We start from the raw sequence: 57671 nt of genomic DNA on the forward strand, positions 1-57671 counted from the left end.
CTTCATAGACGGACACTGCCATCCTGTGCTGGCGGCGCATGTACTGTCAGGGATAGTGTTCGATATAGAGTGGTAGCGGTAGCGGCTGCCTGGTTCTATACCGGGGGCAAGCATCCCTATGGCTACGCCGGGGTAGGCCTGTCTGAGCTACTGGTTTTTGTCTTTTTCGGTTTGGTGGCGGTGCAGGGAACCCTGTGGGTGCAGGCTCAAGTCCTACCGTGGCAGTCTTGGGCGCTGGCCAGCGGGTTGGGGTTGCTGTCCTGCGCACTACTGATGGTCAATAACCTGCGCGATATCCCCACGGACCGGAAATCCGGCAAAATCACCCTGGCGGTACGTTTGGGTGATGCCTGGTCGCGCCGTATTTACCGGCTTTTTATCTATATCGCGTTGCTGTTGTCACTGGCGGCGCTGTTTGTGCCGTGGCCGGATATCTTCCCCGGCGGATTTATCCAATGGGGCAGCGGTTTTGTGGTGCAGCTGGCGTTGTGGCTGGGCGCTTTGCGGACTATGCGTCCGGTACGCGCGCACGAGACTGGCAAGTCCTTGATTGTCGCCCTGCGTAACACCGGTTTCTTAACCCTGGCTTATGGCGGCCTGCTCGGTCTGCTGTTCGCCCTGCTCTAGCCGTTTTTACCGGTTTTTCAGAAGCGCGCACAAGCCCGGGTGGGCGGTAGCCCGCTGCGGTAAACGGTGGTCGGTTTACCCTCATGCACCACCTCATGCTATGTTAATGGTGTCGAGAGTTCACCGGGAAAGCGCCCGGAGAACCTTCTGAATAAAACGAAGAAAAGGGGAGGAAATGAAGCTGGTAGTGGTCGGCGGAGTTGCGGGCGGTCTGTCCTTCGCGGCGCGGATGCGCAGGTTGGACGAGTCAGCCGAAATTGTGGTGTTTGAAAAAGGGCCGTACCCCTCGTTTTCTAACTGTGGACTGCCTTTTTATGTCGGTCAGGAGATTCCCGCGCGGGAAAGCCTGCTGCTGAACACACCCCAGAGCCTGAAAGCGAAACTGAACCTGGATGTGCGGGTAAACCACGAGGTCATCGGCGTGGACGCGGATGCGAAAACCGTGCAGGTACGCGGTGCGGACGGGAGTATCTTCACCGAAAGCTACGACAAGCTGATGCTTTCTCCCGGAGCGAGGGCCGCGCGTCCCCCGATTGAGGGCTTGGATTCCCCGCGGGTGCACACACTGCGCACGGTCGATGATGCGCAACAGATTGTGGACCTGGCAGAATCCGCAAAATCTGCGCTGGTCATCGGCGGGGGATTCATCGGTATCGAAGCGGCCGAAGCCCTGGCTCACCGCGGCATCAACACAACTATCGTCGAGGGCAGTGACCATGTCATGCCTCCGCTGGACCTGGAGATGGCTCATCTGGTGACCGGAGCCTTGCAGTCGCTCAATATTAACGTCATCGCGAAAACTCGGGTCACCAAGATCCAACATTTCCCCGCTCACGACCTGGCGGAACTGTCAGACGGGCAGTGCCTGGAGGTGGGGTTGATTGTGCTGGCTGCGGGCGTTACCCCTGCTACTAAGCCTTTCGTAGCGGCGGGAATCAAGGCCGATGAGCGAGGTTTCATGATAATTGACCAGCACGGACGCACGAACTTGCCTGACGTGTTCGCCTGCGGTGACGCCGTTACGCAGCAGACCGGGGTGACTGGACAAGCGCGGCCGGTTGCGCTGGCCGGTCCGACCAACCGCGCGGCCCGGCTTATCGCCGACTTCATCGCTGACCCAGAATCGGCTCGGCCCCTGCCCAAGCCCATCTCTACCTCGATTTTCCGGGTGGGACCCATGACTGTGGCTCAGACCGGGGCCAATCGAGCTGAACTGGACGCGAGGGGCATCGCCTACCACACGATTCACACCCACCCTACCGACCACGGAACTTTCCTGCCCGGCGCCCAACCGATGCAGCTGATGCTGCATTTCGCGGAAGCGGACGGCAGGATCCTCGGCGCTCAAGGAATCGGGGGCAACGGGGTAGATAAGCGTATCGATGTTATTGCCACGGCGCTTAAGGCTGGGCTGAGTGCCCCCGATTTGATTGACTTGGATTTGGTGTATGCGCCCCCGTATTCCGCAGCGAAGGATCCGGTCAATTTCCTGGGTTACGTGGCGGAAAATGTGCTGTGCGGCCGGCTGAAACTGTGGTACGCCGAGGAAGCGGCTCACCTCGACCCCGCCACGCCAATACTTGATGTGCGCCCCGTCCCTGAGTTCAATGCCGGACATTTGCGAGGCGCCAGGTGTATCCCCTTGACGGAACTGCGTTCACGGCTGGACGAGGTGCGTTCCTGGGTCGACGGGGAAACCGTGTACTTGAGCGATGATAGCGGGGCTAACGCATGGCTGGCACAGAGAATTCTGGAACCCGCGGGGATTAATGCTAAAGTATTGTCTGGCGGGGTCAATACGGTTTTCGCCTACTACTTTGACAACCCCGGTGCGGTGCTGGAAATGTAACGTAGCTTCCAACAGACGATTCCGGATAGAGGAAAGGGAATAATATGTGCTCTCCAGTAAAGTGCGCGAACTGCGGAAAGACTACTTGGACGGGATGCGGTCAACACATTGAAGCGGTCAAGGCCAGCGTCCCGGCCGACCAGTGGTGTACCTGCCCAGAAGACAAACGCAAACCGCAATCCCTATTCACGAGCTTCTTTGGGCGCTGAGCATTTCTGCCGCGAGGCGGCGCTTCGCCCCTGCTACGAAGCAGCAGAAATGCGAAGCGCTCAGAGTGCGGAGCCGTTAAGAAATGGCAATGGTTTCCCCCTCCCCGCCCTTGCTAAAATCACCGTATGGCCTCGAGCAATGACTTCATAGAACTTTGTGCCGGTCAATACCGTGCCCAGATTTCGTCTTTTGGTGGGGGCTTGTGGTCGCTGACTTGTGCGGACAAGCCGCTGGTGGTGACACCTCCTGTGCCGCACCAGGGGTTGTCACGAGTGTTCCCGGTTCCTTTCGCGGCGGGGTGTTTGCTGGCGCCGTGGCCCAACCGGGTGGACGGCGGAAATTTCACGTTTCAAGGCGAAACGTACCACCTCGAAATCAACGAACCCGACCGCCACAACGCCATTCACGGTTTCGTCAGGGAACGCCCTTGGGAACTCGATCCCGAAACGTCCGACAACCCCGCGGCGGTGTGCCTCAGTCTGGAAATGGAGCCGCAACCAGGCTGGCTGTGGCGACTCAAATACGTGATGAACTGGAGCATTGGTGCGACCCAAGGGTTGCGAGGCGAACTGCGGGTTTCCAACCTCAGCGATACGCCCTGCCCGTTTGGCTTCGGGTGGCATCCTTATTTAAGCGCGGGGGGTGCGAGCCTGGACGAATGCACCCTGAGTGTCTCGGTAGGCAACAATCTCGTGCTCGATTCAACACGTAACCTGCCGACCGGTCTAGAGCAACCCGCGGACACTGTTTTGGGCCAAGCGCGGCCGGTAGTGCTGCACGGACTGTGGCTTGACCACGCCTTTCGGGCGCAACCCGAACCAGACGGGCGAGTCCGGGCCGCCTTGTGCCAGGCAGACGGTTCGGGGACGGAACTCAGTGCCGGACCGTGGTGTCGGTGGCTCCAGATTTATACCGCTGACCCCGCTCGCCAGCAGGCTTTCCCCGGCGTTGATGATGGGCGCGCCCTGGCGGTCGAGCCGATGACCTGCCCGCCAAACGCCCTGAACCGCAACCAGGACGTACTGGTACTGGAACCAGGGAAACCTGAAACCTTCGCTTTCGGGCTACGCGCGATAAACGGTTAGCTGACGGGTATCCTGACGATTCCTTCCCGGAATTTCAGCATCTAGCGGGGTTTATTTCCCTGAGTACCAGAGAAGCAGACGTTCCACTTCCGCTTGCAATGCGGCGTTACCGTTACGGGAATACTTGCGGGGGTCGACCAAATCGGGGCCTTGTGCCAAGTCCTTACGAACTTCAGCGGTATAGACCACGTTCAGGTGCGTAGAGACGTTAATCTTGGTCATTCCCGCTTTGATGGCGGCGCGCATTCCTTCGTCAGAAACCCCGGAAGAACCGTGCAGGACCAGCGGAACCGGAACAGCCTGTTTAATGGCAGAGATAAGTTCTGTATCCAACGTGGCATCGCGCGAGGTCATCGCGTGTGACGACCCCACCGCTACCGCCAGCAAGTCCACGCCGGTGTCTGCCACGAACTTTGCGGCGTCCTTTGGATTGGTGCGTGCGCTCGGGTCGTGGACTCCATTTTTTCCACCGACCTCGCCTAATTCGGCCTCTACACTCACGCCACGGTCGTGACACCACTGGGTAATCTGCGCGGTGGTGTCACGGTTTTGCGCATCCGGCAGTTTGGAGCCGTCATACATAATCGAGGTAAAGCCCAAATCGACCGCCGCGCGGCACAGGTCGAGATCCTCAGCGTGATCGAGGTGCGCTACCACCGGGACTTTTGCTTGTTCGGCTAGTTTTAGCACGGCGCAACCGATGGGTTCCAGCCAGCCATGATGGTACTTAACAGCGTTTTGGGACAGCTGCAGAATCACCGGTAGGTTGACCGCTTCTGCCGCGGCGACCTGGGCCTCGCCATGTTCCAGCAACACCACGTTGAAAGCCCCCAGACCGACTCCGGCCGAGGCGGCCTCAGCAGCGAGTTTACGTATATCGCACAGCATTTATGCACTCCATTCTTCAGTTTGAAAGGTCATTTTAGCGGCAATTGTTGCCACCATATCTGTTTCCACCACACCAGCAACTGCCGCCGGAACCGCGGCTGCCGACCAAGACACCGCGCGCCCGAGAGCCTCGTGTGTCGGCAAGTTTTCGGACATACCGGACAGAAATCCAGCTACCGCCGCATCTCCCGCTCCGGTAGGATTGCCCTCCAAAGTCATCCCGGGGGCGGCCCACTCGACCTGTAGCGAGGCGGTGTGCACAGGCGCGGCGGGATGCTCCACGTAGGCCAGCCCGTCTTTTCCAGCGGAAATCAGCAAGGAGCGAGCTCCCAGAGATAGCAAAGAGCGTGCCGCCGCGGACAACTCAGTAATACCGGTAGCCTCACGCAGTTCCGCCACATTTGGTTTCAGACAATCCGCGCCCGCCTGAGCGGCCTCTAAGAGAAACTGCCCGGAGGTATCCACCATCACCCAGCAGCCTAAGTCATGCAAACCGGAGATGAGACGTCCGAGCATCCCCTGGGGACTGCCCTGGGCAAAAGACCCGTTAATGCTGACGAAAGCATTCGGGGTCGCCCAGTCCAGCTCGAGTGCCTGTAGCCACGCCTGTTCCCAATGCTGAGTAACGTCTTTGGGGTTCATAGTGCCATAGTTCGGGCCTGCCTCATTGAATACCGTGGCGTCTCCGTCAGCCACGATAGCTACGGATTGGCGGTTTGGGAATGGCATGGGCAAGGGTTGAAAACTAAACCGACCCTGCCACTCTAGTTTCCGTTTTTCCAGGTCGGCAAGGTATTCCGGGCTGAAAAAAAATCCTACTGCGAGGGTGGGATAACCCATTTGAGCCAGGACTGAAGCTGTATTGATCCCCTTACCTCCGGCACGGTAAATGAAGTCCTCGACCCGATGTGTCGAACCGATCTTGAGGGCGTCCACTGTGTAAGTGATGTCCAAAGCAGGGTTGGGAGTGAAAGTAACTAACTGGGGCATCTGAGTCTTTCCAAACTTATGACGGGCGGGCCGCGGGGATAATCGGAACTTGGGCTTTGGCAAAGGCTTGCGCCGCGATACCTAACAGTTGTGCCTGCGACCCAAATTTGGACAGCGAGAAGTGCGGTTCAGGCAGGTTCACGAGGTGCGATAACGTAGCCTGGCGCAGTCGCACCAGGTAGGCGGGTCCTTCCTTAGACTGTCCCCCGCCTACGATGACATCAAGATTTCCCAAGGTCGCCAGGCTGGCAGCCAAGACTGCCCCCAATGCCTGCGTGGCGGTTTCGATTACGTGATGAGCACATTCGTCTCCTTCCCGTTCCCTCAGGAACACATCCTTGGATGTGGGGTGGGCAGTTTGTGGGGAAATACCTTTCAAAAGGGCGTAGCGTCGGGCGGTATATTCGGCGGAAGCAATCCGTTCCAGGGGGAGGCGAGTTGCCTGAGTGGAAACTGGCGTGGCGGTCTTTTCCAGATAATTCAAATCGGGATTGGGAAGTAGAACCTGTCCAATCTCGCCGGAGCTCCCGCTCCGGTTCAGTACTCGCCCGTTGAGGACAATCCCCGCCGAAATGCCGGTCCCGATAGCGACGAAAAAACACTCCTGACGTCCGGTAAACAAGGCCTCGCCCAAGGCGCCAGAACGAACGTCATGTCCCAACGCAATCGGAGCGCCCAAGGCTTCGCCTAATCGGTCGCGCATGGGAAAACTTCCCCAGCCAAGGTTGGCTGAAGTGATGGTCATGCCGGTGTCTTCCACCATTACTCCGGGAACTCCCACCCCGACAACACTGCAAACCTGCTCAGCGGTCACAGCTTTGCCGTCAGGGCGACGTATTTCACCGCGGTGCAAAGCCTGTTGAATCTGACTATGCTGACCAGCAATTTGGTCAATCAGACCGACAGCGCCGCCGGTAGAGGTCGTTAGGGTCGGCAGCGTCACCAGCGAACCGCTGTTAGACACGAAAGCAACTTTCGTGTCCGTTCCCCCCACGTCAAAGGCCAGCGTGTACACCGGTGCAGAACCGGTTTTTGGTGTCGGAAGCTCATCGGGTGGCATCTGTCCCTCCAAAGACGCGAGGATTATTCAGGTGCGTAATTAGGACAGAATCACTGAACGAGTCAGGTGACGCGGGGTGTCTGGATTCAGACCCCGGTGTTCCGCGCGCGCCACAGCGACGCGTTGCAGCAGCACCAGGGAGGCCATCGGATCGTAGTCGTGGTGGACCAAAGTGGCACCGGTAGCGGCGATTTGCGCCTCCATCCCCTCGGGGACGGAGCCAAAAATCCAGGTAATGCGGTTCGGTTCGGCAATGGAAATCGGCCCGTGGCGGTATTCCATCGCGGGATAGGACTCGGTCCAGGATTGTGAGGCTTCGCGCATCTTTAGGGCGGCTTCGTTGGCGAGTCCGTAAGTCCAGCCGGTGCCGAGGAAGGTGAATTGGTCGGCGGTTACGAAAGCTGCGGGAATTTCTGCATTTACTGTCGCGGCGCAATCCGCAATAGCTTTCGTCAAGTCCTCTCCGAGGCTGGCGCGCAGCAAAGCCAGAGCCGTGGTGGCGAAACGCGTTTGCACTACCGACGTTTCATCCGTGAAGTCTAAAACTAGTTCCATGTCGGTAAAGGGTGTGGCGGGACCATTGCCGACGGCGGTAATTAAGCGGGTGGGAACCTTGCCATGCAAGGCTTTGAGAATATCGATAATCTCCGTGGTGGTGCCCGAACGAGACAGGGTAATGACCATGTCATAGTGGCGTGTCAGGGGGAATTCGGTAGCGGTGAAAGCATCGGAGACTCCGTGTCCGGCGACTTCTCGCGCTCGGCAGTATGCCTGCGCCATGAACCAGGAGGTGCCACAGCCAATCATGGCAACACTTTTGCCCTTATCGGGGAAAAACTTGGGGTCCAGGGAAGCGAGCATGTCAATGGCCTGTTTCCAGGTTTGGGGTTGGCTAGCAATTTCCTCAGCGGTGATACTCATGGCGGTGTGTTCTCCCTAATAAAATCGGCTACATTGTTCAGAAACAAAAATACCACGCAAGGTGACACAAATTGTTTGAAACTGATTTAAATTTCATGTTATAGACATTTTAAATCAATCAAGAGGGAAAGCGCATGGCCCATCAATCATTACGGCTGACCAAAATCCTTGATTTCGTGCTCGAAAACGGCTCGATTCAGGTAGAGGACATCGAAACTCTCCTGGGTGTATCCCCAGCCACTGCACGTCGCGATCTGGACAGGTTGGCATCCCAACAGATGGTGACCCGGGTTCGTGGGGGAGCGGTGGCCAACCCCCTATCCGGGGACCTGCCCTTGCGGTATCGCCCGGTGAATAGTGGGCGAGCCAAGCAGCGTCTGGCGAAAGCTGCCGCCAAATTGGTGAAACCGGGGGATGTTATCGGCTTGAACGGGGGAACCACCACCACGGAAGTTTCGCGCGAATTGGCGCTGCGCGTTTCGAAAGATCCCGGGTTTCAACGTCACGGGATAACAGTCGTGACGAACGCCATCAATATTGCCAATGAGCTAGCGTTACGACCACAAATCAAAGTCATAGTAGTGGGCGGGACACTACGCCCTTGCTCCTATGAAGTCGTGGGTAATATGTCTGGACTGGTGCTGGACAATTTGGCGATGTCGCGGGTGTTTTTGGCGGTGGTCAGTATTGACGTGAAACGTGGTTTGTTCAATGATGACTTGCTGGAAGCGGAGACCAACGCTGATTTTCTCCGTTCCGCGCAACGAGTCACCGTGGTGGCAGATAGCTCCAAATTCTCCGCGTTGGGGACTGCCCGGATTTGTGACTTTGAACCGATTGACGAAATCCTCACAGACAGTGTAGATTCGCAAACTTTAGCAGTCTTGGAAAGCCAAGGTATCACGGTTTTGACTGTCTAGGAACGGGCCGGCAAATAAAATAATTTGTTTAAAACGCACCAAAATGATTAGAAAAAATCATATTCTTTGTTGTAGGTGTTCAATGAAGTCCACCTTTTCGCCTGAGACAGTGCGGAAAAACTACCTCGGTTACCACCGTGAGCTGACAACTTACAACAATGGAAAGGAAAGCTCGTGAAAGGCATCGTCAAAATTAGCGCAGTAGCAGCAATCGCGGCGCTCGCTTTAGCAGGATGTGCAGGTTCTGACTCCGGCTCAGGCAGTGCTGCAGCGGATCCGGCTAACTTGGAAACCACTATTAAAATTCTGGCTCCTTCGTACGCCTCCTCGACCAAGACGGACTGGGAGAACATTATTGCTGAGTACAACAAGACCTATCCGAAGGTCAAGGTTGAGCTGCAAATTGAAGGTTGGGACGATTTCTCCTCCAAGGTGCAGGCTCGTGTACAAGCCAAGGACTTACCCGACATTTTGAACGACAATAACTTTGCGTCCGCAGCCGACGGCGAACTGCTCTACCCCATTACAGAAGTCATGAGCGAGGACGTGTTGAATACGATTGAACCCGCCCTTCTGAAGAACGGGGTAGGGGCGGACGGAACTCAATGGGTCGTCCCCGACGTGGCCTCCTCCCGCATGATGGCCTACAACACCGGCATCTTTGAAAAAGCAGGCATCACGGCGGTTCCCGCTACATGGGACGAACTGGAGCAAGCCTGCGACAAGATTAAAGCTGCTTCCCCGGATGTGTACCCCTACGGTATGCCTCTAGGCCGAGAGGAAGCCCAGGTTGAGTCCTCACTGTGGCTGTGGGGTGCCGGTGGTGACTGGTCCGAGGGCAAGACATTGAAAGCCAAGAGTGATAAAGCCGTGGAGGCTTTCACCGAGATGAAGAAGCTCATTGATAAAGGCTGCACCCAACCCAACGCCGGCACGTCCAACCGTCAAGATGTCGCCGACCTGTTCAACAACGGCAAGGTGGCCATGATGATGGCCCACTCCGGTCTTTTGAGCGTAACAGAGGAGGACTATCCCGACATTAAGTACGATATCGCCCCGATTCCCTCCAAGGATGGCAAGGGTGTGGCAATCGGCGTGACGGACTTCATTCTCGCTTTTGACAACGGTGATGACGCCCGCAAGCAGGCTACTAAGGGATTCCTTGACTTGTTCTACTCGGACGCGATGTACAAGAACTGGTACGCCCCCTCCGGGTTGCTTCCGGTGACGGAGAGCATCATTGAGCAAGGCAAGTCCGAAGCTGGCCCCATCGACAAGAAGTTCTACGAAGCGCTGAGTACCGTAAGGTTCCTGCCAGTAGGTAACCCGCAGTGGGATACGCTGCAAGGAGCCCTGCAGTCTACTGCCGGGAAACTGACCGCTCAAGAACCAGCCGCTGTGCTGGATGCGATTCAATCTCAGGTCGATGCCGAGTCCTGACATGAACGCTTGAAAACGGGGCTGTAGAGGTGGCGACTGTCACCTCTACAGCCCCGATAAAAACCCGCTTTGTATAGAGGAATCTCGTCGATATGAAAAGTGCGCCCAGTGTGGAACAGAACGTCAAGACCCAGTTGCGCACCCAAACTGAGCCAAAAGCGAAAAAGAGCCGGTGGATGGAAACTGTAGCCGCTATACCGTGGCTGGCGCCGACTCTCCTGCTGATTATCGGGGTTGTGATTTACCCGACTATCCTGCTCATCTACTATTCCTTCATTAAATTCAACAAGTATGGGGTAAACAAAGGGTTTACAGGTTGGGACAACTATGTCGGTAAAGCCGGGGCGCTGACCTATCCCTCTGTGCACATTGGCCAGGTGCTACTCAACACCACCCTGTGGGTGGTCGTAGTCGTGACGGTGACAGTGCTAGTTTCCTTGGGGTTGGCTCAGTTCCTCAATAAGGACTTCCCCGGTCGCAAGTTGGTGCGACTCTTTGTGATTCTCCCGTGGGCGTGTTCTGTGGTGATGACGACCACCGCCTTTAACTACGGCCTTGATTCAGAATATGGTCTGTTCAACCGGTTTTTTGTAGATACGGGTATCTTGCAAAAAGCCTATGCTTTCACGGAAAATCCCACGGCGGCTTTCTGGGTCGCAGTTTTTGTGGCTATCTATGTGTCGTTACCCTTTACGACGTACACCATCCTGGCGGGACTGCAGTCCGTCCCGAAAGACATTCTGGAGGCTTCTCGAGTAGACGGCGCCAACTCCTTCCAGCGCTATTGGCTGATAGTGTTCCCCATGTTGCGCCCCGCTGTCGCCACCGCTGCTTTGATAAACATCATCAACGTATTCAACTCCCTGCCTATTTTGCAGATCTTGGTGGAATCCCCTGGCTATCACTCCGCCCACACCACCACAACCTTGATCTTCCAGTACAAGGCACAGCTCGGCCCGGGCGTCTCGAGTGCGCTGTCGGTCCTGAACTTCATGTTCTGCCTGGTGATTATTGCCATCTATCTCATATCTGTGAAGCCGACGAAGGAGGTGGAGTAACATGAGTACCCCTCTGACCAAACATTCTGAACCGGCCAAGGCATCTTCTGAAGCTACCCCAGCGACCCGCCGTAAACGCCGTCCCGCGGGCATGGTCATGACGCTTGTCGGGGCACTGCTGATTGTGTTGTTCTTCCTATTTCCCTACGCGTTAATGTTTGTGACTTCGGTTAAGACCCGCGGCGACGTACGGAAAATCCCACCGGACTACCTGCCTTCCAAACTGGAACTGAGCAACTACCTAACGGTGTGGTCCTTCCCCGCGGTAAACGTAGGCAAATCACTTTTGGCCACGGCCGTCATCGCCATCGGGGCGACACTCCTGGTGCTGTTGGTGGCGACCCCCGCGGCCTACTATGTGGCTCGGTTCCGTTTCCCCGGGCGGATGCCCTTCCTGTTCCTGGTACTGTGCACCCAGATGCTCCAGCCTACCGTGTTGGCGGTCGGCCTCTACCAGGAGTTTTCCAGCTGGCAAGGACAAGTCGTGTGGGTGGCGCTAATCCTCATCAACGGTGCTTTTAACCTGTCTTTCGCAATCTGGATTATGCAGGCGTTTTTCTCTTCAGTACCCAAGGAAGTGGATGAAGCCGCTTTGATGGATGGCTTGGGACGTCTCCAAACCATGTTTAAAATCTCGTTGCCTCTGGTGTGGCCTGGTATCGTTACCGCGGTCGTATTCGTGTTCATTAATACCTGGAACGAGTACGCGGCGGCTTTCGTGTTGGTGCAAAAGCCCGAGTTGCAACCTTTGACGGTGGCAATGCCGCGTTTCTTGGGGCTTTACGTGCGTGAATGGCAGTACATGTTTACAACATCCGTAATCGCGATTGTGCCGGTCATTATCATGTTTGCCCTCATCGAGAAGCGTCTGATTGGTGGTCTTACCTCCGGCAGCATTAAGTAGCTTTGCTGTCGGGGTCGCTCTGCCAGGATTTAACAGCGGAAAATTGCTTACAGCACGCAAAAGTTATAGAGTAGATGTTTGCGTGTTCTTTGTCCGAGGCCGCCTGTTAACGTTGATATTGCAGAAGAATGCGCTGGCAATATCACGGCAGGTACAGCGAGGGACGAGATGTTCAAACGCCGGAGCGCATCGAGATTTTCAAGGTGGAAGGGGAGACCCCCGTTGACGCGACGTTTCGCGCAAAAGCAGAGGGTAACCTATTGAAACCAAAAGGGAATCTCGACCATCCATACGACATAAAGGAAACGGAAATCTTGGCTACGAAATCCAAAGAATCCTCCACTCACCCTTTCCGGGTGTCTTTTGCCCAAATCGATGAACCGATGGCGCCGCCGAATCTGTTGGCGCTGCAGACCGAATCTTTTGACTGGTTCCTGGGGAATGAAGCCTGGCAGGAGCGCGTTAAGAAAGCCGATGAAACCGGCGATAAGCATGTTCCCCGCACTTCGGGATTGCAGGAAATCCTGAACGAAATGAGCCCGATTGAGGACAACGGCGGCACCATGAGCTTGTCCTTTAAGGACTACACCTTGGAAAGCCCGCACTACACCATCGACGAGTGCAAGGACAAGGACCTGACCTACAATGCGCCGATGTACGTGACGGCCGAATTTATTACCTACGAAACCGGCGAAATTAAGACCCAAACCGTGTTCCTGGGCGAATTTCCGTTGATGACCCCGCGCGGGACTTTCATCGTCAACGGTACCGAGCGGGTGGTCGTGTCCCAGCTGGTGCGTTCCCCCGGCGTGTACTTTGAAAAGACCGCGGACAAGACCTCGGACCGGGACATTTACCTGGGCAAGGTCATCCCCTCCCGCGGCGCTTGGCTCGAGTTTGAGATTGATAAGAAAGACACGGTCGGGGTGCGTATCGACCGCAAGCGCAAGCAGTCCGCCACCATTTTCCTCAAGGCGCTGGGTATGAGCGTCGGCGAAATCCGCGAGGCTTTCCAAGACTTCCCGTTGATGCTGGAAACCCTGGAAAAAGACGGCGCGATTGAAACCCAGGATCAGGCCCTGGAGGACATCTACCGCAAGATTCGTCCCGGCGAGCCGCCCAGCGTGGAGGCCGGACGTAACCTGCTGCATAACTTTTACACCAACCCCAAGCGTTACGACCTAGCCGAGGTGGGACGCTACAAGATCAACAAGAAGCTCGGTGTCGAGAGGGAGATGGGCGAGCGCACCCTGGATCTGACCGACATTGTCGCCGCCTTCCGCTACCTGTTGGCGCTGCGTGCTGGGGATGACACGGTCAAGGTCAAAGACGCGGCCGGCAAAGAAACCGAACTGCGCATCAAGACCGACGACATCGACCACTTCGGCAACCGCCGGGTGCGTCCGGTCGGTGAGCTCATTCAGATGCAGGTGCGCACGGGTATGTCCCGTATGGAGCGCACGGTGAAGGAACGCATGTCCACTCAGGACGTCGAAGCTATCACCCCGAACTCGCTCATTAACATTCGCCCGGTCGTGGCGGCCATCAAAGAGTTCTTTGGAACCTCTCAGCTGTCGCAGTTCATGGACCAAAACAACCCGTTGGCGGGTCTGACGCACAAGCGCCGTCTGTCCGCTTTGGGTCCGGGCGGCCTGTCCCGAGACCGGGCGGGGATGGAAGTCCGTGACGTGCACCCCTCGCACTACGGGCGCATGTGCCCGGTGGAAACTCCCGAAGGCCCGAACATTGGTTTGATTGGCTCGCTGGCGACCTTCGCGCGGATTAACCCTTACGGGTTTGTGGAAACCCCCTATCGCGTGGTTAAGAAAGGCGTCGTTACCAACGAAATCCACTACATCACCGCTGACGATGAAGAAGGCAAGAACATCGCCCAGGCTTCCGCGCAGCTCACGAAAGACGGGCACTTCGTAGAATCCTCGGTGCTGTGCCGTTCTACCGGTGGCGACCCGGTGCTGGTCAGCCCCGAAGAAGTCGACTTGATGGACGTTTCGGCTCGTCAGATGGTGTCGGTCGCAACGGCGATGATTCCGTTCCTGGAACACGACGACGCGAACCGCGCCCTGATGGGGGCGAACATGCAGCGTCAGGCAGTGCCGCTGCTGAAAACCGAGGCTCCTCTGGTGGGCACCGGCATCGAGAAACGCGCCGCAATTGACGCCGGCGATGTGGTCGTAGCTAAGAAGGGCGGCGTCGTTACCGAGGTCAGCGCCGATTTGGTGCGTGTCCAGGAAGATGACGGCGAAACCCACGTCTACGCAGTGGAAAAGTTCAAGCGTTCCAACCAGGGCAACTGCTATAACCAGCAGGTTATTGTCGACGAGGGCGACCGGGTCGAAGCCGGCGACGTTCTGGCTGACGGTCCTGCTACTGACGGTGGGGAAATGGCTTTGGGCAAGAACTTGCTGGTGGCCTACATGTCCTGGGAAGGGCTGAACTACGAGGACGCCATCATTTTGAGCCAGCGGGTCGTCTCGGAAGATTTGCTGACTTCGATTCATATCGAGGAACACGAAATCGATGCTCGGGACACGAAACTCGGCGAGGAAGAAATCACGCGAGATATTCCCAACGTTTCCGAAGCTGCCCGTAAGGACCTGGACGAACGCGGCATTATCCGTGTCGGCGCCGAAGTCAGCGCGGGCGACATTCTGGTCGGTAAGGTGACCCCGAAGGGCGAAACCGAACTGACCAGTGAGGAACGTCTGCTGCGGGCTATCTTGGGTGAGAAGGCGCGAGAGGCTCGCGACACTTCGTTGCGGGTGCCCCACGGGGAATCCGGTATCGTTATCGGGGTTAAGGAATTCGTGGCCGGCGACTGCGAAGACGCTGCGCTCGGACCTGGCGTGAAACACATGGTTCGCGTCTTTATCGCCCAGCGCCGCAAGATGACGGTCGGGGATAAGATGGCTGGCCGTCACGGCAACAAGGGCTGTGTTTCCAAGATTCTCCCGGTTGAGGATATGCCGTTCCTCGAGGACGGCACCCCGGTGGATATCATCCTGAACCCGATGGGTGTGCCCGGTCGTATGAACCTGGGTCAGGTACTCGAATTCCACTTGGGCTGGCTGGCTCACGAGGGTTGGGATATTAGTGAAGCCCGCAAGGCCGGTGAACAGTGGGCTCAGGATGTTCCGTTGGAGGTTTGCGAACCGGGACAGCACGTGGCGACCCCCGTGTTCGACGGTGCGGAGGCTGACGAGATTACCGGCCTGCTGCGCAACACTCGGGTTCGCGACGACTTCGACCGCCCGCTTATTGACGAAATGGGCAAAGCCAAGCTGTTTGACGGCCGTTCCGGGGAACCTTTCCCGTACCCGATTGCTATCGGCTACAAGTACATGCTGAAACTGCACCACTTGGTCGATGACAAGATCCACGCCCGTTCTACCGGCCCGTACTCCATGATTACCCAGCAGCCTCTGGGCGGTAAGGCCCAGTTCGGCGGCCAGCGTTTCGGTGAGATGGAGGTGTGGGCTATGGAGGCTTACGGCGCCGCCTATGCCCTCCAGGAACTGTTGACGGTGAAATCCGACGACGTGCAAGGACGTGTGCGGGTTTACGAATCTATCGTGCGCGGCGAGGACCTGCCTCAGCCGGGCATTCCGGAATCTTTCCGCGTGTTGATGCAGGAAATGCGTTCGCTGTGCTTGAACGTAGAAGCGCTGGATGCTGCCGGCAACGCCATCGACTTGCGTGACGATGACGACGAGGCCGGCCGCGGCCCCAACAGCCTCGGCTTCGACCTGGGCAAACGGCCCAACGCCCCCGGCCTTTTGACGACCGACGAATTCATCAACGCCTAAGACGGACCGGAAGAAGAGGAAAGAAAACACATGTTGGATGCAAACAAGTTTGACAAGTTGCACATCGGTTTAGCGACTGAGGACGACATTAACGGTTGGTCCCACGGCGAAGTTAAGAAGCCGGAAACCATCAACTACCGGACGTTGAAGCCTGAGAAAGAAGGCTTGTTCGATGAACGGATTTTCGGGCCGACCCGCGACTGGGAATGTGCCTGTGGCAAGTACAAGCGCGTGCGTTACAAGGGTATTGTCTGCGAACGCTGCGGGGTGGAAGTCACCCGTTCCAAGGTGCGCCGCGAGCGGATGGGTCACATTAAACTCGCTGCCCCGGTGACGCATATTTGGTACTTCAAGGGCGTGCCTTCCCGTCTCGGTTACCTGCTGAATATCGCTCCGAAGGACCTGGAAAAGGTTATTTATTTCGCGGCCTACATGATTACCGAGGTCGACGAGGAACGTCGCCACAAGGACCTGTCCGATATGCAAAAGGAATCCGATCTGGCGCGGGAGCAAATCGAAAAGAACCGTGATTTGGACGTCGAAAAGCGCGCCCAAAAGATGGAACAGGATATGGCGGCGCTGGAAAAGGAAGGCGCCGAGAAATCCGAAATCGACAAGGTCAAGCGCAACGGCGAAAAGGAAATGCGTGCCATTCGCCACCAGGCTGAGTCTGACCTGAAGCTGCATGACGAAGTTTGGGACCGGTTTAAGAACCTGAAGGTCGGCGACCTGGAAGGCAACGAGCTGGTGTACCGCGAAATGTATGCCCTGTACGGGACCTACTTCAAGGGCGGCATGGGCGCCCAGGCAGTGAAGGATCGCTTGGAGTCTTTTGACCTGGTAGCTGAGGCTGAGGCGCTGAAAGAGGTTGTGGAGAGCAAGTCTGGCCAACAAAAGACCCGCGCTCTGAAGCGTTTGAAGGTCATTAACGCTTTCCTCCAGACCGGCAAGCCGGCTTCCGCGATGGTCCTGGATTCTATTCCGGTCATTCCCCCGGATCTGCGCCCGATGGTGCAGCTGGATGGCGGACGTTTCGCGACTTCTGACCTGAATGACCTGTACCGCCGCGTCATTAACCGCAACAATCGTTTGAATCGTTTGCAGGAATTGAAAGCCCCGGACATCATTGTCAACAACGAGAAACGTATGTTGCAAGAGGCTGTGGACGCGCTGTTCGACAACGGTCGGCGCGGCCGGCCGGTGACGGGTCCGGGCAACCGTCCCCTGAAGTCCCTGTCCGACATGCTCAAGGGCAAACAGGGGCGTTTCCGCCAGAACTTGCTGGGCAAGCGCGTGGATTATTCCGGTCGTTCCGTTATCGTGGTTGGTCCGCAGCTGAAGCTGCACCAGTGCGGTTTGCCCAAGACGATGGCTCTGGAGCTGTTCAAGCCCTTCGTAATGAAGGTGTTGGTGGAAAACGGGGAAGCCAAGAACGTCAAAGCTGCCAAGCGCATGGTAGAGCGGCAAAACCCCCAGGTCTGGGACGTTTTGGACGAGGTTATCACCAACCACCCGGTCTTGCTGAACCGTGCGCCAACCCTGCACCGTTTGGGCATTCAGGCTTTCGAGCCACTGCTGGTGGAAGGCAAAGCGATTCAGTTGCACCCGCTGGTCTGCGGCGCGTTCAACGCGGACTTTGACGGCGACCAAATGGCTGTCCACGTCCCGCTGTCCGCTGAAGCCCAGGCTGAGGCCCGCGTGCTGATGCTGTCGTCTAACAACATCCTGAAGCCTTCAGACGGCCGCCCGGTGACCATGCCTTCCCAAGACATGATTATCGGGATTTACCACCTGACCTCGGATGAAGATCCGGAGATGGTGCATAACCCGCGGTTTGACCCTGACGGCAACCGGGTGTTGAAGCACTACTCCAGCCCCGCCGAAGCCCGCCTGGCTTATGACAACGACGACCTGGCTTTGCAGGAAACCTGCGTAATTCGGATGGAACCGGGTGACTTGCCGCCGGAGGACATGAAAATGCCCGAGGGGTGGCAGCCGGGAGACCGCTTTGAGCTGGAAACTTCCCTGGGCCGGGTTATCTTTAATGACTCGCTGCCGCGTGAATACCCGTTCGTGAACTACGTGGTAGAGAAAAAGAAACTCGGCAAAATCGTCAATGACCTGGCGGAACTGTACCAAAAGGCCGATATTGAGGTGTCCCTGGATGCGCTCAAGTCCTTCGGTTTCCACTGGTCGACCTGGTCCGGGATTACGATTTCCTTCACGGACGTGGTGCCGCCTTCGACCAAGCCTGCCATTTTGGAAAAGTACGAGAACCTCGCTTCTGACGTCCAAGCCGACTACGACCTGGGTGCTATCACCGAGGACGAACGCTACAGCGCCTTGATTGACCTGTGGCGGGCGTGCACGAATGAAGTGGCCGAGGAAATGCGCGAGAACTTCCCCGAACGCAACAATGTGTACCGCATGGTGAAGTCCGGGGCGCGCGGTAACTGGTCCCAGATTCAACAGATTGCCGGTATGCGCGGTCTGGTGTCCGACCCGAAGCAGCGCTTGATTGAGCGCCCGATTAAGTCGAACTACCGTGAGGGTCTGTCCGTGCTGGAATACTTCATCGCGACCCACGGCGCCCGCAAGGGTCTGGCGGATACCGCTTTGCGTACCGCGGAATCCGGTTACTTGACTCGCCGTCTGGTGGACGTGTCTCAGGATGTCATTATCCGCGAGGAGGATTGTGGCACCCGCAAGGGCCTGACCATTACCATCGGTTCGGTCAACGAAGAAGGTCAAGTCGAGCCTGACGAACTGGTCGAGACCACCGCTTTTGCGCGTACCTTGGCTGTTGACGCGGTGGATGAGGCCGGAAACGTCGTGCTTGAGGCCGGGCAAGATGTCGGTGACGTGGCTATTAAGAAGCTCTTGAAAGCCGGTATCACCCAGATTAAGGTGCGTTCCGTGCTGACCTGTGATGCGGCGATTGGTACCTGTGCTGCCTGCTACGGGCGTTCCTTGGCTACCGGCAAGCGTGTGGATATTGGCGAAGCGGTCGGTATTATCGCGGCGCAGTCCATTGGCGAGCCCGGTACTCAGCTGACGATGCGTACCTTCCACACCGGTGGTGCGGCTTCGGCGGCCGATATTACCCAGGGTCTGCCGCGTGTACAGGAGCTGTTTGAGGCGCGTACCCCCAAGGGCGAAGCGACCATCACCGAGGCTGCCGGCCGGGTGAAGATAAACGACGACCCCTCCGGCCCGCGCGAGGTCATCATCACTCGTGACGACGGCAAGGAGGACCTGGTCATCGAGGTGTCTCGCCGCCAGGCACTGCTGGTTGCGGACGGGGATCACCTGGAAGTGGGCGACCGCCTGACCCAAGGTCCTATTGACCCGAAGAAACTGCTGCGCGTGAAAGGCCAAGCCGAAACCCAGCGTTCCCTGGTCAACGAAGTGCAGCAGGTTTACCACAGCCAGGGCGTAGATATTCACGCCAAGCACATCGAGGTTATAGTGCGCCAGATGCTGCGCCGCGTCACCGTGCTGGAGTCGGGCGACACTATGTTGCTGCCCGGTCAGCTCATCGATCAGGCGAAGTTCCGTGAAGAAAACAAGCGAGTCGTGGCGCAGGGCAAGCAGCCTGCCTCGGCACGTTCCGAGCTGATGGGTATCACCAAGGCGTCCTTGGCTACCGATTCCTGGCTGTCCGCGGCTTCCTTCCAAGAGACCACGAAGGTTCTGACCAACGCGGCGATGGAAGGCATCGACGACCCGCTGTCGGGCCTGAAAGAAAACGTCATCCTGGGCAAGCTGATTCCAGCCGGTACCGGTCTGAGCCGTTACCGCCGGGTGGAAATCAAGCCTTCCGCGAGCGGTCACGAGATGCTGATGTCGCAGCTGCCTTACAGCGACACGACCGGATTCGGGCTGTTCGATGACGATGTCGACCTGGAACACCCGTGGGGGTAGGGTTGACAATGCTCGATGACCTGTGGTTACAGGGCTAAATCGGGTTTAATTCAATAGTTTCGGGGTTCCCGGTTCGCCAGCTGCGGTTGGCGGGCCGGGAACTTCAGTTTTTCAACACCCGGTTGATAGGGTTATGACTATGGGAATGTTGGATAAGGCCAAAGATATGGTTCAGGCGGTAAAGTCTGGTAGCACCGGTGACGAGTCGAGCAGCGCCGTTGAGGTGGGGAACACGGCAGAGGTCAAGGAGCCGGAACAGAAAGCCTCCGGTTTGTCTGCCTGGCCTGCCGGGATGCGCTTCGCTTTCGCCCTGGCGGCCAGCGCGCTGATAATTTTCCTTCTGGCCCAGATTGCTGGGGTGTTCATGCCAACTTTCCTGGCATTTTCGCTGGCGTTAGCGGTGCGACCGGTTTCGGAGTGGCTGATTCGTCACCACTGGCCGGTCGGTTTGGCTGCTTTGGTCAACATCGTGCTGCTGTTCGCCATCCTGTTTGTCATGCTGGGGTTGATTGCGATTGCCATCACCGCTATGGTCACCGAATTGCCTCGCTACGGCTCAAAGTTCCAGGCCCTCTATGAACAAGCCATCAGTCAGTTGGATCAACGCGGCTTCGACACTTCCGCTGTGTTGGATTCCTGGAAGAACGTGGATATCAACCGGATTTTTTCCTACCTGTCCGGTTTTGCTAACCAGATTAGCGGCGCGGGAACCACTCTGTTCTTTATCATCATGGTGTCGATTTTTGTGGTCGGGGACATCGTTGTGGTGCGCCGCCGCGCAGCCGAGCTGGCTTCCTACGCGCCAGGTTTTGCCATCGCCCTGCGCAACTTCTCCCTGCGGGTACGGACCTACTTCCTGATGACCACCATCTTTGGTGCCGTCGTGGCGCTGGTGGATGTAGGAATTCTCTATGCGTTTGGCGTGCCGACCCCCTGGACCTGGGGCATACTCGCTTTTGTGGCGAACTACATTCCCGCGGTGGGATTCATTCTGTCCATGATTCCCCCGATTTTGCTGGCCTTGGCGCTAGGCGGGGTGTGGCCCGCTGTCGGGGTATTCATCGGTTACATGGTCGCGTCGCTGCTGTTCTTGAACATTTTGCAGCCTCGCATCGCCGGGAACGCGGTCGGTTTGAACGCCACCGTTTCGTTCCTGTCTTTGATGGTGTGGTCCACGGTAATGGGGCCGCTCGGCGCGATTCTGGCGGTGCCGCTCACACTGTTCTTTAAAGCTATCTTTGTGGACTCCGACCCGCGCACGGCCTGGATTGATGTGTTCTTCCGGCCCTCCGATGAGCCCACCTCCCTGGTGGTAGACCGGAAAAAACGCGACCGTGACGGGGACGGGTTAGACGATGCCACCGGAGAACCCCGGAGTTTCGATACGCGGTTGCGCGAGGAACAGATCCAGGACGCGGCTGAGAAAGAACGTGCCCGGGCGCAAGCGACCTTGGACAAACTGAACCAGGAAGCCCTGGTGCAGGCTGCACAAAAGGCTGAAAAAGAGAAATCCAAGAAAGCCGAACCCTCTGAGAAAACCGAGGAATAGTAATCCGGCCTGCTGATTTCGCCCGGCGGTAGGTCAGGGTTTTCCTGGTTCACCAGGCCGATGGGCTCTATCTCGGGTCGGTGGGAGTTGTCGGCGGCCTGGCTATCGCGGGCAAAACCGGGGGAGCGAGGTTGCGCCAGGCGGGGGCACATGCTCGGGTGGTTAGGATTTCGTGTCGGGAGAGTCCGTGGGGTCCGGGGGATTTTGTGTGTCTGTGGGCTTCTCTGAATCGGAATTTTCGTCCAGGCGGGGTTGGAGTATTTCGTCCTCTTTCTCGCGCTTCTTGCGTTCGTATTCTTCACGCTGTTTTTCGCGCAGTTTCCGACTGACTTCCTCGAGGAACTCCGGGTCGTCATCAGGAGCGCTGGGCTGTTTCGGGGCGGGTTTCCGTCCGAAACTGATGGGTACGGATTCCTCACTGGACCAGATATTCGGTTCGATAACCCCGCCTTTGGCTTCGGCGGCGGCGACTCGGGACACGATTATCCACGCAATCGCCCCGATGGGGCTAATCAGCAAAATCAGCAAAATCCACAAAATCTTTGGCACCTTGCCGGGCATGTTATCTTTCGGGGTGCGAATGCAATCAATCAGCGCATACAGGGTCAGCGCCAACCACAAGATAAACAACAAAACTCTGGCCACGGCTTCATCTTAACGTATAACCCGTGGTCTTTCTTGTTTTGTAGATTTCTGGACATGCCGGGGAAGATAGCCAACGGAGAAAATCGTATAAATAATGCGGGGGGGGGGACGACCGGTATCATGGTTATCAAATGGTTTTCATTCGCTAAGGAGTGGTGGCAGATGTCTAACCCCAAATCACGCTGGATTCTCTTGGCGGCTTATGCCGTGCTGTTCCTGGCTTTGCCTTACGTAACCCAACCGATTTTTAAGTCGGTAGGCGATTGCGGTTTTGGGTGGATTCTGATGATTTTCTACCTGGCGTTACCGCTTTTGGGACTGGGATGCGGGGTTGCGGACGGGATTGTCAACGGCTGGTCGCTGTGGTGGCTCATCGCTCCGGTAGTACTGTTTATTCCGCACTTCTTTCTGGCGATGGACGCGGCTGCCGACCTCAGCGTCCACTGGGACGAATTTGTCCTGTTCACCGGCATCTATGTCGGTTTCGCGTTTATCCCCAACCTTATAGCGGGGCTGGTTCGGAACCGCCTCCAGCGCGTCCGGGCGCAGTCCTAAACTCGTCCGGTTCTGTCGGGGCTCGTTTAGCGCACCCAGGCGCGACCGGCGCAAAGTTCCCGTTTCGCCAGCTCGGTAACCTCGTGACGAGCCACCTTGCCCGGCCCTAACGTGGGCAGATGCTGCACGACCACGACCACGCGGGGAGCGTGGGCAGCACCGAGCTCAGCGGTGACGGCGGTGCGAATCCGCGCCGCCAGAGAATCCGGCTCAGAAGTTCCGTCTTTCCCGCGAACCCCTAAGGAAGCCGGGGACCCCAACATCGGAGCCAGCAAATCCACATCGAGGTCGTCTCCGGGCACCACCACCGCGGTGACCAGCTCGCCCCAGCGGGCATCAGGCAGCCCGACCACACACACTTGACCGACGCCCGTCACACTCAACGAGGCCTGTTCTACCGCGGAAGCATGGACTTTCACCCCGCCGGTGTTGATGACATCATCGGTGCGGCCCTGGATAATCAGGCGCGGGCCTTCCATCCGGCCGGTGTCGGAAGTCTTGAACCAGCGGCGCGGCCCCATTTGAATCCACGGCGAAGCCTCCGCGGGATCGACTCCGGCCGGCGGTTTCTCAACGTAGCCTTCCATTAAGGACGTGCCGGTAATCCACACGGTATCGCCCACGGTAGAAACTTGGGTGCCCAGCAGGGGAATCCCGTCATAGACGCAGCCCCCGCAGGTTTCCGTCATCCCATAGGTTTCCACCACATGCCAACCCACGGCTTTGGCCCGGTCAGCCAGGAACGTGGTAAATGCGGCACCCCCAACCAAGATGGTGTCCACTTTCGCCAAGGCCGCGACCGCGTCCCCGCCCTCGTCTAGAATCTTTGACACCTGGGTCGGCACTAACGACAGATATACCGGCAGGGTTGAATCCTTGGTGGCGCGTTCCACCGCGCGCACCAGGCTGGCGGGCTTAAACCCGTTGGTAGTATCCACGATGATGGGTTTCGTTCCGGAAATGAGCGAACGGGTCAACACCTGTAGCCCGGCCACGTGATGAGTCGGCAGTGCCAAAATCCAGCGGCCCGGCCCGCCCAGGGCAGCCAGGGTCGACCGGGCGGAGGACACTAGGGCGCTGGCGGAAATCGCCACCAAGTGCCCGTTGCCGGTCTGGGAGCCGGAGGTCTGCATAATCAAGTCGGTTTTGGCTGGCAGCGGTCCGTTCAAGCGCGACCGCAGGGTTTGGCGGGCCTGTTCCGGATCGACTCCGGGGGCGATGGGAACCAGGATTTCGCGGACGAAATTGCTGGGGGGCACGTCCTCGGGCTCGCCCGCAAAAACTCCGCCCACGGGTATTTCGGTGTCGGTAGCGTCGGTGGCCGTCTCAGCAGGTTGTGCAGGTGAGTCCGATTCCGCGGGCAAGTTCGGGGTTGGCGAGTCCTCCTCGGCGCGGACTTCCGCTAACGCCGCCTCCCAGTCGTAGTCGTCCGCGATTTGTCGACCGCTGCGGGCGAGTTCTTCCTCGGTGGTCAGAAGAGGCTCAATCGTGCTATCCAAAAATTCGGCTAGACTGACCACGTCCTGGGGTTTCGTGCCACCCGTCAGGAAACAGAACCGGACGGGAACTCCCCGCTTCGCTGTGTCACTCACCAACTTCACCCTGCCTTAACGCTAAAGTTCAATTATGGCTGTAACCTGGGATAACACCGCAGAAAATGTGGCAAACAAAGTCGTTTGCGCCGGACGCAGCAACGCGCCCGGAACCCGTCATACAGCCGGTTTCAATAAGATTCTAACGGTTTTGGTGGCTTTCTGGACAATGCTGGGAATGCTGGGGCTTTCAGCCTGTGCAAATTCGACGCCCGAGCCGGAAAAGACCCCTCCCCGCACCACCCAGCCCGAGGAACCCGCCTCTTGGCCCCTGACCGGCCTGCCTCGTGAGGACCTGACCCCGCACCCCGCGGTGGCGGTGAAAGTGGAGAACACCGTGGCGGCTCGTCCGCAATCCGGGTTGGAAGAAGCCGACATCGTGTTTGAAGAACAGGTTGAAGGTGGTTTGACCAGGTATAACGCGGTGTTCCATGCGCATACCCCCGAGGAAATCGGCCCGGTGCGGTCCGTACGTCCGATGGATCCGGGCATCGCGGCTCCGTTTGGCGGGATGCTGGTCTATTCCGGTGGCGTGCCGGTCTATGAATCCCGGGTGCAAGCCGCTGGGCTGCGCGGATTCAACGAGGATCAGGCGTTGGGGGCGCTGTATCGGGTGAAGTTCCGCGCTATGCCCCACAACCTCTATCTATCCATTCCTAAACTTTACGAGAAGGTCGGCAAAGACCGCACTATTGAGCCTGACGCGCCCCCAATTTTCGATTTTGCTAACCCTGACCAGGGGGAGCGTCCCACCGCGGTCTCGTCAGGAGTTCCGGCGAACTCCTTGGCGGCCCGCTTCCCGTCCCTGGTCGCGGGCTACGCCTGGACCGGTTCTCGCTGGCAGCGCTCTGACGGAGGCGTGGCGGCCAGCGCCCGTTCGGGGGCACCGCTACAAACCGACAACGTCGTGGTGGTGCTGACCACCATCACCGACACCGGAGCAAAGGACGCGGCCGGGGCTTCTGTCCCGGAAACGGTCTTAACCGGCAGCGGAACCGCCTACGTGGCGAGCGGAGGCTCAATCGCCCAAGTGACCTGGTCCAAAGACTCCGAAGGCTCGCCGCTACTGTTGACGGATTCTGCCGGCGCGCCCGTCCTGCTCAACCCGGGCACCACATGGATTGAGCTGCTGCCCAACACTAACTTCAGTTTTCAGTAACTGATTGGTCTGAAGGCGAAACTGTTTGTTGATTGTCTATCTGGGCTTGTATCAGTTTGATGAGTTTGTGCAGTTCAATCACTATTACCACCAGCATCACGACCGCTATCAATCCCAATACATAGGGCGAGAAAGCCATGAAATATACGAACGCAGGGTTTTGAAAAAACAGTGGAATATCCATTTTTACCAAATTTTCTGTGAAAATGCGCATAAGTATGTGCGAACTGGACGTAACAATTTTACAGCACCTTGCGCTGAGCTATTAAGGAAAATATGGAATTCTGATCGCTTGGTTGATTGTCGCGGCTCACAACCAATTGGTGAAGGGTGACTGTGCGCCTGTTTCTGGTTTTGCTTCAGTCGCAGCGACTAAGATTTGGGTCATGGACGAATTGTCAGATGTTTTTGAGGCAAAACGGTGGCGGGAAGTCGGTCTGGAGGGGCTCAGCGATGTGACCTATCACCGGGGAGTGCTGGCGGACGGCAGCCCGGCGCCGGTGGTGCGCATTGCGTTCAATCGACCCGAAGTGCGCAACGCCTTTCGTCCCCAAACCGTTGACCAGCTGTATCGCTGCCTGGATCACGCCCGCATGACTGCCAGCGTGGCCACGATTTTGCTGACCGGCAACGGACCGGCGCGTGACGGCGGCTACGCGTTTTGCAGTGGCGGGGATCAGCGGGTTCGTGGCGCTGACGGTTACCAGTATCACGTGACCGTTCCGCGCGACGACGCGCCGCAAGCCCAAGATAGCGCGGCAAACCCACCCGAACCCCCTTGTGAAACCCGAAACGGGGCCGACCGGACTGCTGACCTGAAACACCCGGAAACCCCAGAAACTGCGGACCTCCCCGACCCGAGAGACGTGGCCGGACGCTACGGGCGGCTGCATATCCTGGAAGTGCAGCGCCTCATTCGCTCCACCCCGAAACCGGTCATTGCGCTGGTTAACGGATGGGCGGCCGGCGGGGGACACTCGCTGGTGATGGTTTGCGACCTAGCGCTGGCCAGCCGGGAACACGCCCAGTTCAAACAGGTCGATGCGAATGTCGGTTCGTTCGACGCCGGATACGGTTCGGGGCTGCTGGCGCGGCAAGCCGGGGACAAGCGCGCCCGTGAGATTTTCTTCCTGGCCGAGACCTATTCTGCCGCCCAGGCCGAGGCTTGGGGAGTGGTGAACCGCGCGGTGGCGCACCAGGACCTGGAACGCGTGGGTTGGGAGTGGGCGCTGACCATCGCCGGGAAATCCCCGCAGGCGATTCGGATGTTGAAATATGCTTTCAACGCGGTGGATGACGGCCTGGTCGGAATGCAAATGTTTGCTGGGGAAGCGACCCGGCTGGCGTACGGAACCGCGGAGGCGCGTGAGGGCCGCGACTCTTTCCTCGAGAAGCGCGCCCCGAACTGGGACGAGTTTCCGTATTATTACTAGAGAGCTCGGTAACGGCCCAAACCCGATATGTAAACCCGAAAGAAGGTCAGAGTGGATTTCACGTTCCTGGTTGCCACGCTGGTGGGAATCGCGCTGATAGTCGTGACCTGGGTGACGCCCTACGCGAAATTCCTGCGCGACGGTTTCGGGAAAACTGAGCTCGGTAACCGGGTGGTGACCATCATGATTCCCGGCCTGACCATTCTGTGCCTGGGCGTGACGATTTTCGAGGCCTGCGTGACTTACGGCACCGGCCTGTCCTTTTGGCGAGTGTGGGGGATTCCACTGGCGGCCTTGCTGGCTTTGATTGGCCTGGGGGTGGCGTTTTGGGCGTTGGTTCCCGCGCCGGTGCCGAGCTTCCTGCAGCCACGGTGGATGAAAGAGGAGCGCCTCTACGGGGCTTTGGGGGCGCTGGAACGCACCCGTTCCGCGCAAAAGCGCCGGGAACGGGAGGTGAACCGGCGCGGGTTTGACTATTTCGACACCCAAATGATTGATGGGGTTTCGCTGGCTTACCCCGAAACTTGGGTGTTGAACCTGGAGCCGAGTGCCCCCGCGCGCGTCTCCGGGCTAAAACTAGAAAGCCGTTTTGCGTTGGATACGCCCCACGACTTTACCCCGCATTCGCGGATTCTGTTGATGTCCGCGCCCCTGACCAGCCCGGAGCACAGCGTGAATTGGCTGCGCCGCCTAGCGGTACCCGCCGGTTGGAAGCCGCGGGAAGTAGGGACTTCCCAGCTGGCTGAAAACCCCGCTATCTGGGCTGATTCGTGCCTATCGGACGGTCGGGGAGTGCAGCAGCGTTGGGCGGCGGCTATCGGGGATACTTTGTGGGTGTTGGCTTTTCAGGTCGCTGGTTCGGATTTCGGGCCGCTTGCCGACGTGGGGGCGAAAGTCGCCGCCTCGCTGACCCTGCCGGACTCCGGAAGGACAGCCGGTCCCGTGGTGGCGTCGTGACCAGCCGCGTTGAAGATTCCGGCAGTTCCGCCCGCCTGTCCCCCTTTGAACCCGGCGCGGACGGCGCCCAGCTGTTTACAGAGCAGGGAATCAAACGGGCGTGGGTGTACTCCCTGCCGATGCGCGTCAAGTTTCGCAATATTACGGTGCGGGAAGGGCTGATTTTACAAGGCTGTGCCGGCCTGGCTGAGGCGGCGCCGTTTGATAACTATCCTCCACAAGTCGCCGCCACCTGGTTTTCCGGGGCGTTTGCGGTGGCCGCACAGGGGTTACCGGCCTCGCCTTCCCCCGTTCCCCTCAACGTCACGGTGCCGGTCGTAGACCCGGACACCGCGGCGCGGCTGGTTCGCGAGTCGGGGTGTGGCACGGCAAAAGTGAAGGTCGCCGACCCGCGCAGCAGCCTGGAGGACGATATCGCCCGGATTCGCGCGGTGCGTTCGGCCCTCGGGACGGCGGGCCAGATTCGGGTGGACGCTAACGCGGCGTGGCGCCTCGCCGAGGCAAAATCCGCACTGCCGCGCTTGTGTGAGGCGGCCGGACCGGCCGGGTTGCAGTATGCCGAACAGCCCTGTCAGACCCTCAATGAACTGGTCGAGCTGCAGCGCGCAACGGGAATTCCGGTGGCGGCTGACGAAACTATCCGCCTGGGCGGGCAACTCACCGAAGTGATCGCCAGCGGGCTGGCCGCTGCCGTCATCAAAGCGATGCCCCTGGGCGGTCCGGCGCGTGCCGCGGCCCTGGTGGCGGACGGGCTACGGACGGCTGCTCCGGGCGGCACCAGCGCGCCCCTCCTGGTGGTGTCCTCAGCTTTAGATACCGGGGTGGGCTTGAGTGCCGGACTGGCCCTCGCGACCCAGCTGGAAACGACAGCCGCCTGCGGACTGGGGACACTGCGCTTGTTCACCGACAGTATCCTCACCGCGGATCCCCGCCTCGAAAACGGTTGCCTGTATCCGGCGAAAACCTTGGAACTGAAAGGAAATCTGGCACCCGTGAGCCCGGCGGTCAGCAAACGGTGGCGCGAAAGAGTTGAACAGGTAGCCGCCGTGTTCGCTAGACTTTAGTTAGCAGCAGCAGCGAAACTGCAAATAAGGAGCGAAAGACGAAACCGATGGAAATCGAAACCGGCACCTGGACGTTTGCTCACGGGGAAACGCTGCATTGGGCTGCCGCCACCGATATCGGCTTGAAACGGGCTGAAAACCAGGATTCATTCCTGGCGACTCCGCCGTTCTTTCTGGTTGCGGACGGAATGGGTGGCCACGCCGGAGGCAAGCAGGCCTCGGCCACGCTGCTGGGCCATATTCAGCCTCTGACCGGCACGGACGTGAGCCTGCCGGTGGTGCGCGAATCCCTGGAGGCAGCCTGCGAGGAAGTCATGGGGCTGGTCGAAGCGAACATTGATTACACGATTTCGCCGCCGGGAACCACGCTGACGGGTTTGGTGGTACTGGATTCACCAGGGCAGGGCGCGGCAGACGGGTCAGAAACGGCGCAGTTCCTGGTGCTCAACGTGGGCGATTCGCGAACTTACGTGTTGAGAGAGGGGCTGCTGACCCGCCTGACTCGGGATCACTCCCAAGTCGCCGAGATGGTCGAGGCGGGGATGTTGACTGTAGAAGAAGCCCGCGTCTGGCCGACCCGTTCCGTCATCACCCGCGCTATCGGAGCTGGTCAAGCCGGGTTGCCGCAGATTGATACCTGGACCTATCCGGTGTCGACGCCCCGGCGTTTCCTGGTGTGTTCCGATGGCTTGCATTCCATGATTGACGACGGTGCTATCGGGCGGGCTCTGGGTGAACACCCCACCCCCGAAGCGGCGGTAAACTCCCTGGTGAACCTGGCTCTGCAGGCGGGAGGGCACGATAATGTCACCGCGATTGTGGTCGACGTGACTGCCCCGGAATCTGCACCCACCGCCACGGAATCGGCGCAGTCCGAGCCACCCGAGCCGCCGGGCTCCCTTCTGCCGCCCCCGCCTCCCCCGGATAGCGAGGGATGACTATGAAACACAGCGCCAACGGAGGCAAAACGTTTACCGTGCGGATTTGTCCGCTGGGTCATCACAATCCGCCGGATTTTCCCCGCTGCCGAGTTTGTGGTGGAGTCCTGGACGCCCCGGTTCAGGTGGCATTCCCGAAACTGGGCTGGGTGCGTTCCACCGACCATCAAACTGTTGAGCTGACGGGCGATTTGGTGGTGGGTCGCGCCCCGGAGACGCACGGGCGCGAAGGAGTGTTTTCCCTGACTACTCCACCCGAAATCCTCGAAATTTCCCGCACTCACGCCCGTATTAGTACGCAGGGCTGGGAAGTCACCGTGGAGGACCTGGGTTCAGATAACGGCACCCGCTTGTGCCGGACGACGGGCCAGATAGTGGACTTGCAACCGCACAGGCGGTACAACATTCAACCCGGCGACGTGCTGGAACTGGCGCCAAACTACCTGTTGAGGTTTGAAGCCTGATGCGTAGACCGGTCCGAATCCTGGTGGAGGGCAATCCCACCGAAGTGCTGTTAAACGCGGACGCGCGCGCCCGGGTTGCCGATGTGGCCGCAGCTTTGGGCGGGGGTTCCGCTTCTCGCCTCACGGTCACGCCGTTAGCACCTCTGCTGGATCCGGGCGGCACCGGGTCGCTGCCGGTCGTTGCCGAGGCTGCGGGGTCACAAGTCCCGAGTGGTGAGACTGGCGGGTCAGGTCCGGCGCAGGTTGGGAAACCTTACGTGTTACCGCGAGCGTTGCCGCTGGCGAAAGCGCCGATACCGCCGGGGGCAGGTTTAGCACTCGCGGGGGATAACGCCGAGTTGCCGCCAGCTCCGGCGGGTATGAAGTCCTTGCTGACTTATTCCCCCCAACCGGTTGCTGACCCCGAACCGTTGGGAATCAACGTAGAAATGCCGGCCCGGCCCCGCCTGTGGCTGGCGAATTCCGCTACGCTCGCCGTGCCTGTGGTGCCGGTGGCCTTGTTTGGGGTGTTGGCGGTCATTTTTCCTAGCGCTGCGGCGTTTGCCCTGCTGGGGCTGGCTGTGGTGGCGGGCGGCGCTGAAGTGGGATGGGCTCTGACCCAAAACCGGGCGGCTTGGGTGCGGTATGAGCGTGACATGGCTGCGCTCACTCCGCAGATTCAGACGGCTTTGGACCAACGTGACGCGGCGATACGCGCCAGCGTCACCGACCTGGCGGACCCGCGCAACGCCCTGCTGCCCGGACTGTGGGGACACGCGAGTGCGCAAATGCGGATTCCGGTCGGTTTCACCCAGGCTCATCCCGAAATCAAGTTGAGCAGTCCCGCAGATGCAGCCCCGTTTCGCGGCTGGGGAGCGATGGCGGGGTCGAACGCGGAGACGAGCCACACGACCTCGGGACAAGTCGCGGCCATCAACCGCCGAATCAGCGCGATTGGTGCCGCCGCTGTCGGCGAGGGGCACACCGGCCTGGAAGTCGCCTATGTTCCCGCTGATTCCGGCCCGCTAGCGGTGACCGGTCCGCGCAACCTGCGCGGACCCGCGCTGAATCAGTTGCTGATTCGCGCCGCTCTGCGCTATTCCCCGGCCGACCTGAAAATCGTGGTCGCCGGGGCGAAACCCGCTCAATGGGCGTGGGTCAGCTTCCTGCCGCACGGCGAGGCGGTGCGCGAGGATTTAGAGTTAGAGCCGGTCAGTGACTTGAGCGAAACCAGCGCCGAACGTCTGGCACAAGCCTGGACCAGCCGCAAAGGACAGCGCGGTTCACGCCAACGCCTGTTGCTGGTGGTGGACGGAGAAGTCCCGGCCGCCTCAAGATGGGAAGATTTCGCTACAGAACCTGGCGTTTGGTTGGTTAACGCGGTTGACGACCTCAGCAGTGCGGTCAGCGCCGCTCGGCAAGTCCTGGACCTGGCGACCGGGTCTTGGCAAGACGGTGTGTCCCGCATTCCCGGAGCTAACCCGCCTGGCCCGCGCCACACCGCTTCGAACGGGATTCCCCTGCAGTCCGCCCGCCCGAGCCTGCTGAGCGTGGAACCCCTGCTGCTGACCGCCCCCAGCGCGCGAAAAATCGCCGAACTCCTGGCCAACCTGAAGCTGCCCGGTAAAACCGCCGAGCCTTTGCCCGTAGTCGCCCAGCTGACCGATGTTTATCCTCTGGCGGCGGGCGAAAGCGTGGCGGTTTTAGGTGAATCAGGGGAGAGGTCCTGCTGCGCGGCAGCAATCGGCTACGGCACTGCCGGCCCGGTGATTTTGGATTTGGCTGATGGTCAGAACGCCATCGTGGCGGGAGAAAATCAGGCTGCCCGGAACAATGTCATTGCTGCCTATCTGGCGGGTTTGGCCTTGACCCAGCGTCCGGAGGACGTGAGCTGGATTATTTTTGATTCCCGCGGCACGAAATGGGGCGAAGTGGGGCAAGCCCCGCACTGTTTAGGTATCGAACCAGGGCGGGGAGATGCCGTGTTTGCCCGGCTGCGCCGCTACTTGGAAGCGGAAACCGAGCGGCGCGAAATTTGGCTGAGCGAATCCGGGGCGGGCAGTCTGGCGCGGGCACGCGAAGCCAAGATTGCGGGAGTTCCGGCGGATCTAATTGTCGTCATAGCTGTTGGGGGGGCATTTAACTCACGGCAGCTCTCGCAGCTGGCGGAGCGGTTGCACATGTACCGCGCCCTGGGATTGCACCTGCTGGTGAGCAGTGGGGATACTGAAAAGCTCCCGCGCGAAGCCCTGAAATACCTGCCGACACGTGTGGTGTTACACCTGGAGGACGCAGCCCTAGAGATGGTTTGCGGCAGTTTTGAAATGGACCTGCGCTCGGCTTTCGCGCATCCCGGCCGCGGAGTCCTGCTGGTCGGCGGGGTAGCCACCGGCTTCCAGACCCTAAATACCCTGATGACTACCGATTTCGCTGACGCTCAGTTGGCTCCCGTGAGCTTCACCGCCCTGGGCGGAGCGGCGTTCCCACCAGCGCTATCGGCGGGCGGATCATGGCGAGTTCCGGCCCTCACAGGTCGCAGTTCCAGCCGGGCTGGCAGGAGCGGGGACCAGCCCACGGTTGATGTGCCGCGGGCGGCAACGCCGCTGTCAGTGCTGGCAGGGTCGTTTTGCCGCGGGAAATCCACAATCAGGCGCTGGACTTCCGGGCTGGAAAAGGTTTATGACCTGGCAGCCTTGGGACAATCCAGCGACACGGAGTTCCGCCTGGGGGTGCGCGATGACCTGGGACGCCAAGACGTCGTCCCCTTTGGCTTTAGTCCTGACCGGGAGGGCAACCTGTTCGTGGCGGGACCGAGCGGCAGCGGGCGCACCGGAGTGTTGCGAGCTATCGCTGCCGATAGTTTGAACACGGGGGGTCATCCGGTTGCATTCTATGTCTGCAGTGCCGACACCACCCTCGATGTGCTGTCGAGCTGGGCAAACGTGGGTGTGGTAGCCCATGCCAACGAGCCGGAGACGATTGCCGACACCATTGAGTACCTGGTCAGCCGGTGGCGTTGGCGCACCGAAATTGCGCTGCGCAACGCCACCCGCAGTTTCCCCGAACTGCGTGAAGTGCTGCGCGGGGAACAGCTCGGTGAGCAGTCCAGCGAACAGAACGGTGCCAAGGCCCCGAACTCGGCGACACCCAGGCGGGATACCGGAGCAACCCGCAGCGCGAACCCCGGCGCCATCCCCAGTGCAACCCCCGGCGCGGATAGCGTAGCTGGTGGCGAAACCGACCGTGGCGAGCGAATTATCGTCGCGATTGACGGTCTGGAAGCCGTGTTGGAATCCCTGCCGGGAGCCAGTTCCGCGAGTTTCCTGGAACTCATCACCGGAGGCAGAGTCGTCGGAATCCACTTCGTTATCAGTGCCGAGAACGTTGAGAACCTACCGGCAGCGTGGCGAGGCGCATTCGGAATGCGAATCGAGTTAAACGGTTCCGTCCCCGGCCGCGGCCTGGTTGCGGATGACCCGCGAGCTATTCAGATAGCTGTTCTCGGTAACGACCCTTCCGAGCCAGCCCAGACACGCATCCTGGAGCGCTTGGGGACACTGGCAAAAACCCCGGCCCACCGGATTGGCCGGTTGGCAGTGCCGGTGTTCGCCACCGCCCTCACCACTGCCCCCAAGGGAGAAATGGCACTGGGACTGAGCGCCCCCGGAGGCCGGCAAATCAATACCATCACCAGTGGGGTTTACCTCATCGCGCGAGGCGACGGGGAAGTCGACCGGGCGGTGAGCTTGGCGGTCATGCGCTGGCTGGCTCGTTCGCTGCGCACTTCCAGCCCGGACACCGGGATGGTGCTGTTGTCTGCCCAAAGCCGTGAGGATAGTTCGCCCGCGTTGGAAACCCTGGCTGGCCTGGAGATTTGGGACGCGGTCGCCTGTGGTTTCGCAGACTTCCGCGACTTCTATCACCAGCTGCTTTCCGTTGCGGAACAAAAATCCCCGCCGGGATTCCCCGGTTTAGCCATCTATATTGCCGACCTGCCCGGATTCGCGCTGAACATGGACGCCGCCGCGGCCATGGCAGACGTCATCCGCGCGGCACGCAACCGCGGACACCTGGTTTTTGCCTCGGGCGCTGCCAATTCCCGTGATGGGCTGTCTTGGATTACAGAATCCGACCTGAATGCGGTGGTCAAAGCCCCTGCCGCGGGATTGTCTCTCGGCTTGAGCGCCGCTGACACCACCGCCATCTTCGGCGTCAGCGTCTCCCAGGACGGCACCATGTTCCCGCCCGCCCGCGGCTATTGGATTCACCGCGGTCAGGCCACAAAAATCCAGCTCCCCCAAGAAAACGGTTGAACACCCGCGCTACAAAACAGCTAGACCCCCGCGTCGCACCAGTATTGAACCGAATCAAACTGTATTACTGAGTTCTGTTCATAAACCTCCCTTCGGTATGCACGAAAGTACTTGAAAGGTAACATTGACCCCGGAGACGAAAATTTTGCAGTTTCTAAAACAGCTTTCGTTTCCCGGCATGGCAACGGTTTCCCGGTTTCACGGAAACCGCGAAACAGCACGATGCCAAGCATTGAAAGGGTCAGTTGTGGACAACACCAGTCAGCGAGACAATCAGGACGCCTCAAACCGGCAATACGCTGGGGATTTGGTGCGCTTATTGGTGAAGCAAGGATTCTCCCACTGGTTCTATTGCCCCGGGTCCCGGGATGCTCCCCTGGGCTATGCCCTAAACCAGTGGGCAGCCAGCCGCCGCCTGAACCTGCACGTGCGCATCGATGAGCGCGATGCGGCTTTTATGGCTCTCGGGGCAACGCGCGCGGGGCATCCGGCAGTTTTGGTGATGACGTCCGGCACCGCGGTGGGAAACGCCCTGCCCGCGGTGATGGAGGCAGCCCATGCGGGTCTGCCATTGCTGGTCCTTAGCGCGGATCGTCCCGCGGCGCTGCGCGGCACCGGGGCGAACCAAACGACCTGGCAGCCGGGGATTTTTGGGGATTTCGTGCGGTTCGCCACCGATATACAGCCCGGTGTCACCGCCGCAGAACTGCAGCAGGCCGTGTCCGCCGCCGTGGCGTCTTGCCGAGGCGTCAGTCCCTCACCCCACCCGGCCACCAACGAAAAACACTTCCCCCTCCCCGGGCCGGTACATATCAACGCCAGCTTCATCGAACCTTTGGCACCTCCCGAAACTATAGAAGCGTTCGCCGCTCGAGCTTCCGCCAGCGCTATCGCTAGCGAGGACCCTCTGGACCCGCACCAGGCGCCGCGTGGCACCTTGTTGATTGCCGGGGACCTCAGCGACGCCACCTACACGGACTTGTGCGAGGCGGTCGAAAACGCGGGGATTCCCGTCCTGGCCGAACCGCAAACCGCCTGGCGGTGCCACCCCAATGCGGTGCGAGGATACGCCAAAGCCGCCGGAACCACATTGTCGGAGGTGGCGGAACACAACCTCGAAAGAGTCATAGTCGCGGGCCGACCCACCCTGACCAGGCCGATTACGCGACTCATTGCCCGCCGCGACATTCCCGTGGAAACCGTGGGAGCACCGGGAACAACGGTCAACCTCGCCGACAACATCGCCCGGCAGTGGACAGACGCGTCCACCCTGGCTTGTGAACTGGCGAAAGCGGCGAAGCCCTCACCACGCTTGACTCCCCACCAGTCCGCCGAGACCCCGGAAAGCTGGCTGGAAATGTGGCGTGTGGCGGGGGAAAACGCGGTCGCGGCCCTGAGCGGGGACTGGGGTTTCCATAGCGCGGCACAAGCGATTTGGGACAGCACCATGACTGCGCCCGAGCCGGTGGACCTTTACTTGGGGGCCTCGCTAACTATCCGGGTTTTCGACGCGGTGGCGCGCAATTCTGCCCCGAACCGCGTCTTTACCAATCGAGGCCTGGCCGGGATTGATGGCACCATTGCCTCGGCTTGGGGGGCGGCGCTGGCGCGGCGTCAGCCGATGCGGCTGGTTTTTGGTGACGTATCGTTTTTCCACGACCTGGGTGCCCTGAGTCACGGCCGCACCGAAGAGGTACCAAACTTGCAGGTCATCGTCATAAATAACGGGGGCGGACGGATTTTTGGCGGCCTGGAGCACGGTGCGGCCCCGGCGGATACCTTCACCCGAATGTTCCTAACTCCCCAGGTCGGAGACATTTGCGGGCTGGCTCGGGCGGCGGACTGGCAAGCTGAGTTGCTAGACAATCAGGCAGATCTGGTTTCCGCCCTGACCCAACCGGTCAGGGGGCTGAGCCTGCTGGAGGTCGTCCTGTGAGCCTAACTTTGAACAATCTTGCGGTTGGGGAACTTATTGCAAAAGTGTCGAAATCAGAGGTAGAAACTCTCTCGCCGGTGTCTGAGAACCCAAACCCGGCAAATCCTACCTGGGAACGAGCTTTGACCGCAGGCCTCCGCTAGATTCCCAGGTAATTTTGAAGTCACCGGGTCAAAACCGGTGAGAACTTTATGAGGAGTAAACAGTGAGCGATACGAATAACCCCTGGGCTTCCCCCGAGGAAACGCCCGCGTCAGAAAACCAGGAAAATACCGAGTCCACTCCGGAACATCAAGAAACGCAGATTCCCGCGAATCCCCAGAACTCTAATGAGGCTGCGGCATCGGACAACCCGCAGCCCGCCCAGACGCAGACCCCGAGCCTGAGCGGCCGGATTATCTCAGTAACCCCCGCCGGCCAGGCCAGTGCTGAGCCTGCTGCGGACAGCGATAACGCCGACCAGTCGGGTGGTAGGCCGGTGGCCTACGCTTCTAGTGAAGTGGTGAGCGCGGGGTTCGCCAGTCCTTCTGATGACGGGTTCACAAGTCCGGGTGGTGACGGTTTCACAAGCCCGTCCGGGAGCGTTCCCGCTGAACAGTCCCTGAACAGCTCCACCGGTTCGTTCAGCACCGCCTCAACCAACTCAACTGAGGCCGCCCCAACCCAACCGACTGACCCCGCTTCTGACAACGCGACTGACCCCGCTTCTGCCAACCCGGCAAGCCCGAACCCTTCGGCACAGTACGGAGCCAACGCCTTTTGGGGCACAACTCCGGGCTTTTCCGACCCCCTCGCGAACCCGGCCAACCCGCTATCCGGCGCGGCCAGCCCGAACCAAGGTCAGCCAGTCGGCGCCAACCCCGGCATACCGGGCAACCCCGGTGGTAACCCCGGCGGCAACCCGTTTGCGACTTCCGACCCCTTTGCCGGCACCCGCGGGGCGACGAACCCGCTGCAAAACAGCTTGACCTGGGCGGCGACCCCGGGGGATAAAAAGGAAAAAAGCCGTCCCGGATGGGGAGCCTTGATCGGCGTGGCGGTGGCGGCATCGCTGCTGAGTACCGGCGGTTTGTACGCTCTCGAACAGAGCGGCTTGTTCGGGCATGACGCAGAAACGACCAGTTCGACCCTGTTTAATCCGGAGGACAAGGATGTCGCCACCCCCGAGCCGGTGGCAAATTCCAACTCGCAGACTCCGAATTGGGAGGCCGTGGCCAAAGCGGTCCGCCCCGCCGTGGTGGCGATTTCGGTGGAAACGAACAGCGAATCTGACCAGGGCTCCGGCTCGATTATCGATTCGAAAGGCCATATCCTGACCAATAATCACGTGGTGGCGGGAGCCGCGGATGGCAACGGAATCATCACCGTAGAGCTGTTCGACGGACGCTTGTACAAAGCGAAAATCGTGGGCCGTGACGTGCTGACCGACCTGGCGGTGATAAAAATCGAGAACCCGCCGAAAGACTTGACCGTGGCGCCGTTGGGTAACTCCGACGACCTGAAGGTCGGGGAGTCGGTCGCGGCCATCGGTAACCCGCTGGGGTTGTCGTCTACGGTCACCACGGGTATTGTCTCGGCGCTGGACCGTCCCGTGCGGGTGCAGGCGGTGCAGGGGGGCAGTCCCGATGGTGAAGATGAGAAAGACCCCTTTGGTCTGCGGCGTTACTTTGGTGGCGGCATGATACAGCCTTCCCAGCCTGAAAAAAGCACCGCTCCTACCGAAGTCACCACGAACGCGATTCAGGTGGACGCGGCGGTGAATCCGGGTAACTCCGGCGGTCCCTTGTTTGATTCACGAGGGCGGATAGTAGGTGTGACCTCGTCCATTGCGAGTCTTTCGGGTTCCGGCGGCTCGACCGGAGAGGGCCAGGCGGGCTCTATCGGGCTGGGCTTTGCCATTCCGATTAATCAGGCTTCGATGATTGCTACCCAACTCATTGATCACGGCGAAGCGGTGCACGCGGCGCTCGGCGTCATGGTGGGCCAGGAGGTCGCCACGGTGGACAAAGTGTCCCGTTTGGGTGCGCGGGTGCAGGAAATCAACTCCGGTTCTGCCGCGGATAAAGCCGGTTTGAAACAGGGTGACATCATCACCAAGATTGACGGCAAGCCTGTGAAAGGCTCGTTGTCCCTGGTCGGTTTCGTGCGTCAATATGCCGTGGGTGACACGGTGGAACTGACAGTGGTGCGTGACGGAAAGGAACAGAAGATTCCCGTGACACTCCAGGCGCAATAGTCGGACGCGCGTGTCTAGCTGGCTTGGCCGCTGCCTCCGGGCGGCGGCCAGCCCGGCATTTACGCGGGGGTGTGGCTACTTCAGCTTGTAGCCCCGGTGCAGGGCGACGATACCGCCGGTGAGATCCTTGAGCTGCCTGGAAACAGGCAGCTCAAGTTATTTCTGGAACAGTTCCGCGTGGGTTCCGAGTCGATAGAGCATCAGCACCAGCACATTGCTGCGGACTTCGTAGATCAGCAGCCAGTCCGGTTCGATGTGGCATTCCCTGGTTCCCGCGAAAGTGCCGGACAGGCTGTGGTCGCGGTATCTTTCGGGCAGAGTGTCTCCCTCTGCCAGGACTTGGATAACTTTGAAAAGTTTATCTAAATCCCGGTGCTGCTTTTTTGCGAGCTTCACGTCTTTCTTAAACTGACTCGTAAACCTGACTTCGTACTTCATACTTCCAAAGCGGCCTTTAGCTCATCGAGAGTCGAGTAGCCCTTAACGTTGGGGTCGTCTGCTATCCGCCGACCCTCCCTTATCGCGGCAGCGGTAGCGTCGTTAGGGACATTCAGGCTCAACTTGAAAGGAATTCCCTGTTCGCGAACGGCAGTGCGCAAGAACATATTAACAGCTGTGGTCATGTTGAGACCCAGTTCCGAAAAGACGCGGTCGGCCTGTTCTTTGACCTCTTTGTCAGTCCTGATGTTTAAATTCGTAGTCGTCATGGTGCCCCTCCTTAGTTCGATTTTAGCAGAAAGTTCGTCTATCATAAACACGATGTCATTATAAAAGCCGAGCATGCGATGAAAAAAAGCCACAAGGAACTATTGCGTTTTGGTGATTCTAGGAGATTCCTCCGGGGCGGCGCCTACTTCAGCTTGTAGCCCCGGTGCAGGGCGACGATACCGCCGGTGAGATTCTTGAGCTGCAGGCGCTCGAAACCCGCCGCGCGTAGATGGGCGGCGAACTCGTACTGAGAGGGCCAAGCCAAGATGGATTCCGCCAGGTAGTCGTACGCCACGGCGTCGGTCGAGAACAGCCGGGCAATCGGCGGCATGATCCGGTGCAAAAAGAACCGATAAACAGCTCTAAACGGGGCAAAAGTTGGGCGGGAAAACTCACACACCACCACGTGCCCGCCGGGGCGCACGACCCGGTAAAACTCTCGCAAAGCCCGGTCCGGGTCCGACACGTTGCGCAGCCCAAAACTGATGGTGACGCAGTCAAAAGTGTTGTCGGGAAAGTCCAGGTTCATTGCGTCGCCCTGCTGAAAGTCAATCTCCGGGTGACGCCGGCGCCCCTCGGCAATCATGCCCTCGGAAAAGTCGAGAGCCACGACTTTGGCTCCGGCGCGCACAAACTCAATCGAACTGGCGCCGGTCCCGGCGGCCACATCCAGCACCTTCAAAAATGGCCGCGTCACCACCGCGCGCTTCACGTGGGCGCGCCACACTTTTTCCTGCCCCAGAGAGGCGAGGAAATTCATCAGGTCGTAACGGCCGGCCACGGCATTGAACATGGATTGGACGTCGTGGGGATTCTTGTCGAGGTTCGCGCGCATGGGTTCTATCCTACCGCCAGGTCCGCGGCGGGGTTTTACGTCATGCCCTGCACGAACGACCGATTTCGTTTCGGTTTGGCGCAACATGATTAGGCTGGAATCGGGTCTACCAGCGGTTTTGCACAAGCACGGTGGGGTAATGACGTAGATTTAGGTCTGAAATCGGTCGTTCGTGCATATGTCCTCAGCTGGGGAGAGCAGCCTCTAGAGTGAGGATATTCGTAAACACTTGCGACGTGGCGTCAAACTAAGTGTCAATCGCGCAGAGTCTTGCGCCATTGACACCGTACAAACACGCTTTGAGCGATTTTGCTACATGTAGCAAAAACACTCAAAGCGGAGTTCCGCGGTTGTAGTACCTGAGTTTCGAGGGAGCGGGTCTGGGCAACGCCAAGCTACACTTAAGGCGTATCTGCGCCTCGCTGGTCGGCGCGTACGGTCGTGTCCGCTGGCGAGATTACCGACCGCACACCGAAACCCGAATACCCCAACAGTTAGGAGACATCATGAACTTAGATTCTCGCCCCCTTGCCCCGCACCCTTACGCCGAAGCACTCCCGCAGCTACCGTCCTTTACCCTCACCAGTGAAAACTTGCAGGAGGGAGTGGCTATGCCTCGCGACTTTTCGGGGGAGGGCGCAAACCAATCACCCCAGCTGTCCTGGTCCGGGGCTCCGGCGCAGACTGCCTCTTACGTCCTGAGTTGTTTCGATCCCGATGCCCCCACACCGTCTGGCTACTGGCATTGGACCGTGGTGGATATTCCCCCGTCAGTGACTTCCCTGCCGCTGGGGGCAGGTGCGGACGACGCAACCATTAAAGCCCTAACGGGCGGACGAGCTTTTCACATCCGTAACGACAGCGGGGATTTTGCCTACGACGGTCCTTTCCCGCCGGCGGGGGACCGGGATCACCGCTATGTTTTCGCTGTTCACGCCTTGAGAATCCCCAGCCTGGAGCTGGATCCGGACACCGCGACGAACGCCACGGTACACTTCATGAGCCTGTTCAACGGTTTGGCACGCGCGACCCTGACCGCCACCTATAGCCGCTAGGGCAGCGGTCGCACTGAACCCGCCCATCGGCAAGGCCGCGAGTTCGGGCAATCCCTCCGTCCCGCGGTTCACTCAGCCGACAAGTCCAGACAATCCCGGATTGGCGCCAGTTTTGCCCCGGTTTCCCGCCATTCGGTTTCCGGGTCGGAATCTGCCATGATGCCCGCCCCGACCCAGGCCTCCACGCCGAGGGCATCGAGTTGGGCACACCGCAGCGCCAAAGCCAACTGGCCCCCGCCCTGGGCATCGACCCAGCCGACCGGCCCGGCGTAACGCCCGCGATCCGCTTCAAACCGGGAGATAAACGTCCGCGCAAAATCCCGCGGCAGCCCGCACACCGCCGCCGTGGGGTGAAACTGCGCGACCAGGTGCAAAAGCGTCTTGCCCGCCGGCACCCGCAGGTGCAAATCCGTGGCCAGATGGGTCAGATTCGGCAGCTGTAACAGGTAGGGCCCGCTCGCCTCCAAATCGGGGTCAACGCGACGCAAAGGCTCGGCCACCGAACGCAGCGCCACCTGGTGTTCCGCCAGGTTTTTCGCCGAATGAGCCAAATCCACGTCTTCGCCAGGTGTCGCCGTGCCCGCCAAAACCCGCGAATGTGCCCGTCTGTCGGCAGCCTCCAGCAGCATCTCCGGCGTGGCTCCGACCAGCCCCCCGACATTGAAAATCCAGCAAGTCGGGTAGCGTTCGCGCAGGCGGGAGGCCAAAGCCCCGCCAGCTGCCCGCGCCCGCTCCGCGCCAGCCTCCCCGGCGAACTCGAATCGTGCCGGGCGAGCCATCACGATTTTTTCCGCTTTGTCCTCGCGGATAGCGCGCACGGCGGCGGCAACGTTTTCCTGGTAAGACGTTTTTCCCACTACGGCGGAAGGTCGCGTCTGCAGGGCATCTTGGCGCTGTCGGTGGGGAAAGTTTTTAATCCAAGCCATGGCGGCCCGATACAATCTGGCCGCTCGAGGCTCATCGGGACTCGCGGCTTGATAAGCCACGGTAATCCACGCCCCTTGGGCATCGCTGCCCACCAGGAATGACGGCAGGACAAAAACCGAGGCAGCCGCGCTATTAAAACCAAAGGACGCGAAAGCCACCGGACCCGTGCCGCGTCGCTGCACCGCATCAAACACCTGGGCGTGGCGTCCTACCAGGTACCACGCCGCGCCAGCCCGATCCAGGTCCGAGCCGTCCTCCCAATGCCAGGCTGGCGTAAAGTCCTGACCGGGAAAATCCCCCAAACCCGGCGCTGCCAACGTGAGGGGGGCGCCTTGTGCAGGGGGAGAAGCAAAGAAAAATCCGTCCGTGAGGAATGCCGCGGCCTCCATCGAGACCAGCTCCGGGGACAAATCGCGGTCAAGAGCGCGAGTGTGGACGAATAGCACTCATCCATCCTAGATTCCCCCGCCCAGCGCCCAAAACCGGCAGGGCGGCGCGTGGGTGGTCTCCTGACGCGGCACTACGCACGAGGGCGCAAAATTTCCCGCCGGGCGCCCTCTCTCAACAGGGACCCAAGTCCCAATAAGAAAACTCTTTTTTTCCTAAATCGAATCCGCGCTACGGGCCGCAGGCTGCCCAAAACCCGGAGAAGCTCGGTGATAATCCAGCATTTCGTTCAAAATTTACTGAGCTAGGGGAAAAACTTGTAGGGTGGAGCTGGCAACTCGCCTGGGAAGATTTTGCTGGTTACGGTGCCGGCAGGCAGCTCGGGTGTTTCAAAGATGGAGAAGCTATGAACGTTTACGTAGCGCTGCTGATAATGCTGTTAGTAGCCGGGTTGGTGGCCTTAGCAGGGGTTTTAGCCGGTTATCTGTTCGGCCCTACGAAGCCAAACCGCGTTAAGAATGCCAACTATGAATGTGGCTGTGACCCCACTGCGAATCGCGGAAACCAGGCGCGTTTCCCGGTTAAGTACTACCTAACCGCCATGATGTTTATCATTTTCGACATCGAGGTGGTTTTTCTATACCCCTGGGCGATTTCCTTTTTCCAGCAAGGAAAGTTCGGCATGTTCGTCATGATGACTTTCGTGGAATTGCTGGCAGTTCCCTTTATCTATGTGTGGGCCCGTCGCGGCTTTGACTGGAACTAAACCGTTCCAAGTATTTTGGAGGAAACCATAAAATGTTGGATCAAGATTCTGACGGCTTGGCAGCGTTGCCGGAAAAGCTCACTGATTTTGCGCGCTCCCTCTCGATTTGGCCCGTCACGATGGGTTTGGCGTGTTGCGCTATTGAGATGATGGCGACCGCGGCTTCGCGTTTCGATATTGCCCGTTTCGGTTCGGAGGTGTTCCGTTCCTCCCCGCGTCACGCTGACGTGATGCTGGTTTCGGGTCGGGTCTCGCACAAGATGGCCACCATCATGCGCAACGTTTATGACGAGATGGCCGACCCGAAGTGGGTCATTTCCATGGGGGCTTGCGCTTCATCCGGCGGCGTGTTCAATAACTACGCCATTGTCCAGGGCTGCGACCACGTGGTGCCGGTAGACATCTACCTTCCGGGCTGCCCGCCGCGTCCGGAAATGTTGCTGGGGGCGTTGCTGAGCTTGCGTGACCACATCAAGGTCGATCCTTTGGGTAAGAATCGTGAGGAAGCCATCCGCAAGGCGGAAGCCGCGGCGCTGCAGGCGGCCTCGTTGAACGACATGAAGGGACTGATGGCGTGAGCGAAGAAACTCAAGATTTGCAAGCCGCTCCGGAGGGTGAACTGGAGCCGAAGCTGCCCCAGTACGCCAATCCTCGCGGCGAATCCCTGGGGGTGCGTGACAATCCGTTCGGGGTTCACGGCACCGGCGACACTTCCGGTTACGGCCAGTTGCATCGGGAAGTTATGATGCCCGGGCAGTCCCCGAAGCCTTACGGGGGCTGGTTCGATGACTGCGTCGATTACCTGGAGGAAGATTTGCGTGAGGCCGGGGTGGATCCTCTCACTGCCATAGACCGGGTCGTCGTTTCCCACGGCGAGTTGACGATTCACGTCGCCCGCGAACACCTGGTGACGGTTGCAAAAGCGTTGCGTGACGACCAGGACTTGCGCTTTGAGCTGTGCATGGGCGTGTCTGGGGTACATTACCCGCACGACGCCGGACGGGAACTGCACGCCGTGTACCACTTCATCAGCGTGACCCACAATCACAACCTGCGCATCGAGACTGCGGCCCCCGAGTCAGACCCGAAAATCCCCTCTATCGTGGATATTTACCCCGGAAACAACTGGCACGAGCGGGAAGCCTTCGACATGATGGGCATCATCTTTACCGGCCACCCGGCCTTGACCCGGTCCCTGCTTCCCGATGATTGGGTCGGACACCCGCAGCGTAAGGACTACCCGCTGGGCGGGATTCCAGTGCAATTTAAGGGCGGCACCGTCCCGCCGGCTGACACGCGGAGGAGCTACAGTTGAGTACCGAAACTATGAACCCAGAGGCAAAAACACAAAATGTTCATGCCGCGGCGGGAGCTGGCGACTACGTGCCGGGAATGCCGGAGTTTTCCGTTCAGGACGGCGACTGGGCCGCGATGACTGCGGACCTCGAGTCGGCTCACAATGACCGGATTGCTGTCAACTTGGGCCCGGTGCACCCCTCCACCCACGGCGTGCTGCGCGTCATCGTGGAGCTGGAAGGCGAAACCATTAAGGATTGCCGTTTGGGTACTGGCTACCTGCACACCGGTATTGAAAAATCCATGGAATACCGCACTTACAACCAGGGCGTGGCCTACTGTACCCGCATGGACTACGTGGCGCCGTTCTTTTCGGAAGTCGCCTGGTGCTTGGCCGTTGAAAAAGCTCTGGGGGTAACGGACCAGGTGCCTCGGCGGGCCAACGAAATCCGGGTGCTGTTGATGGAGCTGAACCGGATTGCTTCGCACCTGGTCGCCATCGGTACCGGCGCGAACGAACTGGGCGCAACGACCATGCTGACCACCGGCTTCCGGGGTCGTGAAGAAATCCTGCGGATTTTTGAACACATCACCGGCCTGCGCATGAACAACACCTATATGCGACCCGGCGGCGTATCCAATGACCTGCTGGACGACACGGTCGACATGATTCGTGAAAAGCTCCCGCTGGTCAAACGCGACATCGGCGAAATGCAGGACTTGATTATGGCCAACCCCATCTTTATTGGCCGTATGAAGAACGTGGGGTGGTTGCCGCTGTCCACCATGATGGCACTGTCCCTGACTGGTCCGTGTCTGCGGGCGGGCGGTTTGCCTCTGGACATGCGCAAGCTGCAGCCCTACTGCGGGTATGAGACTTACACTTTCGATGTTCCCACCCGCGACCATTCCGACTGCTACACGCGTACCGAGGTGCGTTTCGCGGAAATGTACCAGTCCCTGCGCATTGTGTACCAGGTGCTGGATCGCTTGGAGCAAAGCGAGGGTGAGCCGGTCATGATTGCCGACCCGAAGTTCGCTTATCCATCTAAGCTGACCATCGGCGCAGACGGCCAAGGCCAAGACCCGGAACACGTCTCGCATATTCTGGGGCATTCGATGGAGGAACTCATCCACCACTTCAAGCTGGTGACCGAAGGGTTCAGAATCCCGCCCGGTCAGGTGTACACCCAGATTGAACACGCCAAGGGCATCCAGGGCGTGCACCTGGTGACCGATGGCGGTACCCGCCCTTACCGCGCGCACTTCCGCGACCCCTCTTATGCAAACCTGCAATCTGCCTCCATGATGTGCGAGGGTGGCTTGATTTCTGACTTGGTGGTGTCAATCGGTTCGATTGACCCGGTGTTTGGAGGTGTGGATCGATGAAACCGTATCCTGAGGACGTCAAAGCGCGTCTGGTTCGCGAAGGCCGAGAGATTATTGCTCGCTACCCCGAGGGGCATTCGCGTTCGGCGCTGCTGCCGTTGCTGCACCTGGTGCAGTCCGAGGACGGCTTCGTGTCCGCCAACGGTATCGAGCTGTGCTCCGAACTGTTGGGGATTAGCCCCGCGGAAGTTTCGGCGGTCGCCACGTTCTATACCCAGTACAAGCGCCGTCCCAACGGGGAATACAACGTGGGGGTGTGTACCACTTCGCTGTGCGCCGTCATGGGTGGCGACGAGATTTGGGAAACCGTGTGCGACCACTTGGGCATCGGCAACGGGGAAACGACCGCGGACGGGAAAGTTACCCTGGAAGCGATTGAATGTAACGCCGCCTGCGACTTTGCCCCCGTCGTCATGGTGAACTGGGAATTCTTTGATAACCAAACCCCGCAATCGGCCGTGAAACTGGTCGATGACTTGCGTGCGGGCAATCCAGTGAAACCGACCCGCGGCCCGAATCACGTCCCGACCTTTAAGGAAAACGAGCACCTCTTGGCTGGTTTCGAGGACGGACTGGCCGATGAGGGCGAATCCGCCGGGGTTCCCACCCTGCTGGGCAAGCGCATCGCTGCGGAAAAAGGTTGGGGAATTCCCAGCGACCCGGGCTGGTCAGCTCCCGAAGCGAAGGAAGGTGAATAGTCATGAGTGAACTGAACCTGACTGACATTCCTGGTGGCGAGGTGCCGCTGACCCCGATTTTGTCGGATATGTGGGGCGTGGACCGGTCTTGGACCCTGGAAGCCTACCGGGCTCGCGGGGGCTACAAGGGTCTGGAAAAGGCCAACTCGATGGATCCCGCTGATGTGTTGGCTGCGGTCAAGAACTCGGGGTTGCGCGGTCGTGGTGGCGCGGGCTTCCCCGCGGGTTTGAAGTGGTCGTTCCTGCCTCCCGATGACGGTTTGCCGCGCTACCTGACGGTGAACGCTGACGAGTCTGAGCCGGGGACCTGCAAGGATATTCCGCAAATCATGGCGAACCCGCACGCCCTCATCGAGGGAATGGCGATTTGTTCCCGGGCGATTCGCTGCGAACACGCTTTCGTGTATCTGCGCGGAGAAGTGACCCACCCGCTGCGCCGACTGCTGGCCGCTATCCGGGAAGCAACCGAGGCGGGACTGCTGGGCGACCTCAAGATTACCGCCCACTCCGGGGCAGGAGCCTACATCTGCGGTGAGGAAACCGCCCTGCTGGATTCGTTGGAGGGCCGGCGCGGACACCCGCGGTTGAAGCCGCCGTTCCCGGCCGCCCAGGGGCTGTATGCTCGTCCCACCGTCATCAACAATGTCGAGACGATTTCCCAGGTCGCCGGCATCTTTAAGTACTCGGATAACTGGTACGCCTCGATGGGTACGGAAAAGTCCAAGGGGCACGGTATCTTTTCGATTTCCGGCCACGTGGCCCACCCCGGCCAGTTCGAGGCGCCCTTCGGCATTACGATGCGGCAACTCTTGGGATACTGCGGCGGAATGCGCTCCGGTCATGACCTGAAGTTTTGGGCGGTAGGGGGTTCCTCGGCGCCTATCTTTACGCCCGAAGAACTCGATGTTCCCCTGACTTATGAGGAAGTCGCCACCGCCGGTTCGATGCTGGCTACCCGCGCTATTCAAGTGTTTGATGAAACGACTTCGGTCGTGCGCGTCATGACCCGCTGGGTGGACTTTTATCAGCATGAATCTTGCGGCAAATGCACCCCGTGCCGGGAAGGCACCTACTGGATGAAGCAAATCATGCACCGCCTCGAAGCCGGTAAAGGCGAGGTTGGTGACGTGGACAAGTTGCTGTCGATTACTTCCGAGATTGGCGGGCGGTGCTTCTGCGCGCTGGGCGACGCAGCCATCACCCCGGTGAAGTCCGGCATTGAACGTTTCCGTGACGAGTTTGAAAAAGGCTACACAACCCCGGCTTGGGAGTTGTTCCCCTACGAACGCAGCGTGTACTACCACGAGGCATCGGGCGAGGCAGGTAAATAAATGAGCGACGAAGTGCAAATGGTCAATATTAAAGTTGACGGTAAGCCCCTGGAAGTGCCCAAAGGCACCCTGGCGATTCGGGCTTGCGAGATGGCCGGAGTGTACGTGCCGCGTTTTTGCGACCACCCGTTGCTGAAGCCGGTAGCGGCGTGCCGCGCGTGCCTGGTAGAGGTAGCCATGCCCAACCGGCAGGGCGAGGTCGCCAAGATGCCCAAACCGATGCCGGCCTGTTCGACCACCTGTTCGGATCGGATGGAGATTTACACCCAGTTCACCTCCGAGGTCGCGGCCAAAGCCCAAAACGGTATCCTCGAGTTCCTGCTGGTCAATCACCCGCTGGACTGCCCGGTTTGCGACAAGGGCGGCGAATGCCCCCTGCAAAACCAGACGTTCATGGAGGGCAACCCGACCTCGCGCTTCACCGATAAAAAGCGTGTCTGGCCCAAGCCGGTGCGCCTGACTTCCGAGATTCTGCTGGACCGGGACCGTTGCGTGCTGTGCCAGCGCTGCGTGCGTTTCGGTAAAGAAATCGCCGGTGACGCCTTCATCGACCTACAAGGGCGGGGCGGCGGTTCCTCTCCATGCGATCACCACTTCTTTATGGGTGAAAACATTGGTTCCTTTGACACGCAGGTGTTGGGGATTTATGACGAAGAGGCGAACCCGGACGGCGCTACCGTCACGGCTTGTGAATCGATGACCGGCCCGAGTGGGGAGCCCGGCATTATCGGTTCGATGCATTCGGGTAACCCGGACGTGGCGCACCGCGACGTGTCCGGTCGACGTTTCGCCTCGTACTTCTCCGGTAACGTCACGCAGATTTGTCCGGTCGGCGCGCTTACGAACGCCTCCTACCGTTTCCGGGCGCGTCCCCACGACCTCATCTCGACCCCCTCGATTACTGACCAGGACGCTAGTGGGGCGGAAATCCGCGTCGATGCGCGCCGTGGGGTCGTGTTGCGCCAGCTGGCGGGGGACAATCCCGAGGTCAATGAGGAATGGATTTCTGACAAGGACCGTTACGCTTTCGCGTGGCAGTCCTCCACGGACCGTTTGACCCGCCCGATGGTGCGTAACGACGCGGGCGAGTTGGAGGAAACCGACTGGGGTACCGCCCTTTCCCGGGCCGCCGCCTATGTTAAAGAATCTGCCCAAAACTCGGAGGTCACGTTCTTCCCCGGCGAACACCTGACCCTCGAGGACTACTACGCTTGGGGCAAGTTTGCTCACGTGGTAGGCAAGTCGAACATCGTGGATGCGCGCTCGCGGGACTTCCGCATGGACGAAGTGAACTTCATCAAACTGCGGGTCGCGGGGCGTCCTCTGGAAGTGACCTACCAAGACGTTGAGAAAGCACCGTTTGTGTTCCTGGTCGACCTGGAACCGGAGGACGAATGCGCCACCTTGTTCCTGCGGCTGCGCAAAGCTACGCAAAACCACGGCACGAAGGTCGCCACCCTCGCCTCATTCCTCAGTGATGGCGCGCGCAAACTCGGCGCTACCCTGGTGCAAAACCAGCCGGGGGAGCAACTCCAAATCCTGCAAGACATCATCGATGGTAAGGGCGAGTTTGCTTGGGTGAAAGAATCCCTGAGCCAGCCCGGATCGCTGGTGCTGATGGGGGAGCGCGCCAGCTTGGTCGTTGACGAGCTGGAATATGCCGCGCGCCTGGCCGACGCCACCAACGCCGCTTGGGCGTGGATACCGCGGCGCGCCGGTTCGCGTGCCGCTATTGAGGCGGGCTGCTTCCCCGGTCTGCTGCCGCGCGGTCGCCTGGTGACCGACCCGGCGGCGCGCGCCGACATCGATGCGGCTTGGGGCCTAAAGGAGCCGCTGCACGAGAATCTGCCGCTGTGTTTCCGGTGCATGTTGACCCCCGAGGCTTGGGAACAGTTCCTGCCCGGCACCACCATGGTGATGGGCGGGGTGGACCTGCGCGACCTGGAGGACCCGGACGGCACGCGGGAAGTCCTCAAAGGCGTGAAGCACGTTATCCAGCTGGAGGTGCGCAAGACCGAGATTACCCAGTACGCCGATGTCGTCCTGCCAGTGGCTCCGCCGCACGAAAAGAGCGGTACTTTCATCAACTGGGAAGGCCGGCTGCGTCCCTTCGGTCAGGCTTTGGCCTCGCACGCGCTGCCGGACTGGAAGGTCATGAACCTGCTGGGCCGGGCCGCGGGCTACGACCTGGGACTGGATTCGCTGGCCGCGATTTGGCACGAGTACGAAGAGCTGGGTCCCTGGCAAGGCATTCGTTTGGGGGCGCCTTTCCGTGAGGATCCTCCCATTGTTCCCCCCGAGGCCGGCCAGGCCCTGGTCATCACCTGGAAGCCGCTGCTGGACGCGGGGCGCTGCCAGGACGGCGAACCGTACTTGGCGGGGACTGCTAAAGTCCCGGTGGTGCGCATGAGCGCGGAAACCGCCCGGGAAAACGGTATTACCGACTTTGCCAAGATTACGGGACCGAAAGGCGCCTTGACCCTGCCGGTGGTGCTCACTGACCTGCCGGAGCGGGTCGTGTGGATGCCGGAATGTTCCCCCGGATCCCTGGTTCACGAAACCTTAGGTTCGGCTTACGGCCAGCTTGTTAGCTTGAAAGCAGCGGAGGCGTAACCATCATGTACACATTGATTCCTATCCTGACCGTTATGGGAGCTGACCTTTGGCCCGCCGTGGCAGCGGCTCCGAAAGGGGCTGACTTCAGCCAGGAAACCTGGTGGATTTCCCTCATCAAAGCCCTGATTATCATCGTGACGCTGATTCTCTACGTGCTGTTGGCACTGTGGGTGGAGCGACGCGGATTGGGCCGTATCCAAACCCGTCCCGGTCCGAATGTGCGCGGCCCGCTCGGTTTGCTCCAAGCCGTTGCGGACGCCGGCAAGATGGTGTTCAAAGAAAACTTCCGTCTCAAAGGCGCCGACACCCTGATTTACCTGGTTTCCCCGATTCTGGTGGCATTCACGGCTTTCGCCATCTTCGCGCTGATTCCCTTCGGGCCCAACGTGACGATTGGCGGAATCTCCACCCCGCTGCAGTTGTTTGATTCCGGGGTCGCCACGCTAATCGTGCTGGCGATTTCCTCCATCGGGATTTACGGGATTGTTCTGGGTGGCTGGTCGGCGAACTCTCCGTTCCCGCTGCTCGGTTCCGTGCGTTCCACGGCTCAAGTTATCTCCTATGAGCTGGCGATGGGCACCGCCTTGGTCAGCGTGTTCATCATGGCTGGTTCCATGTCCACCTCCGAAATCGTGGAGGCGCAAAAGGATCCGAGCTGGCTGCTGGGACTGTTGCCCGCCTTCATCGTCTATCTCATTGCTTCTTTCGGGGAAACGAACCGTCTGCCGTTCGACTTGACGGAATGCGAAAGCGAACTGGTGGCTGGGCATCAAACCGAATACTCGGGAATGAACTTCGCCTGGTACTACCTGGCGGAATACATCAACATCTTTAATGTTTCCGCCGTGGCGGTAACCATGTTCCTGGGCGGCTACAAAGCGCCGTGGCCGTGGGACTTCATGAACCCCGTCACCGGGTCGCCGTGGTGGGGAATTCTGTGGTTCACCCTCAAGGTGTGGTTCCTGTTCTGGATTTTCGTGTGGGTTCGCGGCACCCAGGTGCGCTTCCGCTACGACCAGTTCATGAACCTGGGCTGGAAGGTCCTGATTCCCGTCGGTTTCGTGTGGATGATAGCGGTGGCTTGGATTAAGGCGCTGCCCGTGTTCTTCGGCTTCAACTCGCAACAAATCATGATTGCGGTAGCGGGGGTCTGTGTGGTGCTGCTGGTCATCGTGATGTTGATTCCCGTCAAGAAAGCGAAACCGGTTGCGGACAAACCCTTCGACCCGATGGCGGACGGATTCCCGGTCCCGCCCCTCCCGGGACAAGAGCTGCCCCCCAGTCCGCGTTCTGGACTCTTGAAAGTAACTCCCAACATCCCGGCTGAAACGGCCATCACGGGCGGAAAGGAAGAAAAGTGAGCGAGCAAACTTCTGACAACAACTTGGTCGCCTCCCCTGACGAACCGGACCGCGCCGCCTCGTCAACCGGTCCTGCCCCCGCCGCGGACGCGGATCCCCAGCTGTGGCAACGGAAGAAAAAAGGCCCCATCGCGGAGTCGCTGAAAGCGGTCGCCGGTTTCGGAGTCACGTTCCGCAACTTCTTCCGCCCCTACGTCACTGAACAGTATCCGTTCGAAAAGGTGCCGACTCAGCCGCGCTACCACGGACGTCACCAGCTGAACCGCTACCCGGACGGCTTGGAAAAGTGTGTGGGCTGCGAACTGTGCGCCTGGGCTTGCCCGGCCGACGCCATCTATGTGGAGGCCGCCTCGAACACCCCGGAGGAACAATACAGCGCCGGGGAACGTTACGGGCGGGTCTACCAAATCAACTATCTGCGCTGCATCTTTTGCGGGATGTGCATCGAAGCCTGCCCGACGCGGGCTCTCACGATGTCCAACGATTACGAGATTTGGGACGACAACCGCGAGGATTTGATTTTTGAAAAGGACCGCCTGTTGGTTCCTTTGAATGCCGGAATGCTCGACACGCCGCACCCGATGGCGTCAGGCACTTCTGACATGGATTACTACAACGGAAGCGTCACCGGCGCGACCCCCGACCAGATTGACTGGGTCGCGAGTCGCCGTCCGCACGATGCCTCCTTGGCCAGCGCCGGGAAACCGGCACAGGAGGTGAAAGCATGAGCCACTTGCTGCAAGCGGCCGCGGCCTTACCCGAGATGGGCACCGGTCAGGCAATCTTCGTAGCGGTGTGTTCCGCCCTGGCGTTGATTGCGGCTTTGGGTGTCGCGCTGTCGAATCGGGCTGTTCACGCCGCGGTCTACATGGTCGCCATGATGGTGTGCGTGGCCGGCATCTACTTTTCGGTCGGTGCCGAGTTCCTGGGCGCGGTTCAGATTGTGGTTTACACCGGCGCCATCATGATGATGTTCCTGTTCGTCATCATGTTGGTGGGGGTACAAGCCGTGGACTCGCCGCGAGACTCCAAAGTCGTGACCGTGGCGGTGGCGGTGCTATTGGTCGTCGCTTTCGGGATTATGGCGATAGTGGCCGCCGCAAACACCACGGTGAATGGGGCTCCGGCGCAACCCAGCGGGGATCCGAATCCGGTCCGGCTGGCCTCCGAAGTCATCAACACTTACTATGCTCCGCTGGAAATGGTCGCGACCCTGCTGATTGTGGCCGCCCTCGGGGCGATGAGCCTGACCCACTCCGAGGCGCTGCTGCCGCGCGTGACCCAGTCTTTCCTGGTGAAACAGCGGATGAAAGCGTACCGGGAGACCGGTCATGTCTTGGGTCAGACCGTGCCGCCGGGTGTTTACGCCGAAACCAATGCTTTGGATGTGCCGGCTATCAGCGGCGAAACCCTGCGTCCGGTGCCGGAATCCGTGCCGCGCGTGGTGCGGGTTCGCGGCGAAGAACGCTCGCTTGGGGAAGCCTCGCCGTGGGCTGCTCGCGCGTTGGCGGCCGAAGCCAGTGGCGACGTGAGCTTGCACGGTGCGAAATCATCCGCGCTGGTCGCACGTTCCGGCGCGGCAGGAATGCCCGGAACGGGCGCGCCCGAGACCCTGCCAGACCAGGCAGAACCGCTTGACAACACTATTGCGGGCCACACCGAACCCGGTGCAGCCACGAAAGAAGGAGAAAACGCATGAACGTGATGTTCCTGGTATTCGTGGCCCTGGGCCTCTTTGCCGTGGGCGCCCTGACCGTGCTGCTCCACCGTTCCGCAGTCATCGCCCTGATGGGCGTGGAAATCATGCTGAACTCGTGCAATATCGCGCTGGTGGCTCTGGGAGAAGCCAACGCCAACATGACCGGCCAGGTCTTGGCGTTCTTTGTGATGACCGTGGCGGCGGCGGAAGTCGTGGTCGGCTTGGCCCTGATTGTGTCGCTGTTCCGCTCCCGGCGCACCACCTCCCTCGACGACTTCAACCTGTTGAACGGTTAAGGGGGAAAGGAAAACATGCTGCAAACTTTCAATCTTGTCAACGGGCTGGCTAGCGGCGCGATTCTGGAATTCGGGGCCGCCACCGGCATGGCTCAATACGCCTGGCTGATGATTGCCATTCCTTTCGTCAGTTCCATGTTCCTGCTCATCGCGGGGCGCCGCGTGGATTCCTGGGGACACTACCTGGGGATGCTGGCGCCGTGGGCTTCTTTCGTCATTGGTGTGGTCATTCTGGCAGAGATGCTGGGACGCTCCCCTGAAAACCGGGCGCAAACCCTGACGGTGTGGAACTGGCTGCCCGGTTCGGAAGTGAACGTGAACTTTGGTCTGCTGCTGGACCCGCTGTCCATCTCGTTTGTGATGCTGGTGACGTTTGTCGGCGGCCTCATTCACATCTATTCGGTGGGATACATGGCGGCTGACCCCGACCGACGCCGTTTCTTTGCCTACCTGAATTTCTTTGTGGCCTCCATGCTGACCCTGGTGTTGGGCAGTTCCTACCTGGTGACTTTCGTCGGTTGGGAAGGCGTCGGTTTGGCGTCCTACCTGCTGATTGGTTTCTGGAACCAGGTTCACAACAATGCCCTGGCCGCCAACAAGGCTTTCATCATGAACCGCGTGGGTGACCTGGGGCTGCTGCTGGCGATGATGTCGATGTTCGCTGTGGTTGGCTCTGTGGACTTTGCGGTTGTGCTGGGCGTTACGTTGCGGCCGGGTTGGGCTACGGCGATTGGCCTGTTCCTGTTGTTGGCGGCCTGCGGTAAATCCGCCCAGTTCCCCCTCCAAGCCTGGCTCGGTGACGCTATGGCCGGTCCGACCCCGGTGTCCGCGCTGATTCACGCCGCCACGATGGTGACCGCGGGCGTGTACCTGATGGTCCGTTCCGGTGCTATCTATACGCAAACCCCGGTCGCGTCCCTGGTCGTGGCCATTGTTGGGGCAATCACCCTGCTGTTCGGGGCCATCGTCGGCTGCGCGAAAGACGATATGAAGAAGGTCCTGGCGGCCTCTACCATGAGTCAAATCGGTTACATGATGTTGGGTGCGGGCTTGGGCCCGGTCGGCTGGGCATTTGCCATCTTCCACTTGATTACCCATGGGTTCTTTAAAGCCCAGCTGTTCCTGTCTGCCGGTGCGGTCATGCACGCGATGGGCGAACAGGTCAACATTCGCCGTTTCGGCGGGCTGTTCAAAGTCATGAAGATTACCTGGTTCGCGTTCTTCATCGGCTGGCTGGCCATCCTGGGAATCCCGCCATTCTCCGGGTTCTTCTCCAAGGACAAAATCATCGAGGCGGCTTTCCTGCCCAACCCGAACTTCGGAACTTGGTATCCCTGGGTGTTCGGTCTCATCGCCCTGTTCGGCGCCGGTATCACCGCGTTCTATATGTCCCGCCTGTTCTTCCTCATCTTCCACGGGGAGGCCCGGTGGACCACCGAAGCGGAAGGCGCCCCGGTCCATCCGCACGAGGCCGGTCCGTGGATGACCATTCCGCTCCTGGTGCTGTCCGTGTTCTCCATTGCGCTCGGTGGCCTGCTCTCGGTAGGTAACCTGTTCGTGACGTGGCTGAACCCCATCGTGAATATCGGTACTCGCGGCCAGATGGTCGAACCCGGCGAACCGGTCATGCCCGAAGCCCTGCTGATTGGGTTAACCCTGGCGGTAGTCATCATCGGGGTGCTCACCGCGTGGGCGCTGTTCATGAAACGTCCGGTCGAAAAGGCCGTGCCCGAAGCCAACGCCTTTATCATGGCGGCCCGCGAGGACCTCTACCAAGACGTTGTCAACGAAAAGGTCGCGATTATCCCCACGCTGGCGCTGTCCTCCGGGGTGGCGGTGGCAGACCGGGTGGTCATCGACGGCATCGTGGAAGGCACCGGTCGGCTCTCACTCTGGCTCGGTAAGGTCGGGGCGCTGGCTCACTCCGGCTCCCCGCGCCGCTACGCTGGCTGGACCCTGTTCGGCACAGTTTTGGCTCTTGTCCTGGTATTGGCGACAAGGCTGTGAGGTAAACAAAGGATGAACATGGTTTTGACTCAAACAACTATTCCGACAACGGCTGGTTTCCCGTGGTTGTCCTTGCTGGTGTGTATCCCGATGGGGTTCGCTCTGGCAATCTGGCTCATCCCCTGGCTGCGTTCCATCGGCCGGGAAGTTTCCCTCGCCGTGTCTAGTGCGGTCCTGGCAGGCGTGCTGGTGGCCCTGTTTACCAGCTATGACTTCGCCCCGGAAACGCCGGGAGCTTTCCAACTGGGCGAATCCTACTCGTGGATGCCCGCGATTGGCCTGTCTTGGGCGCTGGGCGTCAACGGGCTGGGCATGGTGATGATTATCCTCGCCACCGCCCTGACCCCCCTGGTTATTTTGGCTTCCTGGCGGGATGACACCGACCCGAAAGTGGCAGCTGGCTACGCCGCCCTCATCCTGGCTTTGGAATCCTTCATGGTGCTGCTGTTCGCCGCCCGTGACCTGCTGCTGTTCTATATCGCTTTTGAGGGGATGCTGATTCCGCTGTACTTCCTGGTGGGCCGTTACGGCAACGGTGATGCACAAGTGCGCCGCCACGCCGCTATCAAGTTCGTGCTGTATTCCCTGGCGGGCGGTTTGGTCATGCTGTTTGGCGTCATCGGCGTGTACGTGTATTCCGGCGGTGGCGACCGGGCTTTCCACATGGATTATCTGACCTCCGGGAACTTCCACCCCGGGGCAGCCGAGATGTGGATCATGACGACTTTCCTCATTGCTTTCGCAATCAAGGCTCCGATGGTGCCGGTACACACCTGGCTGCCTTCTACCGCGGCGGTCGCCCGCGGCGGCACCTCCGTGCTGCTGGTGGGCGTACTGGACAAGGTCGGTACCTGGGGCATGATTATGTTCTGCTGGCAGCTGTTCCCCGCAGCCTCCGCCAAAGTTGCGCCCGTTATCGTGGTTTTGGCAATCATCTCGATTCTGTGGGGGGCGTTGGCGGCAATTTCGCAAAAGGACCTGCTGCGTTTGGTGTCTTTCACTTCCGTGAGCCACTTCGGGTTCATGGTGTTGGCGCTGTACATTGGCTCTCAGACCGCGATTGAGGGCGCCATGCTCTACATGGTCGCCCACGGGGTGTCTATAGCCGGTTTGTTCCTGTTGAGCGGCTGGCTGACTACGCGAGGCGGTACCCAAGAAATCGCGGCCTACCGCGGTTTCCAGCGGGTTACCCCGACTTTGGCAGGCCTGTTCCTGGTGTCGGGCTTGGCGGCTATCGCCCTGCCTGGCCTGTCCGGTTTCCTGCCCGAATACTTGATTCTGGTCGGCACGTTTAAGATGAACATCGCGGCGGCGATTGTGTCTATCCTCGGGGTAGTGCTGGCTTCGGTTTACCTACTGGTGCCTTACCTGAATGTGTTTACCGGGCCGATTGACGGCGAGGTTCGCGAGGCTGACGATTTGAACTGGCGGGAAAAACTCATCATGGTTCCCTTGGTTTTAGCGATGTTTGGTTTAGGTGTTCTGCCCGGACCGACCTTGGACCTGATCAAGCCTGATGCTGCTCTCATGTATCAAGCGGTGTCTAATAGCGGGTTGGTGTCTGCCTCAGCTGTCTTGGCAACGAGCGAAGGAGGCGCCCAATGAACGCGATTCTTCCGGTGATTGTGAAAACCTTGGAGGTTAGCCCCGTGGTGGAATGGGATGCGCTAAGCCCCCTGCTAGTCCTGCTGGGCGCCGCCGTGTTAGCGACCCTAATCGAGGCCTTCCCCTGGCCCGGCTTCCGTAAAGGCGTCAACGCCTTCCTCACTATCGCCAGCAT

Annotated in this window: 46 protein-coding genes and 1 pseudogene (1 of these 47 running past the window's edge); 37 read left to right on the plus strand and 10 right to left on the minus strand. The window is 59.6% G+C overall.

Going from position 1 to position 57671, the window contains the following annotated elements; all coding sequences use genetic code 11:
• Positions 1-69: 69 nt before the first annotated feature.
• The 4 genes and pseudogenes from menA to AC5LBQ_RS03115 all read left to right on the plus strand — a co-directional run.
• Positions 70-627, plus strand: a pseudogene (gene menA, locus AC5LBQ_RS03100) (1,4-dihydroxy-2-naphthoate octaprenyltransferase); the annotation flags it as partial.
• Positions 628-802: 175 nt separating this feature from the next.
• Positions 803-2476 (plus strand): FAD-dependent oxidoreductase, encoded by a 1674-nt coding sequence (locus AC5LBQ_RS03105; RefSeq protein ID WP_493264598.1) that lies wholly within the window; start codon positions 803-805, stop codon positions 2474-2476.
• Positions 2477-2520: 44 nt separating this feature from the next.
• On the plus strand, positions 2521-2685 hold the full coding sequence (locus tag AC5LBQ_RS03110) for a DUF8730 family Cys-rich protein (RefSeq protein WP_493264599.1): 165 nt from the start codon (positions 2521-2523) through the stop codon (positions 2683-2685).
• 126 nt (positions 2686-2811) lie between these two features.
• Positions 2812-3771 carry an aldose 1-epimerase family protein gene (locus tag AC5LBQ_RS03115; protein ID WP_493264600.1) on the plus strand — a complete coding sequence of 320 codons (960 nt, stop codon included), beginning with the start codon at positions 2812-2814 and terminating at the stop codon, positions 3769-3771.
• Between the two features lie 51 nt (positions 3772-3822).
• Here the strand turns inward: AC5LBQ_RS03115 and AC5LBQ_RS03120 are convergent, their stop codons facing one another.
• Genes AC5LBQ_RS03120 through AC5LBQ_RS03135 form a run of 4 tightly spaced genes read right to left on the minus strand, consistent with a single transcriptional unit; the run spans position 3823 to position 7630 of the window.
• The gene (locus tag AC5LBQ_RS03120) at positions 3823-4659 is read right to left on the minus strand and encodes a class II fructose-bisphosphate aldolase (protein ID WP_297346198.1); all 837 of its coding nucleotides are present in this window, start codon (positions 4657-4659) and stop codon (positions 3823-3825) included.
• Positions 4660-5649, minus strand: coding sequence for a 1-phosphofructokinase family hexose kinase (locus AC5LBQ_RS03125; RefSeq protein ID WP_493264601.1), 990 nt, complete (start codon positions 5647-5649; stop codon positions 4660-4662).
• A gap of 16 nt (positions 5650-5665) precedes the next feature.
• Positions 5666-6709, minus strand: coding sequence for an ROK family protein (locus tag AC5LBQ_RS03130; RefSeq protein WP_493264602.1), 1044 nt, complete (start codon positions 6707-6709; stop codon positions 5666-5668).
• A 39-nt stretch (positions 6710-6748) separates the two neighbouring features.
• A complete protein-coding gene (locus AC5LBQ_RS03135; RefSeq protein ID WP_493264603.1) occupies positions 6749-7630 on the minus strand; it encodes an SIS domain-containing protein in 882 nt (293 codons plus the stop codon).
• A gap of 134 nt (positions 7631-7764) precedes the next feature.
• On the opposite strand from AC5LBQ_RS03135, the gene AC5LBQ_RS03140 reads away from it, so the two are divergent.
• The 7 genes from AC5LBQ_RS03140 to AC5LBQ_RS03170 all read left to right on the plus strand — a co-directional run bounded on the left by AC5LBQ_RS03140 (position 7765) and on the right by AC5LBQ_RS03170 (position 21249).
• Positions 7765-8550 carry a DeoR/GlpR family DNA-binding transcription regulator gene (locus tag AC5LBQ_RS03140; protein ID WP_297346194.1) on the plus strand — a complete coding sequence of 262 codons (786 nt, stop codon included), beginning with the start codon at positions 7765-7767 and terminating at the stop codon, positions 8548-8550.
• A 174-nt stretch (positions 8551-8724) separates the two neighbouring features.
• On the plus strand, positions 8725-9990 hold the full coding sequence (locus AC5LBQ_RS03145) for an extracellular solute-binding protein (RefSeq protein WP_493264604.1): 1266 nt from the start codon (positions 8725-8727) through the stop codon (positions 9988-9990).
• A 92-nt stretch (positions 9991-10082) separates the two neighbouring features.
• Positions 10083-11048 carry a carbohydrate ABC transporter permease gene (locus AC5LBQ_RS03150; RefSeq protein ID WP_282920990.1) on the plus strand — a complete coding sequence of 322 codons (966 nt, stop codon included), beginning with the start codon at positions 10083-10085 and terminating at the stop codon, positions 11046-11048.
• A 1-nt stretch (position 11049) separates the two neighbouring features.
• Complete coding sequence (locus tag AC5LBQ_RS03155) at positions 11050-11952, plus strand: carbohydrate ABC transporter permease (RefSeq protein ID WP_295027417.1); 903 nt, start codon at positions 11050-11052, stop codon at positions 11950-11952.
• A gap of 314 nt (positions 11953-12266) precedes the next feature.
• Positions 12267-15776 carry a DNA-directed RNA polymerase subunit beta gene (gene rpoB, locus AC5LBQ_RS03160; protein ID WP_493264605.1) on the plus strand — a complete coding sequence of 1170 codons (3510 nt, stop codon included), beginning with the start codon at positions 12267-12269 and terminating at the stop codon, positions 15774-15776.
• Between the two features lie 30 nt (positions 15777-15806).
• Entirely contained in the window at positions 15807-19700 is a 3894-nt protein-coding gene (locus tag AC5LBQ_RS03165) for a DNA-directed RNA polymerase subunit beta' (protein ID WP_493264606.1), read from the plus strand.
• 139 nt (positions 19701-19839) lie between these two features.
• Complete coding sequence (locus AC5LBQ_RS03170) at positions 19840-21249, plus strand: AI-2E family transporter (protein ID WP_493264607.1); 1410 nt, start codon at positions 19840-19842, stop codon at positions 21247-21249.
• A gap of 162 nt (positions 21250-21411) precedes the next feature.
• Here the strand turns inward: AC5LBQ_RS03170 and AC5LBQ_RS03175 are convergent, their stop codons facing one another.
• Positions 21412-21894: a PLDc N-terminal domain-containing protein gene (locus AC5LBQ_RS03175; RefSeq protein ID WP_493264608.1), complete on the minus strand. Its 483-nt coding sequence runs from the start codon at positions 21892-21894 to the stop codon at positions 21412-21414.
• A gap of 162 nt (positions 21895-22056) precedes the next feature.
• Between AC5LBQ_RS03175 and AC5LBQ_RS03180 the strand changes: the two genes are divergently transcribed.
• Positions 22057-22449 (plus strand): hypothetical protein, encoded by a 393-nt coding sequence (locus tag AC5LBQ_RS03180; protein WP_297591113.1) that lies wholly within the window; start codon positions 22057-22059, stop codon positions 22447-22449.
• Positions 22450-22475: 26 nt separating this feature from the next.
• On the opposite strand, the gene AC5LBQ_RS03185 is transcribed toward AC5LBQ_RS03180, so the two are convergent.
• Complete coding sequence (locus AC5LBQ_RS03185; RefSeq protein ID WP_493264609.1) at positions 22476-24041, minus strand: AMP-binding protein; 1566 nt, start codon at positions 24039-24041, stop codon at positions 22476-22478.
• A 34-nt stretch (positions 24042-24075) separates the two neighbouring features.
• Between AC5LBQ_RS03185 and AC5LBQ_RS03190 the strand changes: the two genes are divergently transcribed.
• The 10 genes from AC5LBQ_RS03190 (at position 24076) to AC5LBQ_RS03235 (ending at position 38520) form a co-directional block, all read left to right on the plus strand.
• Positions 24076-25200, plus strand: a complete 1125-nt coding sequence (locus tag AC5LBQ_RS03190) for a DUF3048 domain-containing protein (RefSeq protein ID WP_493264610.1) — start codon at positions 24076-24078, stop codon at positions 25198-25200.
• A gap of 25 nt (positions 25201-25225) precedes the next feature.
• Positions 25226-25534: a hypothetical protein gene (locus AC5LBQ_RS03195; protein WP_297346785.1), complete on the plus strand. Its 309-nt coding sequence runs from the start codon at positions 25226-25228 to the stop codon at positions 25532-25534.
• 52 nt (positions 25535-25586) lie between these two features.
• The gene (locus AC5LBQ_RS03200) at positions 25587-26633 is read left to right on the plus strand and encodes a 1,4-dihydroxy-2-naphthoyl-CoA synthase (protein ID WP_297346784.1); all 1047 of its coding nucleotides are present in this window, start codon (positions 25587-25589) and stop codon (positions 26631-26633) included.
• 51 nt (positions 26634-26684) lie between these two features.
• On the plus strand, positions 26685-27590 hold the full coding sequence (locus tag AC5LBQ_RS03205) for a hypothetical protein (RefSeq protein WP_493264611.1): 906 nt from the start codon (positions 26685-26687) through the stop codon (positions 27588-27590).
• Positions 27587-28654, plus strand: a complete 1068-nt coding sequence (locus tag AC5LBQ_RS03210) for an enolase C-terminal domain-like protein (protein WP_493264612.1) — start codon at positions 27587-27589, stop codon at positions 28652-28654. Before AC5LBQ_RS03205 ends, AC5LBQ_RS03210 begins: the two co-directional genes overlap by 4 nt.
• A 47-nt stretch (positions 28655-28701) precedes the next feature.
• Positions 28702-29592 carry a PP2C family protein-serine/threonine phosphatase gene (locus AC5LBQ_RS03215; RefSeq protein WP_493264613.1) on the plus strand — a complete coding sequence of 297 codons (891 nt, stop codon included), beginning with the start codon at positions 28702-28704 and terminating at the stop codon, positions 29590-29592.
• Between the two features lie 2 nt (positions 29593-29594).
• Positions 29595-30056, plus strand: a complete 462-nt coding sequence (locus tag AC5LBQ_RS03220; RefSeq protein ID WP_493264614.1) for an FHA domain-containing protein — start codon at positions 29595-29597, stop codon at positions 30054-30056.
• Positions 30056-34348 carry an FtsK/SpoIIIE domain-containing protein gene (locus AC5LBQ_RS03225; RefSeq protein ID WP_493264615.1) on the plus strand — a complete coding sequence of 1431 codons (4293 nt, stop codon included), beginning with the start codon at positions 30056-30058 and terminating at the stop codon, positions 34346-34348. The genes AC5LBQ_RS03220 and AC5LBQ_RS03225 overlap by 1 nt, the downstream gene beginning before the upstream one ends.
• A gap of 247 nt (positions 34349-34595) precedes the next feature.
• Complete coding sequence (gene menD, locus AC5LBQ_RS03230) at positions 34596-36284, plus strand: 2-succinyl-5-enolpyruvyl-6-hydroxy-3-cyclohexene-1-carboxylic-acid synthase (RefSeq protein ID WP_493264616.1); 1689 nt, start codon at positions 34596-34598, stop codon at positions 36282-36284.
• Positions 36285-36489: 205 nt separating this feature from the next.
• Positions 36490-38520, plus strand: coding sequence for a S1C family serine protease (locus AC5LBQ_RS03235; protein ID WP_493264617.1), 2031 nt, complete (start codon positions 36490-36492; stop codon positions 38518-38520).
• 156 nt (positions 38521-38676) lie between these two features.
• Here AC5LBQ_RS03235 and AC5LBQ_RS03240 read toward each other — a convergent pair whose 3' ends face one another.
• The 3 genes from AC5LBQ_RS03240 to AC5LBQ_RS03250 all read right to left on the minus strand — a co-directional run bounded on the left by AC5LBQ_RS03240 (position 38677) and on the right by AC5LBQ_RS03250 (position 40063).
• Complete coding sequence (locus AC5LBQ_RS03240; RefSeq protein ID WP_297346723.1) at positions 38677-38958, minus strand: type II toxin-antitoxin system YafQ family toxin; 282 nt, start codon at positions 38956-38958, stop codon at positions 38677-38679.
• Complete coding sequence (locus AC5LBQ_RS03245; protein WP_491680338.1) at positions 38955-39227, minus strand: type II toxin-antitoxin system RelB/DinJ family antitoxin; 273 nt, start codon at positions 39225-39227, stop codon at positions 38955-38957. The genes AC5LBQ_RS03240 and AC5LBQ_RS03245 overlap by 4 nt, the downstream gene beginning before the upstream one ends.
• 143 nt (positions 39228-39370) lie before the next feature.
• On the minus strand, positions 39371-40063 hold the full coding sequence (locus AC5LBQ_RS03250) for a class I SAM-dependent methyltransferase (protein WP_491680339.1): 693 nt from the start codon (positions 40061-40063) through the stop codon (positions 39371-39373).
• Between the two features lie 506 nt (positions 40064-40569).
• Here AC5LBQ_RS03250 and AC5LBQ_RS03255 point away from each other — a divergent pair.
• Positions 40570-41118 (plus strand): YbhB/YbcL family Raf kinase inhibitor-like protein, encoded by a 549-nt coding sequence (locus tag AC5LBQ_RS03255; protein ID WP_307741626.1) that lies wholly within the window; start codon positions 40570-40572, stop codon positions 41116-41118.
• A gap of 68 nt (positions 41119-41186) precedes the next feature.
• On the opposite strand, the gene AC5LBQ_RS03260 is transcribed toward AC5LBQ_RS03255, so the two are convergent.
• Positions 41187-42491, minus strand: a complete 1305-nt coding sequence (locus AC5LBQ_RS03260) for an isochorismate synthase (RefSeq protein ID WP_493264618.1) — start codon at positions 42489-42491, stop codon at positions 41187-41189.
• 347 nt (positions 42492-42838) lie between these two features.
• Between AC5LBQ_RS03260 and AC5LBQ_RS03265 the strand changes: the two genes are divergently transcribed.
• The 14 genes in view from AC5LBQ_RS03265 to nuoN are tightly spaced (at most 32 nt apart) and all read left to right on the plus strand, a layout consistent with a single transcriptional unit that may run on beyond the window.
• Entirely contained in the window at positions 42839-43198 is a 360-nt protein-coding gene (locus AC5LBQ_RS03265) for an NADH-quinone oxidoreductase subunit A (protein ID WP_282921015.1), read from the plus strand.
• A gap of 32 nt (positions 43199-43230) precedes the next feature.
• Positions 43231-43776, plus strand: a complete 546-nt coding sequence (locus AC5LBQ_RS03270) for an NADH-quinone oxidoreductase subunit B (RefSeq protein WP_282921016.1) — start codon at positions 43231-43233, stop codon at positions 43774-43776.
• Entirely contained in the window at positions 43773-44513 is a 741-nt protein-coding gene (locus tag AC5LBQ_RS03275; RefSeq protein ID WP_493264619.1) for an NADH-quinone oxidoreductase subunit C, read from the plus strand. The genes AC5LBQ_RS03270 and AC5LBQ_RS03275 overlap by 4 nt, the downstream gene beginning before the upstream one ends.
• Positions 44510-45883, plus strand: coding sequence for an NADH-quinone oxidoreductase subunit D (locus AC5LBQ_RS03280; protein ID WP_493264620.1), 1374 nt, complete (start codon positions 44510-44512; stop codon positions 45881-45883). Before AC5LBQ_RS03275 ends, AC5LBQ_RS03280 begins: the two co-directional genes overlap by 4 nt.
• Positions 45880-46581, plus strand: a complete 702-nt coding sequence (nuoE, locus tag AC5LBQ_RS03285; RefSeq protein WP_493264621.1) for an NADH-quinone oxidoreductase subunit NuoE — start codon at positions 45880-45882, stop codon at positions 46579-46581. The genes AC5LBQ_RS03280 and nuoE overlap by 4 nt, the downstream gene beginning before the upstream one ends.
• Positions 46582-46583: 2 nt before the next feature.
• Positions 46584-47912 carry an NADH-quinone oxidoreductase subunit NuoF gene (gene nuoF / locus AC5LBQ_RS03290; protein WP_295027598.1) on the plus strand — a complete coding sequence of 443 codons (1329 nt, stop codon included), beginning with the start codon at positions 46584-46586 and terminating at the stop codon, positions 47910-47912.
• Positions 47913-50525: an NADH-quinone oxidoreductase subunit G gene (locus tag AC5LBQ_RS03295; protein WP_493264622.1), complete on the plus strand. Its 2613-nt coding sequence runs from the start codon at positions 47913-47915 to the stop codon at positions 50523-50525.
• 5 nt (positions 50526-50530) lie between these two features.
• On the plus strand, positions 50531-51889 hold the full coding sequence (nuoH, locus tag AC5LBQ_RS03300; protein WP_282921022.1) for an NADH-quinone oxidoreductase subunit NuoH: 1359 nt from the start codon (positions 50531-50533) through the stop codon (positions 51887-51889).
• A complete protein-coding gene (gene nuoI / locus AC5LBQ_RS03305; RefSeq protein ID WP_493264623.1) occupies positions 51886-52617 on the plus strand; it encodes an NADH-quinone oxidoreductase subunit NuoI in 732 nt (243 codons plus the stop codon). The genes nuoH and nuoI overlap by 4 nt, the downstream gene beginning before the upstream one ends.
• Complete coding sequence (locus AC5LBQ_RS03310) at positions 52614-53588, plus strand: NADH-quinone oxidoreductase subunit J (protein ID WP_493264624.1); 975 nt, start codon at positions 52614-52616, stop codon at positions 53586-53588. The genes nuoI and AC5LBQ_RS03310 overlap by 4 nt, the downstream gene beginning before the upstream one ends.
• Entirely contained in the window at positions 53585-53884 is a 300-nt protein-coding gene (nuoK, locus tag AC5LBQ_RS03315; RefSeq protein ID WP_282921025.1) for an NADH-quinone oxidoreductase subunit NuoK, read from the plus strand. Before AC5LBQ_RS03310 ends, nuoK begins: the two co-directional genes overlap by 4 nt.
• Positions 53885-53899: 15 nt before the next feature.
• Positions 53900-55891: an NADH-quinone oxidoreductase subunit L gene (gene nuoL / locus AC5LBQ_RS03320; protein WP_307741634.1), complete on the plus strand. Its 1992-nt coding sequence runs from the start codon at positions 53900-53902 to the stop codon at positions 55889-55891.
• Positions 55892-55903: 12 nt separating this feature from the next.
• Positions 55904-57496, plus strand: a complete 1593-nt coding sequence (locus AC5LBQ_RS03325; protein ID WP_493264625.1) for a complex I subunit 4 family protein — start codon at positions 55904-55906, stop codon at positions 57494-57496.
• Positions 57493-57671, plus strand: partial view of an NADH-quinone oxidoreductase subunit NuoN gene (gene nuoN / locus AC5LBQ_RS03330; protein WP_493264626.1) — the beginning only. 1408 nt of this gene lie beyond the right edge of the window; 179 of the gene's 1587 nt are visible here — the first part of the coding sequence; its start codon is at positions 57493-57495; the stop codon falls past the right edge of the window. The genes AC5LBQ_RS03325 and nuoN overlap by 4 nt, the downstream gene beginning before the upstream one ends.

This window comes from Mobiluncus sp. (assembly GCF_985070215.1).

Bases quoted from the DNA above. Each gene is read 5' to 3' on its own strand.
- AC5LBQ_RS03105 (WP_493264598.1), top strand. From the start codon at position 803: ATGAAGCTGGTAGTGGTCGGCGGAGTTGCGGGCGGTCTGTCCTTCGCG.
- AC5LBQ_RS03110 (WP_493264599.1), top strand. From the start codon at position 2,521: ATGTGCTCTCCAGTAAAGTGCGCGAACTGCGGAAAGACTACTTGGACG.
- AC5LBQ_RS03115 (WP_493264600.1), top strand. From the start codon at position 2,812: ATGGCCTCGAGCAATGACTTCATAGAACTTTGTGCCGGTCAATACCGT.
- AC5LBQ_RS03120 (WP_297346198.1), bottom strand. From the start codon at position 4,659: ATGCTGTGCGATATACGTAAACTCGCTGCTGAGGCCGCCTCGGCCGGA.
- AC5LBQ_RS03125 (WP_493264601.1), bottom strand. From the start codon at position 5,649: ATGCCCCAGTTAGTTACTTTCACTCCCAACCCTGCTTTGGACATCACT.
- AC5LBQ_RS03130 (WP_493264602.1), bottom strand. From the start codon at position 6,709: ATGCCACCCGATGAGCTTCCGACACCAAAAACCGGTTCTGCACCGGTG.
- AC5LBQ_RS03135 (WP_493264603.1), bottom strand. From the start codon at position 7,630: ATGAGTATCACCGCTGAGGAAATTGCTAGCCAACCCCAAACCTGGAAA.
- AC5LBQ_RS03140 (WP_297346194.1), top strand. From the start codon at position 7,765: ATGGCCCATCAATCATTACGGCTGACCAAAATCCTTGATTTCGTGCTC.
- AC5LBQ_RS03150 (WP_282920990.1), top strand. From the start codon at position 10,083: ATGAAAAGTGCGCCCAGTGTGGAACAGAACGTCAAGACCCAGTTGCGC.
- AC5LBQ_RS03155 (WP_295027417.1), top strand. From the start codon at position 11,050: ATGAGTACCCCTCTGACCAAACATTCTGAACCGGCCAAGGCATCTTCT.
- AC5LBQ_RS03165 (WP_493264606.1), top strand. From the start codon at position 15,807: ATGTTGGATGCAAACAAGTTTGACAAGTTGCACATCGGTTTAGCGACT.
- AC5LBQ_RS03170 (WP_493264607.1), top strand. From the start codon at position 19,840: ATGGGAATGTTGGATAAGGCCAAAGATATGGTTCAGGCGGTAAAGTCT.
- AC5LBQ_RS03180 (WP_297591113.1), top strand. From the start codon at position 22,057: ATGTCTAACCCCAAATCACGCTGGATTCTCTTGGCGGCTTATGCCGTG.
- AC5LBQ_RS03190 (WP_493264610.1), top strand. From the start codon at position 24,076: ATGGCTGTAACCTGGGATAACACCGCAGAAAATGTGGCAAACAAAGTC.
- AC5LBQ_RS03200 (WP_297346784.1), top strand. From the start codon at position 25,587: ATGGACGAATTGTCAGATGTTTTTGAGGCAAAACGGTGGCGGGAAGTC.
- AC5LBQ_RS03215 (WP_493264613.1), top strand. From the start codon at position 28,702: ATGGAAATCGAAACCGGCACCTGGACGTTTGCTCACGGGGAAACGCTG.
- AC5LBQ_RS03220 (WP_493264614.1), top strand. From the start codon at position 29,595: ATGAAACACAGCGCCAACGGAGGCAAAACGTTTACCGTGCGGATTTGT.
- AC5LBQ_RS03225 (WP_493264615.1), top strand. From the start codon at position 30,056: ATGCGTAGACCGGTCCGAATCCTGGTGGAGGGCAATCCCACCGAAGTG.
- AC5LBQ_RS03240 (WP_297346723.1), bottom strand. From the start codon at position 38,958: ATGAAGTACGAAGTCAGGTTTACGAGTCAGTTTAAGAAAGACGTGAAG.
- AC5LBQ_RS03245 (WP_491680338.1), bottom strand. From the start codon at position 39,227: ATGACGACTACGAATTTAAACATCAGGACTGACAAAGAGGTCAAAGAA.
- AC5LBQ_RS03250 (WP_491680339.1), bottom strand. From the start codon at position 40,063: ATGCGCGCGAACCTCGACAAGAATCCCCACGACGTCCAATCCATGTTC.
- AC5LBQ_RS03255 (WP_307741626.1), top strand. From the start codon at position 40,570: ATGAACTTAGATTCTCGCCCCCTTGCCCCGCACCCTTACGCCGAAGCA.
- AC5LBQ_RS03265 (WP_282921015.1), top strand. From the start codon at position 42,839: ATGAACGTTTACGTAGCGCTGCTGATAATGCTGTTAGTAGCCGGGTTG.
- AC5LBQ_RS03270 (WP_282921016.1), top strand. From the start codon at position 43,231: ATGTTGGATCAAGATTCTGACGGCTTGGCAGCGTTGCCGGAAAAGCTC.
- nuoE (WP_493264621.1), top strand. From the start codon at position 45,880: ATGAAACCGTATCCTGAGGACGTCAAAGCGCGTCTGGTTCGCGAAGGC.
- nuoF (WP_295027598.1), top strand. From the start codon at position 46,584: ATGAGTGAACTGAACCTGACTGACATTCCTGGTGGCGAGGTGCCGCTG.
- AC5LBQ_RS03295 (WP_493264622.1), top strand. From the start codon at position 47,913: ATGAGCGACGAAGTGCAAATGGTCAATATTAAAGTTGACGGTAAGCCC.
- nuoH (WP_282921022.1), top strand. From the start codon at position 50,531: ATGTACACATTGATTCCTATCCTGACCGTTATGGGAGCTGACCTTTGG.
- AC5LBQ_RS03310 (WP_493264624.1), top strand. From the start codon at position 52,614: ATGAGCCACTTGCTGCAAGCGGCCGCGGCCTTACCCGAGATGGGCACC.
- nuoK (WP_282921025.1), top strand. From the start codon at position 53,585: ATGAACGTGATGTTCCTGGTATTCGTGGCCCTGGGCCTCTTTGCCGTG.
- nuoL (WP_307741634.1), top strand. From the start codon at position 53,900: ATGCTGCAAACTTTCAATCTTGTCAACGGGCTGGCTAGCGGCGCGATT.
- AC5LBQ_RS03325 (WP_493264625.1), top strand. From the start codon at position 55,904: ATGAACATGGTTTTGACTCAAACAACTATTCCGACAACGGCTGGTTTC.